Source organism: Variovorax sp. (assembly GCF_035634955.1).
Taxonomy (GTDB): Bacteria; Pseudomonadota; Gammaproteobacteria; order Burkholderiales; family Burkholderiaceae_C; genus Variovorax.
In genome coordinates, this window is record NZ_DASQBZ010000020.1 from 1 (window position 1) to 57061 (window position 57061).

The 57061-nt window shown below is 69.3% G+C and carries 49 protein-coding genes (1 of these 49 cut by a window edge); 26 read left to right on the forward strand and 23 right to left on the reverse strand.

Annotated elements, in window-relative coordinates; genetic code table 11:
- Positions 1-289 precede the first annotated feature (289 nt).
- From VES41_RS09395 to VES41_RS09440, 10 genes are all read right to left on the reverse strand, one after another.
- Positions 290-1567: a TRAP transporter large permease gene (locus VES41_RS09395; RefSeq protein WP_324815960.1), complete on the reverse strand. Its 1278-nt coding sequence runs from the start codon at positions 1565-1567 to the stop codon at positions 290-292.
- Entirely contained in the window at positions 1564-2058 is a 495-nt protein-coding gene (locus VES41_RS09400) for a TRAP transporter small permease (RefSeq protein ID WP_324815963.1), read from the reverse strand. Before VES41_RS09400 ends, VES41_RS09395 begins: the two co-directional genes overlap by 4 nt.
- 81 nt (positions 2059-2139) lie before the next feature.
- A complete protein-coding gene (locus VES41_RS09405; protein WP_324815966.1) occupies positions 2140-3117 on the reverse strand; it encodes a TRAP transporter substrate-binding protein in 978 nt (325 codons plus the stop codon).
- 142 nt (positions 3118-3259) lie between these two features.
- Positions 3260-4627: a TAXI family TRAP transporter solute-binding subunit gene (locus tag VES41_RS09410; protein WP_324815969.1), complete on the reverse strand. Its 1368-nt coding sequence runs from the start codon at positions 4625-4627 to the stop codon at positions 3260-3262.
- Positions 4624-6324 carry an electron transfer flavoprotein-ubiquinone oxidoreductase gene (locus tag VES41_RS09415; protein WP_324815971.1) on the reverse strand — a complete coding sequence of 567 codons (1701 nt, stop codon included), beginning with the start codon at positions 6322-6324 and terminating at the stop codon, positions 4624-4626. Before VES41_RS09415 ends, VES41_RS09410 begins: the two co-directional genes overlap by 4 nt.
- Positions 6325-6459: 135 nt before the next feature.
- The gene (locus tag VES41_RS09420) at positions 6460-8694 is read right to left on the reverse strand and encodes an ATP-binding protein (RefSeq protein WP_324815973.1); all 2235 of its coding nucleotides are present in this window, start codon (positions 8692-8694) and stop codon (positions 6460-6462) included.
- Positions 8691-9323 (reverse strand): biliverdin-producing heme oxygenase, encoded by a 633-nt coding sequence (locus tag VES41_RS09425; protein WP_324815975.1) that lies wholly within the window; start codon positions 9321-9323, stop codon positions 8691-8693. Before VES41_RS09425 ends, VES41_RS09420 begins: the two co-directional genes overlap by 4 nt.
- Before the next feature lie 35 nt (positions 9324-9358).
- Positions 9359-9943: a peroxidase-related enzyme gene (locus VES41_RS09430; protein WP_324815978.1), complete on the reverse strand. Its 585-nt coding sequence runs from the start codon at positions 9941-9943 to the stop codon at positions 9359-9361.
- A gap of 31 nt (positions 9944-9974) precedes the next feature.
- Positions 9975-10808 (reverse strand): ethanolamine ammonia-lyase subunit EutC, encoded by an 834-nt coding sequence (gene eutC, locus VES41_RS09435; protein WP_414719088.1) that lies wholly within the window; start codon positions 10806-10808, stop codon positions 9975-9977.
- A gap of 5 nt (positions 10809-10813) precedes the next feature.
- Positions 10814-12211 carry an ethanolamine ammonia-lyase subunit EutB gene (locus VES41_RS09440; protein ID WP_324815983.1) on the reverse strand — a complete coding sequence of 466 codons (1398 nt, stop codon included), beginning with the start codon at positions 12209-12211 and terminating at the stop codon, positions 10814-10816.
- 43 nt (positions 12212-12254) lie between these two features.
- On the opposite strand from VES41_RS09440, the gene VES41_RS09445 reads away from it, so the two are divergent.
- Positions 12255-12674: an FKBP-type peptidyl-prolyl cis-trans isomerase gene (locus tag VES41_RS09445; RefSeq protein WP_414719080.1), complete on the forward strand. Its 420-nt coding sequence runs from the start codon at positions 12255-12257 to the stop codon at positions 12672-12674.
- Here the strand turns inward: VES41_RS09445 and VES41_RS09450 are convergent.
- Together VES41_RS09450 and VES41_RS09455 are read right to left on the reverse strand one after the other, a co-directional pair.
- The gene (locus VES41_RS09450; protein ID WP_324815985.1) at positions 12661-13287 is read right to left on the reverse strand and encodes a TetR/AcrR family transcriptional regulator; all 627 of its coding nucleotides are present in this window, start codon (positions 13285-13287) and stop codon (positions 12661-12663) included. The genes VES41_RS09445 and VES41_RS09450 overlap by 14 nt on opposite strands.
- Positions 13288-13321: 34 nt before the next feature.
- Positions 13322-13927 carry a phenylacetic acid degradation protein PaaY gene (locus VES41_RS09455; RefSeq protein WP_324815987.1) on the reverse strand — a complete coding sequence of 202 codons (606 nt, stop codon included), beginning with the start codon at positions 13925-13927 and terminating at the stop codon, positions 13322-13324.
- A gap of 145 nt (positions 13928-14072) precedes the next feature.
- Between VES41_RS09455 and VES41_RS09460 the strand changes: the two genes are divergently transcribed.
- From VES41_RS09460 to VES41_RS09525, 14 genes are all read left to right on the forward strand, one after another.
- Positions 14073-14861, forward strand: coding sequence for an enoyl-CoA hydratase-related protein (locus tag VES41_RS09460; protein ID WP_324815990.1), 789 nt, complete (start codon positions 14073-14075; stop codon positions 14859-14861).
- An 11-nt stretch (positions 14862-14872) separates the two neighbouring features.
- A complete protein-coding gene (paaI, locus tag VES41_RS09465) occupies positions 14873-15328 on the forward strand; it encodes a hydroxyphenylacetyl-CoA thioesterase PaaI (protein ID WP_324815992.1) in 456 nt (151 codons plus the stop codon).
- A gap of 39 nt (positions 15329-15367) precedes the next feature.
- Positions 15368-16681 (forward strand): phenylacetate--CoA ligase PaaK, encoded by a 1314-nt coding sequence (gene paaK / locus VES41_RS09470; protein WP_324815995.1) that lies wholly within the window; start codon positions 15368-15370, stop codon positions 16679-16681.
- 21 nt (positions 16682-16702) lie between these two features.
- The gene (gene paaA, locus VES41_RS09475; protein ID WP_324815998.1) at positions 16703-17713 is read left to right on the forward strand and encodes a 1,2-phenylacetyl-CoA epoxidase subunit PaaA; all 1011 of its coding nucleotides are present in this window, start codon (positions 16703-16705) and stop codon (positions 17711-17713) included.
- Positions 17710-18012, forward strand: a complete 303-nt coding sequence (gene paaB, locus VES41_RS09480; protein ID WP_324816001.1) for a 1,2-phenylacetyl-CoA epoxidase subunit PaaB — start codon at positions 17710-17712, stop codon at positions 18010-18012. Before paaA ends, paaB begins: the two co-directional genes overlap by 4 nt.
- 10 nt (positions 18013-18022) lie before the next feature.
- Positions 18023-18802 (forward strand): 1,2-phenylacetyl-CoA epoxidase subunit PaaC, encoded by a 780-nt coding sequence (paaC, locus tag VES41_RS09485; RefSeq protein WP_324816003.1) that lies wholly within the window; start codon positions 18023-18025, stop codon positions 18800-18802.
- Complete coding sequence (gene paaD / locus VES41_RS09490) at positions 18799-19326, forward strand: 1,2-phenylacetyl-CoA epoxidase subunit PaaD (RefSeq protein WP_414719081.1); 528 nt, start codon at positions 18799-18801, stop codon at positions 19324-19326. The genes paaC and paaD overlap by 4 nt, the downstream gene beginning before the upstream one ends.
- Complete coding sequence (gene paaE / locus VES41_RS09495; protein ID WP_324816005.1) at positions 19323-20417, forward strand: 1,2-phenylacetyl-CoA epoxidase subunit PaaE; 1095 nt, start codon at positions 19323-19325, stop codon at positions 20415-20417. Before paaD ends, paaE begins: the two co-directional genes overlap by 4 nt.
- Positions 20418-20522: 105 nt before the next feature.
- A complete protein-coding gene (locus VES41_RS09500; protein ID WP_414719082.1) occupies positions 20523-21671 on the forward strand; it encodes an ABC transporter substrate-binding protein in 1149 nt (382 codons plus the stop codon).
- A 164-nt stretch (positions 21672-21835) separates the two neighbouring features.
- Complete coding sequence (locus VES41_RS09505; RefSeq protein WP_324816010.1) at positions 21836-22864, forward strand: branched-chain amino acid ABC transporter permease; 1029 nt, start codon at positions 21836-21838, stop codon at positions 22862-22864.
- The gene (locus VES41_RS09510) at positions 22861-24729 is read left to right on the forward strand and encodes a branched-chain amino acid ABC transporter ATP-binding protein/permease (protein ID WP_324816013.1); all 1869 of its coding nucleotides are present in this window, start codon (positions 22861-22863) and stop codon (positions 24727-24729) included. Before VES41_RS09505 ends, VES41_RS09510 begins: the two co-directional genes overlap by 4 nt.
- On the forward strand, positions 24726-25505 hold the full coding sequence (locus VES41_RS09515) for an ABC transporter ATP-binding protein (RefSeq protein ID WP_324816015.1): 780 nt from the start codon (positions 24726-24728) through the stop codon (positions 25503-25505). The genes VES41_RS09510 and VES41_RS09515 overlap by 4 nt, the downstream gene beginning before the upstream one ends.
- 81 nt (positions 25506-25586) lie before the next feature.
- The gene (gene paaZ / locus VES41_RS09520) at positions 25587-27653 is read left to right on the forward strand and encodes a phenylacetic acid degradation bifunctional protein PaaZ (protein ID WP_324816018.1); all 2067 of its coding nucleotides are present in this window, start codon (positions 25587-25589) and stop codon (positions 27651-27653) included.
- Between the two features lie 2 nt (positions 27654-27655).
- Positions 27656-27964, forward strand: coding sequence for an EthD family reductase (locus tag VES41_RS09525; protein ID WP_324816020.1), 309 nt, complete (start codon positions 27656-27658; stop codon positions 27962-27964).
- A 28-nt stretch (positions 27965-27992) separates the two neighbouring features.
- Here VES41_RS09525 and VES41_RS09530 read toward each other — a convergent pair whose 3' ends face one another.
- A complete protein-coding gene (locus VES41_RS09530) occupies positions 27993-28565 on the reverse strand; it encodes a PAS and helix-turn-helix domain-containing protein (RefSeq protein ID WP_324816023.1) in 573 nt (190 codons plus the stop codon).
- Between the two features lie 91 nt (positions 28566-28656).
- On the opposite strand from VES41_RS09530, the gene VES41_RS09535 reads away from it, so the two are divergent.
- Both VES41_RS09535 and VES41_RS09540 read left to right on the forward strand, forming a co-directional pair.
- A complete protein-coding gene (locus tag VES41_RS09535; RefSeq protein ID WP_324816025.1) occupies positions 28657-29463 on the forward strand; it encodes a CoA transferase subunit A in 807 nt (268 codons plus the stop codon).
- 1 nt (position 29464) lies between these two features.
- The gene (locus VES41_RS09540; protein ID WP_324816028.1) at positions 29465-30106 is read left to right on the forward strand and encodes a CoA transferase subunit B; all 642 of its coding nucleotides are present in this window, start codon (positions 29465-29467) and stop codon (positions 30104-30106) included.
- 60 nt (positions 30107-30166) lie between these two features.
- Here VES41_RS09540 and VES41_RS09545 read toward each other — a convergent pair whose 3' ends face one another.
- Positions 30167-31819, reverse strand: a complete 1653-nt coding sequence (locus tag VES41_RS09545; RefSeq protein WP_414719083.1) for a glucan biosynthesis protein G — start codon at positions 31817-31819, stop codon at positions 30167-30169.
- Between the two features lie 123 nt (positions 31820-31942).
- Between VES41_RS09545 and bglX the strand changes: the two genes are divergently transcribed.
- Both bglX and VES41_RS09555 read left to right on the forward strand, forming a co-directional pair.
- Positions 31943-34252 (forward strand): beta-glucosidase BglX, encoded by a 2310-nt coding sequence (bglX, locus tag VES41_RS09550; protein WP_324816032.1) that lies wholly within the window; start codon positions 31943-31945, stop codon positions 34250-34252.
- Between the two features lie 172 nt (positions 34253-34424).
- Positions 34425-38093 carry an autotransporter outer membrane beta-barrel domain-containing protein gene (locus tag VES41_RS09555; protein ID WP_324816034.1) on the forward strand — a complete coding sequence of 1223 codons (3669 nt, stop codon included), beginning with the start codon at positions 34425-34427 and terminating at the stop codon, positions 38091-38093.
- A gap of 18 nt (positions 38094-38111) precedes the next feature.
- Here VES41_RS09555 and VES41_RS09560 read toward each other — a convergent pair whose 3' ends face one another.
- A complete protein-coding gene (locus VES41_RS09560; protein ID WP_324816036.1) occupies positions 38112-38933 on the reverse strand; it encodes a class I SAM-dependent methyltransferase in 822 nt (273 codons plus the stop codon).
- Between the two features lie 84 nt (positions 38934-39017).
- Here VES41_RS09560 and VES41_RS09565 point away from each other — a divergent pair, with 84 nt between their 5' ends.
- Entirely contained in the window at positions 39018-41054 is a 2037-nt protein-coding gene (locus VES41_RS09565; protein ID WP_324816038.1) for a transcriptional regulator, read from the forward strand.
- A gap of 16 nt (positions 41055-41070) precedes the next feature.
- A complete protein-coding gene (locus VES41_RS09570) occupies positions 41071-42471 on the forward strand; it encodes a CoA transferase (protein ID WP_324816040.1) in 1401 nt (466 codons plus the stop codon).
- Positions 42472-42501: 30 nt separating this feature from the next.
- Here VES41_RS09570 and VES41_RS09575 read toward each other — a convergent pair whose 3' ends face one another.
- The 4 genes from VES41_RS09575 to VES41_RS09590 all read right to left on the reverse strand — a co-directional run bounded on the left by VES41_RS09575 (position 42502) and on the right by VES41_RS09590 (position 47938).
- A complete protein-coding gene (locus VES41_RS09575) occupies positions 42502-43278 on the reverse strand; it encodes a TIGR04325 family methyltransferase (RefSeq protein ID WP_324816042.1) in 777 nt (258 codons plus the stop codon).
- Between the two features lie 237 nt (positions 43279-43515).
- Entirely contained in the window at positions 43516-45642 is a 2127-nt protein-coding gene (locus VES41_RS09580; protein ID WP_324816045.1) for an AsmA family protein, read from the reverse strand.
- Positions 45643-45760: 118 nt separating this feature from the next.
- Positions 45761-46975: a transporter substrate-binding domain-containing protein gene (locus tag VES41_RS09585; RefSeq protein WP_324816047.1), complete on the reverse strand. Its 1215-nt coding sequence runs from the start codon at positions 46973-46975 to the stop codon at positions 45761-45763.
- Between the two features lie 24 nt (positions 46976-46999).
- The gene (locus VES41_RS09590; protein WP_324816049.1) at positions 47000-47938 is read right to left on the reverse strand and encodes a LysR family transcriptional regulator; all 939 of its coding nucleotides are present in this window, start codon (positions 47936-47938) and stop codon (positions 47000-47002) included.
- Between the two features lie 141 nt (positions 47939-48079).
- Between VES41_RS09590 and VES41_RS09595 the strand changes: the two genes are divergently transcribed.
- The 4 genes from VES41_RS09595 to mmsB all read left to right on the forward strand — a co-directional run bounded on the left by VES41_RS09595 (position 48080) and on the right by mmsB (position 52989).
- On the forward strand, positions 48080-49603 hold the full coding sequence (locus VES41_RS09595) for a CoA-acylating methylmalonate-semialdehyde dehydrogenase (RefSeq protein WP_324816052.1): 1524 nt from the start codon (positions 48080-48082) through the stop codon (positions 49601-49603).
- 120 nt (positions 49604-49723) lie between these two features.
- Positions 49724-50878, forward strand: coding sequence for an acyl-CoA dehydrogenase family protein (locus VES41_RS09600; RefSeq protein WP_324816055.1), 1155 nt, complete (start codon positions 49724-49726; stop codon positions 50876-50878).
- A gap of 43 nt (positions 50879-50921) precedes the next feature.
- Complete coding sequence (locus tag VES41_RS09605; RefSeq protein ID WP_324816057.1) at positions 50922-52037, forward strand: enoyl-CoA hydratase/isomerase family protein; 1116 nt, start codon at positions 50922-50924, stop codon at positions 52035-52037.
- Positions 52038-52086: 49 nt separating this feature from the next.
- Positions 52087-52989, forward strand: a complete 903-nt coding sequence (gene mmsB, locus VES41_RS09610) for a 3-hydroxyisobutyrate dehydrogenase (protein ID WP_324816060.1) — start codon at positions 52087-52089, stop codon at positions 52987-52989.
- Between the two features lie 35 nt (positions 52990-53024).
- On the opposite strand, the gene VES41_RS09615 is transcribed toward mmsB, so the two are convergent.
- Positions 53025-53453, reverse strand: coding sequence for a hypothetical protein (locus tag VES41_RS09615; protein ID WP_324816062.1), 429 nt, complete (start codon positions 53451-53453; stop codon positions 53025-53027).
- A 254-nt stretch (positions 53454-53707) separates the two neighbouring features.
- Here VES41_RS09615 and putP point away from each other — a divergent pair, with 254 nt between their 5' ends.
- Complete coding sequence (gene putP, locus VES41_RS09620) at positions 53708-55201, forward strand: sodium/proline symporter PutP (protein WP_324816066.1); 1494 nt, start codon at positions 53708-53710, stop codon at positions 55199-55201.
- A gap of 55 nt (positions 55202-55256) precedes the next feature.
- Here putP and VES41_RS09625 read toward each other — a convergent pair whose 3' ends face one another.
- The 3 genes in view from VES41_RS09625 to VES41_RS09635 are tightly spaced (at most 50 nt apart) and all read right to left on the reverse strand, a layout consistent with a single transcriptional unit that may run on beyond the window.
- Positions 55257-55583 carry a chaperone modulator CbpM gene (locus VES41_RS09625; RefSeq protein WP_324816068.1) on the reverse strand — a complete coding sequence of 109 codons (327 nt, stop codon included), beginning with the start codon at positions 55581-55583 and terminating at the stop codon, positions 55257-55259.
- Between the two features lie 32 nt (positions 55584-55615).
- A complete protein-coding gene (locus tag VES41_RS09630) occupies positions 55616-56581 on the reverse strand; it encodes a DnaJ C-terminal domain-containing protein (protein WP_324816070.1) in 966 nt (321 codons plus the stop codon).
- 50 nt (positions 56582-56631) lie between these two features.
- On the reverse strand, positions 56632-57061 hold the 3' portion of the coding sequence (locus VES41_RS09635) for a histidine phosphatase family protein (RefSeq protein ID WP_324816072.1). It continues 200 nt past the right edge of the window; 430 of the gene's 630 nt are visible here — the last part of the coding sequence; its start codon lies off the right edge, out of view; its stop codon occupies positions 56632-56634.

Genomic DNA, 57061 nt, shown 5'->3' on the forward strand with positions numbered 1-57061 from the left:
GGGCCGCCCGGCCTGCGCTGCCCGCCGGCGGCCTTCACTGCGCCGGCCCCTTCGGGGCTTCCCTGCGGTGCTCGCGAAGCCGGCCTGCGCCGTGTAACTCGCTGCGTTCACTGCGTTCACTGCGCTCAGACAGACACGGCGAGTCAGAAGTTGAAGCGCGCACACCTGTGCGCGCAGGCCGGTTTCACTGCGCTCCTCGGCGGCACAGAGGCGGCCGCCAACGGACAGCGCAGGCCGGGCGGCGTGGCGTGCGAGCGGTGCGGCCTTCGGTCGCCGGGAGGGCAAGAAGCTACCGCGCGTACACCAGGTCCCGCAAGCCCAGCGACAGCGAAGGCACGTAGGTGATCACCATCAGGCACGCCAGGATCACCAGCACGAAGGGAATGAGGTCCTTGACCATCCGGTCGAGCGAAATGCGCGCCACCGTGCAGGCGGCGAAGAGGTTCACGCCGAAAGGCGGGGTGATCATGCCCAGGGCCAGGTTGACCACCATGATCAGGCCGAAGTGCACCGGGTCGATTCCGAAGTGCTGCGCCACCGGGGCCAGGATCGGCGCGAGCACGATGATGGCCGCGCTCGTCTCGATGAACATGCCGATCAGGAACAGCGAGGCGTTCACGCCAAGCAGGAACCAGCCCGGCGACTTCAGCACCTGCTCCAGCCAATGGCCGATCGCCTCCGGCACGCCGGCCCGGGTGATCAGGAAGGCAAACAGGCCCGCGTTGGCGATGATGAACATGATCACCGACGACGACACCACCGATTTCTTCAGCACCGCGTAGAGCTGCGCCGGCCGGATCTCGCGGTAGATGACCAGTCCCACCAGCAGCGAATAGAACACTGCCACCGCCGACGCTTCCGTCGGCGTGAATACGCCGCCGTAGATGCCACCGAGGATGATCACGGGCATCAGCAGCGCCCAGCCGGCCTGCTTCGTCGCGGCGAAGATGCCCAGCCGGCCGTCGCCGTCGTTCTTGCCCAGTCCCTTGAACTTGCAGTACAGCCAGACGAAGAGCATCAGCGCCAGGCTGATCAGGATGCCCGGGCCGAAGCCGGCGATGAAGAGTTCGCCGATCGACACCTCGGCGCTCACGCCGTACAGGATCATCGGGATCGACGGCGGGATGATCACGCCCAGTTCCGCGCTCGTGGCCTGCAGCGAGGCGGCCCAGGTGGTGGGATAGCCATGCTTGATCAGCGCCGGGATCAGGATCGCGCCGATGGCGAACGTGGTGGCCACCGACGAGCCCGACACCGCGGCGAAGATCATGCAGGTCAGCACGCAGGTCATCGGCAGGCCGCCCTGCACGCCGCCGACGAGCGACTTGGCGAACTCCACCAGCCGGCGCGAGATGCCGCCGGCCTCCATCAGGTTGCCGGCCAGGATGAAGAACGGGATGGCCGCCAGCGGAAACTTGTTGATCGCGTTGAACATCTCCTTGACGGAGATGAGCATGTTGGCGTTCGTCACCTGGATGCCGAGCACCGAGGCCAGGCCGATGGAGACGGCGACCGAGATGGTGAGCGCGAAGCACACCACCATCGTGAGGATCATCGCTGCGGTCATTGGGCGGTCTCGAGTTCGTTGCGGCGCGGATCGACCAGGCAGGCCAGGATGCCGATCACGCAGAAGACGCCGCCCACGGGCATCGCCAGGTAGGCCCACAGCATGGAGATCGACTCCAGGCCGGCCATGGTCTGCACCCGGCCGCGCCAGGCGTAGTCGGCGCCCCACCAGATGATCACGCCGATGAGCGCGAGGGCGGCCACGCACACCACCGTGTCGAGCACGCGGCGCATGGCCGGGCCGCTCCAGCGGTGCAGCACGTCCACGCTGACCATCGCGCCCTGGCGGAAGGCGGTGGGAATGCCCATGAACACCATCCAGATCAGGCTCACCCGGATCAGGATTTCGGTCCACTCGGCAGGCGTCTCCAGCACGAAGCGGGTGATGATCTGGAACATGCCCAGGCCCGAGGCCACCACCAGCATGAAGCAGGCGATGGCCAGGGACAGGGCGGTCGACGCGCGGTCGATCTTGAGAAGAACGGATTTCATGGGCTCGATGTGCCGCAGGGGAGGCGCTTCAAAACGAAAAGCGCCCGCCTAGGCGGGCGCGGCCAAGCAGGCGCCAGGGCCTTACTGGGCCTTGTAGTTGCGGATGCGGTCCAGGTTCTCCTTGCCGAATTGCTTCTCGAACTGGGCCTCGACCGGGGTGAGGGCGGCGACGAACTTCGACTTGTCGACGTCGGTGGTGACGTCCATGCCCTTTTCGCGCAGGTAGGCCACACCCTTGTCGTCGTCGGCATCCACGCGGTCGCGGTTGGCCTTGACGGCCACCTTGGCGGCCTCGAGGAAGGCCTTCTTGTCGTCGGCGCTGAGCTTGTCGTATTCGGCCTTGTTCATCAGCAGGATGCACGGCGAATACACGTGGCCGGTGAGCGACAGGTACTTCTGCACCTGGTCGAACTTGGCTGAGATGATCACCGACAGCGGGTTCTCCTGGCCGTCCACCGTGCCCTGCTGCAGGGCGGTGAACACTTCAGGGAACGCCATCGGCGTGGTGACGATGCCGAACTGCTTGTAGGCGGCGATGTGCACCGGGTTCTCCATGGTGCGCATCTTCAGGCCCTTCAGGTCGCCCGGGGCATGCACCTCGCGCTTGCTGTTGGTCATGTGGCGGAAGCCGTTCTCGGCCCAGGCCAGCGCCTTGAAGCCCTTCGAGTCGAACTTCGACAGCAGGTCCTGCCCGATCGGGCCGTCGAGCACCGCGCGGGCATGGGCCTTGTCGCGGAACAGGAACGGCACGTCCAGGATCTTCGATTCGGGCACGAAGTTGGGCACCGGGCCGGACGAGCTGAAGGTGAGCGCCTGGGTGCCCAGCTGCACGGCCTCGATCGATTCGCGCTCGCCGCCGAGCGAGCCGTTGTAGAACGTCTCGACCTTGTAGCGGCCGTTGGTGCGCGCGGCGACTTCCTTGGCGAAGGTGTCGATGGCGACGCCCTGGTGCGAATTCTGCGCGGTCGAGATGTTGATCTTCATGACCGTCTGCGCCATGGCGGCGCCTGCGATTCCGAAGCCGAGAACCAGGCCGGCGGCCAGCTGGCTCAATTTCATGGGATGTCTCCTGGATATACGAACGTGTCGGGCACTCGCCCGGCGACTGCGAAAGCAGCCAGGCACTATGCCACGGGCCGGGTGCCTCGATGGCCCGGGATTTCCATGAAACCGGTTCCGCGTCGCCGTTGCCGGCGGGCGCTCAGGACCCGTCGGATGCTCGTTCCGACTGCCGATCCAGCTGGGCGCGCACATAGTCCACGTGCTGGCGCAGGGTATACACCCGGTCGTAAAGGTCGAGCGGAAACTGCGCGTGGACGATCTCGTCCTGGATATGGTCCAGCTTGGCGTGTGCGGCGCTGCGTTCCGCTGCGTCGAGCTTGTGCGAGGCCAGGTCCTGCTCGAGGTACTTGAGCTCGCCGTAGCGCCGGTACAGCTTGCTCTGGCGCCGCCAGGTGACGATGCCCGGCAGCACGCGGGCCAGCGGCACCATGATGGCGGCCAGCGGCACCAGCAGCAGCAGCACCCGCTGTACCCAGATGGCGACCCAGAACGGCAGGTAGTTCTGCAGGAACGGGCGGCCGTTCTTGAAGTAGCGCTCGGCCACGTCCGACAGCGGGAAGTCGGTGCCCTTCTCGCTCGGGAAGGTGCCCGGCCGGCTCAGCAGGCCACCGGCCGAATGCACTTCGCGCGCGGCGTCGAGCAGCAGGTGCGCCAGGGCCGGGTGGATGTCCTCTCGCACCACCAGGTTGGCGGTGGTGGCCAGCAGCTGGACGTCGTGGTGGGGCAGGTCATGTGCCGGGTCCGCGGCGCCTCGGCTGAGCGTGAGCGGAATGAAATAGGGGTGCCGCTGTGCCAGGCCCGGCGCCTGCGCGAGCGAAGCCAGCCGCATGCTGGAGTCGCCGAGCAACTGCTGGACGATCGGCGCTTGCGCGGCGGCGATGACGATTGCGGCGTCGACCTGGCCTTCGGCCAGCAGGCGCGCCGCATCGGTGCCGCCCTGCTGGACGAACACCGTGCCGTCGCCGGCGTCGGGGCGGATGCCGTATGCGCCGAGCAGTTCGCGCGCCACGTAGAGGTTGGCACTGCCCGGAACGCCCACGGCCACACGCCGGCCGGCCAGGGCGCCCAGGCCCTCGTCCAGGTCGATCGTGCGCGAGAAGATCCACACCGGCTCATAGGCCACGGTGGCGAGCGAACGCAGTGCCGTGGCGCTCGCAGGTGCTTCCGGGTTGGTCGCCAGGATGCCAGTGCCGCCCTGCACGAAGCCGACCGCGGCGGACCCCGCCTTGAGCCGCTCGATGTTCTCCATGCCGCCGCGCGAGGGCTGCAGTACCAGGTCGATGCCGTTGGCGCGCAGGATCTCGCGGTAGCGTTCCCCGAAGCGGTAGTAGGCGCCGTCCGGGGCGCCCGTGGTCATGACCAGCGAGCGCGGGGGCACCGGGCTGAGGTGCCGCACCAGCAACCAGAGCAGCACCAGGAGCAGCAGGACCAGGATGCCCCAGAGCATCGCGCGCCGCCATTGGTCGGGCGGCTGCTCGGGCGTGCGCCTGGCCGCTGCCGGGATCACATGCCGACGTAGTTCGGGCCGCCGCCGCCCTCGGGCGTTACCCACACGATGTTCTGCGTGGGATCCTTGATGTCGCAGGTCTTGCAATGCACGCAGTTCTGCGCGTTGATCTGCAGGCGCCGCTGTCCGGCCTGCTGCTCGTCGGGCACGAATTCGTACACGCCGGCCGGACAGAAGCGGGCTTCCGGACCGTCGAACTTGGGCAGGTTGATGCGCGTGGGAACCGTCGGGTCCTTGAGCGTCAGGTGCGCCGGCTGGTTCTCTTCATGGTTGGTGTTGCTGATGAACACCGAAGAGAGCTTGTCGAATGTGAGCTTGCCGTCGGGCTTCGGGTACGCGATCGGCTTGCAGGCACTGGCCGGCTTCAGCCGCGCATGGTCGGCCTCGGTCCGGTGGATGGTCCATGGGATGTGGCCCTTGAGCAGGAACTGCTCGATGCCCGTCATGAACGTGGCGGTGGTCATGCCCTTCTTGAACCACTGCTTGAAATTGCGCGCCTTGTGCAGTTCGGTGTGCAGCCAGCTCTTCTCGAACGAGGCGGGATAGGCCGCCAGTTCGTCGTGCTGGCGGCCGGCCATCACCGCGTCGTACGCGGCTTCGGCGCACAGCATGCCGGTCTTGATGGCGGCATGGCTGCCCTTGATGCGGCTGGCGTTCATGTAGCCGGCCTCGCAGCCGACCAGCGCGCCGCCGGGGAACACCGTCTTGGGCAGCGACAGCAGGCCGCCCGCGGTGATGGCGCGCGCCCCGTAGCTCAGGCGCTTGGCAGGCTTGAGCCCCTTGTCCTGGCCTTCGAAGTACCAGCGGATGTTGGGGTGCGTCTTGAAGCGCTGGAACTCCTCGAACGGGCTCATGTGCGGGTTCTGGTAGTCCAGGCCCACCACGAAGCCGATCACGATCTTGTTGTCCTCGGCGTGGTACAGGAACGAGCCGCCGTAAGTGTCGGACGGCAGCGGCCAGCCCGAGGTGTGCAGCGCCAGGCCGGGCTGGTGGCGGGCCGGATCGATTTCCCACAGTTCCTTGATGCCGATGCCGTAGCTCTGCGGGTCCTTGCCATCGTCGAGCTTGAACCTGGCGATCAGCTGGCGGCCGAGGTGGCCGCGCGCGCCTTCGGCGAACACGGTGTACTTGCCGTGCAGCTCCATGCCGAGCTGGAAGTTCTCGGTCGGCTCGCCGTCCTTGCCGATTCCCATGTTGCCCGTGGCCACGCCCTTGACCGAGCCGTCCTCGTTGTAGAGCACCTCGGCCGCGGGAAAGCCCGGGAAGATCTCCACGCCCAGGCCTTCGGCCTGCTGGGCCAGCCACTTGACCACGTTGCCGAGGCTGATGATGTAGTTGCCCTCGTTGTGGAAGTTCTTCGGCAGCAGGAAGTTCGGCGTGCGGGTGGCGCCGGTTTCCGACAGGAAGAGGAAGGCGTCTTCGGTCACCGGCTGGTTCAGCGGCGCGCCTTGCTCGCGCCAGTCGGGCAGCAGCTCGTTGAGTGCGCGCGGGTCCATGATCGCGCCCGACAGGATGTGCGCCCCAGGCTCGGAGCCCTTTTCCAGCACCACCACCGAGATTTCCTTGTCGTGCTGGGCCGCGAGCTGCTTGAGGCGGATCGCCGCCGACAGGCCGGCCGGGCCGGCGCCGACGATCACGACGTCGTACTCCATCGCTTCGCGAGGACCGAACTGGGCAAGGATTTCTTCTTGGGTCATGGGGTGGGCACAGTAGTTCTGGGAGGCGGCGCCGGCATGCGCTGCGCGACCCGGCATTCTATTCGGCGCCCATGGCCGCGCCGGGTAGGGCGGGGCCTACGCGCCAGTCGTCCAGGCGACAGCGCGTGCTCCGGTTCAGGCGGCGGGCGCGTCCGGTGGGCGGGCCGGGAAACGGGCCGTGAAGACCACCGAGCCGTCCTCGTAGCTGTATTCGATCTCTCCGCCGTGGCCCTGGATGATCGCCTGCGCGATGTGCAGGCCGAGCCCGAGCCCGCCCTTGTTGCGGTCGTTTCCCGCGGTGTGCCGCTTGAACGCGCTGTACAGGTTGGGTATGAGTTCCGGCGGGATCGGAGGCGCCCGGTTGGCCACCTGGAAGACGACCGCGTCGCCGTCGGCCTGCAGGCGCACCATGACGGGATCGCCCGGCAGACCATGGTGGCGCGCATTGCTCAGCAAGTTGCCGAACAGCTGGGCGATACGGTCGGGATCGGCATGCGCCTGCAGCGAATCCGGCCGCTCCTTGCGCACCGCCACGCCGGGGTAGGCCACCATGCCTTCGTCCAGCAGATCGTCCAGCAGGCGCGCCAGGTCGATCGGACGCCGATTGATGTCCAGGCCCAGCCCGGTCTGCATGCGCGAGGCGTCCAGCACCTGGGAGATCAGCCGCGCCATCCGGTTGCTAGAAGACTGGATGCGCTGGCCGATGCGCGAGCCTGGCGCGCCGGTTGCGCCCGGACCGCCGATTTCCAGCACGCGCGCAGCCATCGAGATCGACTGCAGCGGGTCGCGCAGGTCGTGCCCCAGCATGGCCAGCAGTTCGGTGCGCGCCCGGTTGAGTTCGGCCATGCGCGCGGCAGTGGCGCGCACGAGCTCGTCGAGCAGCTGGTGCGCCAGTGCCTGCTGGGCGCCGGTCCATGCCGCGCTGGTGCCGCGCACTTCTTCCTTCCAGACCTCGAAGGAGCCGCGTGGCGTCAGGCGGGGGCCGCGCGGGCCGGGCACGTATTCCTTCTCGGGTCGTCCGCCCCAGTGGATGGTCTCGATCTGCTCGCGCCGCAGTGCCACCAGCCATCCGCCGCCGATGGCGTCGAAACGCATGGCCAGCAGGCCGCACCAGCCCGCCGCGGCAGCCAGCGAGGCCGGCAGCACGTGCCGCCCCAGCGCCTGGGTGGCCAGCACGTCCTCGTGCGGCTCGGGCAGCTCGCGCAGTCCGCGCACCAGGTCGGCGGCGACCTCGTGCGCCAGTTCGCCGTGCACCAGCAGGCGGCCGTCCTGCGCCAGCACCAGCGCCTGGGCGTCGATGGCGGCGGCGAGGTCCTGGGCCAGAGGCGCCAGGGCGGCGACCAGGTCGTCGGCGCGCAGCGCCGCCTCGATGACGCGGGCGCGCAGCTGCGCGGCGTTTTCGGCCTCGCGTGCGCGCTCGCGCGTGATCAGCGTCTGCACGTTGGCGGCCAGTACCTGCGCGACCACGTCGCAGGCCATGCGCACCGGATAGGTGACCTGCAAGGGCCGGCGATGGTGGCAGGCGAGCATGCCCCACAGCCGCCCGTCGATGACGATGGAGATGCTCATCGACGCGGCCACGCCCATGTTGCGCAGGTACTCGATGTGGATCGGCGAGACGCTGCGAAGCACCGAATGGCTCATGTCGAGCGGCGCGGCCACCCCGTCGGCGGCCAGCACCGGCACCGGCGCGGTGCCGACGTCGGCAATGAGCCGCAGCGTGTTGATCAGGTACAGGCGGCGCGCCTGCGCCGGGATGTCGCTGGCCGGGTAGCGCCGGCCCTCGAACAGCTCGAGCTCTTCGGCCTTGTCCTCGGCCACGACCTCGCCGCTGTCGTCGTGGCGGAAGCGGTAGGCCATGACGCGATCGAAGCCGGTGAGTTCGCGTACCGCGGAAACGGCCACGCGCAGCAGGCCCTCGATGTCCGCCTGGCGCTTGAGGCGCCCCATGGCGCGGTGCGCCGCGAGCGCGAACTCGCCACGGGCCGCGGCGTCCTGGACATCCGCTTCGAACTCCGCCACGACCAGGTCACCGATGGCATGGACGATCAGGTCGAAAGACCGGCCGCTCCAGCGGACCTCGAGGTGTGTGGGCTGTCCCGGCACGGCTTCGCGCCGGGCATCCGCCAGTGCCGCGTGCACCTCGGGAACGGCACCGAGGTGATGCGCCGCGAGCGTCTCGCCCAGCGCCGGCAGCGTCGTCCCGAGCACGGCGTGCGCAGTGGCGCTGGCATACAAGAGGCGGCCGCCGGCATCGAAGGCGAGGAGGGCGCCATGCGGCTGCACGAGGCCCGGGATGTGGATGGGTTCCTGGTCGCAGTTCTCCAGCGTGACCTCGACCGACGGCGTCGTGCCCGGCATCGGATTCATGACGCGCTCTTGCCGGAACCCGCGAGGCCGCCCCCGCACTGCAGGAGAAGACCGAAGGCCATGGCCGCACCCTCGCACGCGCGGCGCACCCGCGCCGGGGTGTCGAGGGCGTTTCGGAGATCGGCCAAGAACATGCGCCACCCGGCGCCGGTGGCCGGGCCTGCGCCGCGCAGGTAGGCCAGTGGATGGGGCGCCAGGGCATTTTCCAGGCGCCGGTACAGGACCTGTCCGCCCAGGCGCGATCCTTCCAGCACGTACCGCACACCCCAGGCCAGGGCCTCGTCGTCCGCATCCTGGCGCGCCGGCTCGTGCAGCCCCTCGGACTGGTCCGGCGCGGGCGCCTCGGGCGCGCCCGGCCCGAGCAGGCGGCGGCACTCGCGCAGGTCGACGTCGAGTGCCGCGGCTTCCTGCGCCAGCCGAGGCGAAATGCCGGGCACGCGCCGTCGCAGGATGTCCACCCACGCGCGCAGCAAAGCCAGGTGGCGGGCGTAGTCGGCCAGGTCCGCACCCTCGCGCGCGAGCGGCATGGTGGCGTCCACCTGCTCGTGCAGCGAGGCGGTGGCCTGGCGCAGCTGCTCGCGCGCGTCGGCGCGCAGCACGGGCGGGACGGAAGACAGGTGGGGCGACACGCGTCCGATGATAGGCCCTCCGCCGCCGGCGGCGCTCAGGCGGCCCGGGGTTCGCGCGGAACGCGGCCCAGCAGGAAGAACTCGGCGTTGGGCTGCATGCCGGCGAAGTTGGCCATGCGGTTGGACAGGCCGAAGAAGGCGGTGATCGCGGCGATGTCCCAGGCGTCCTCGTCCGAAAAGCCGTGCGCGTGCAAGAGCGCGAAATCCTCGTCGCGGATCTCGTCGGCGCGGTGGCACACCTTCATGGCGAATTCGAGCATCGCCCGCTGGCGCGGCGTGATGTCGGCCTTGCGCCAGTTGACGGCCACCTGGTCGGCAACCAGGGGCTTCTTCTCGTAGATGCGCAGCAGCGCGCCGTGGGCCACAACGCAATACAGGCAATGGTTCTCGGCGCTGGTGGCCGTGACGATCATCTCGCGGTCGCCCTTGGTGAGCGAGCCTTCTTCCTTGAGCATGAGCGCGTCGTGGTAGGCGAAGAAGGCACGCCATTCGGCCGGGCGGCGCGCCAGCGCCAGGAAGACGTTGGGCACGAAGCCGGCCTTTTCCTGCACCGCCAGGATGCTCTGGCGGATGTCCTCGGGCAGGTCGGCCAGTTCGGCCATGGGATAGCGGTTGGTCATGCGGTCTCCTGAAGTTTTCGCTGGCCGACCGTCATGCGGCCGATGCGCCGGGCGGCGAGGCCGAAGTATCGAGCACGGCAGTTTCGCTTTCGTCCTTGAGCGCCACGCCGGACAGGCCGCGGCGCAGTGCGGCGCCGATGAGCCAGGACAGGCGCGCCGCCGCCGCAGCCGGCGGTAGTCCGCGGCCGTGCACGTTGGAGATGCAGTTGCGCTGCGCGTCGGTATTGCCCATGCGCGGACCGAAGGTCAGGTACAGGCCCAGGCTGTCGGGCGCGCTCAGGCCCGGCCGCTCGCCGATCAGCATGACCGCCAGGCGCGCATTCAGGCATTCGCCGATGTCGTCGGACAAGGCCACGCGGGCCTGGGAAGCGAGGACCGGCGGGGCCACACTCAGGTCCTGCGGCAGCAGTGGGCGCAAGGCCCCGAGCAACGGCGCCGCGTGCCGTTGGACGGCCACGGCGGACAATCCGTCGCCGATGACCAGGCACAGGTCGCATCCGCCGGCCACGGCCGCCTCGGACAGGCGGCGCGCGTCGCCGGGCTCGAGTCGGCGCCCGAGGTCGGGCCGGCGCAGGTAGGTGGCGCGGTCGGGCGCCTGGCTGTGTACCCGCAGGGGCACGGGCCAGCCCTGCTGGTGAAGCTGGGCCTGGAGCGCGTCGAGGTCGAGGCTGGCATGCACCGCATCGCGCGCGCCGGCATGGGCGCATCCGAAGCGCAGCAGCTCGGCCGTGGGCAATGCGTCTCCGCTGCGGCCCAGCGCGATGCGCGCCGGCGTGGCGGCCCGCCAGGCGGCCCATGCATCGTCCGCGACGGCTTCGGCCCCCTGGGGGGGCGCGGGGCGCGGCACGCGGTGATCGTCCGCCATGTCGTTCATGCCGCGCCCAGCGCGGCCAGGGCTTCCATGCCGGGCAGCCTGTGTCCGACGGACGACGCGGCCAGTTCGCCGGCGCCGTCGGTGATGCGCATGCGCGCGAGCCAGGCCTCGAACTCGGGCGCGCGCTGCAGGCCCAGGGTGCGGCGCAGGAACAGCGCGTCGTGAAAGGACGTGCTCTGGTAGCCCAGCATCACGTCGTCGGCGCCGGGCACGCCCATGAGGAAGTTGAGCCCGGCGCTGCCCAGCAGCACCAGCAGGTTGTCCATGTCGTCCTGGTCGGCCTCGGCATGGTTGGTGTAGCAGATGTCGCAGCCCATCGGCAGGCCGAGCAGCTTGCCGCAGAAGTGGTCTTCCAGCCCGGCGCGGATGATCTGCTTGCCGTCGTACAGGTACTCCGGGCCGATGAACCCGACCACCGTGTTGACCAGTAGCGGCGCATACCGCCGTGCCAGCGCATAGGCGCGCGCCTCGCAGGTCTGCTGGTCGACGCCGTGATGCGCGTCGGCCGACAGCGCGCTGCCCTGGCCGGTCTCGAAGTACATGACGTTGCGCCCGACGGTGCCGCGTCCGAGCGACTGCGCCGCGGCATGCGCCTCGTCCAGCAGCTCCGGCGTGATGCCGAAGGCGCGGTTGGTGCCCTCGGTGCCGCCGATGGACTGGAACACCAGGTCGATCGGCACCCCGTCCTCGATCAGGCGCAGCGTGTTGCTCACGTGCGTGAGCACGCAGGCCTGCGTCGGAATGCCGAAGCGCGAGATCACCTCGTCGAGCATGCGCGCCACGCGTGCCAGCACGGCGAGGCTGTCCGACGCGGGGTTGACGCCGATCACCGCGTCGCCGGCGCCGAGCATCAGGCCGTCGAGCGTCGATGCGGCGATGCCGCGCAGGTCGTCCGTCGGATGGTTCGGCTGCAGGCGAACCGCCAGGCGCCCGGGCAGGCCCAGCGTGTCGCGGAACGCCGTGACCACGCGGCACTTGCGGGCCACCGCCACCAGGTCCTGGTTGCGCATGAGCTTGGACACGGCCGCCACCATCTCGGGCGTAAGGCCGGGCGCCAGGGCCGACAGGACCGCTGGCGTCGCCTGCGTCGACAGCAGCCAGTCGCGAAAGTCGCCTACGCAAAGATGCGCCACCGGCGCAAAGGCCTGCGCGTCGTGGCCGTCGATGATCAGCCGCGTGATGTTGTCCTGTTCGTAGGGCACCAGCGCTTCGTTCAGGAACTGCGACAGCGGGACCTGCGCGAGTACGTGGCGCGCCGCCATTCGTTGCCCGGCCGAGCCGGCGGCGATGCCGGCGAGTTCGTCGCCCGAACGCAAGGGACTGGCCACGGCCATGACTTGCCGCAGGTCGTCGAACCGGAACTGCTCGTGCCCGATGCGGGTGGCGTAGCGCATGGGGCAATAATGACCGGCTTCAATATCGAATCGAGGAGGTGTCGTGAAATTCCTACTGAGTTCTGCTGTCTTTGCCGCCGCCGTCGTGGCCGCGGTCCCGGCGTTCGCGCAGGCGGGCAAGCCGGCAAAGACTGCCAGCGGTCTCGTCTACCAGTCGCTCCAGGAAGGCACCGGCGCTTCGCCCACGGCGAACGATACGGTGAAGGTGCAGTACCGGGGTACGCTGGCCAAGGGCGGCAAGGAATTCGACAGCTCCTATTCGCGCGGCCAGCCCGCGGAGTTCCCGGTCAGCCGCGTCATTCCGTGCTGGACCGAGGGTTTGCAGCGCATGAAGGTGGGCGGCAAGGCCAAGCTCACCTGCCCGCCGGAGATCGCCTATGGCTCCAAGGGCGTGGGTGGCCTCATCCCGCCCGATTCCACGCTCGAGTTCGAGGTGGAACTGCTGGAGGTCAAGGGGCGCTGAGCGCTGCGGCCTCCGGCGGCGGCCGGACCTTGTCCAGCCCGCCGAGGAACAGGTCCGCGACGATCGGCCCCATGGCTTCGTAGTCGAGCGCGCGGTCCGGCTTCATCCAGGTGAACATCCAGTTGATCATGCCGAACAGCAGCATGGTCAGCGGCTTGGCCAGTCCGGCGCCGGCCTTGTCGCTGCGCACGTCGGCCACGGCGCGGGCAAAACCCTCGACCACGCGCCGCTCCTTGCCGAGCACGCGCTCGCGGTCGGCATCCTCCAGGAACTTGACGTCCTCGGTCAGCACGCGATGCGCGTTCTGCGCGTCGGCGTATTCGCCCACGATCCGGTAGATCAGGTGGCGCAGCCGCGCCTCGCCGGTCAGCGACAGCGTCGCTTCCTCGTCGATCAGTGCCGCCAGGCGCGACACGTGGTCGTCGGCGATGCTCACGAGCAAGGCGTACTTGTCGCGGTAGTAGTGATAGAGCGTCGCCTTCGACAGCCCGCATGCCTGGGCCACCTGGTTCATCGAGGTGGCCGGGTAGCCGCGCTGGGCGAACAGATTCGCGGCCTGCGCCAGGATCATCTCGCGCTGGTCGTCGTAGTTGGCGGATCGTCCGCGTCCCATGAAGTGCCTTCGGTTGCGAAGCGCCGATCTTGCCTCAGCCCCCGCGGCGGGTCTCGATCAGCGACTTGACCTCGACGTGCTTGACCCGCGGGCGATCGGCCTCCACCGCCGCCAGGGGCGGGACCTCGCGCAGGCTGGCCAGGCAGCGCCGCGTCAGGTCCTGGTAGACGCGCGTGCCCTCGAGCTTCCAGGCGATCTCGGCGTCGCTCAGCGTACGCCGGACCTTGGCCGGCATGCCCGCCGCGAGGCTGCGCGGCGGCACCTTCATGCCAGCCGGCACGAAGGCGCAGGCGGCGACGATGGCGGCCTCGCCGATCTCGGCCTGGTCCATCACCACGGCGTTCATGCCGACCAGCACGTCGCGTCGGATGGTGCAGCCGTGCAGCACCGCTCCGTGGCCGATGTGGCCGTTCTCCTCGACCACGGTGTCGTCGTCCGGAAAGCCGTGGATGACGCAGGTGTCCTGCACGTTGGCGCCTTCGGCCAGGACGATGCGGCCGAAGTCGCCGCGCAACGCGGCGCATGGGCCGACGTAGCAGCCCGGGCCGATGATCACGTCGCCGATCAGGACGGCGGTGGGATGCACGTGCGCGGTCGGGTGGATCACCGGCACCACGTCGTCGATGGAATAGCAGGGCATGGGGTTGGCCTCGTTGTGGTTTGCGTCGGGTGCGCCTAGGGTTTGCACCGAACGGCTGCCTCTTGTAGCAGGACTTCCGGCAATCCTATAATCTACCGAACGGTCGGTCAATATTGCTTTGGCCGGAACAAGGAGACCACCCTCGATGAGTACAGAAGCCCTGGTCGCAGTGAGCGATGCGCACTCGCCCACACGCACCTTCACGCTGAATCGCCCGGCGGCCATGAACAGCTTCACCGGGGCCATGCACGGCGAGTTGCTGGCGGCGCTGGACGCGGCGGCCGGCACGCCGGAGGTGCGCTGCATCGTCATCACCGGCGCCGGGCGCGCTTTCTGCGCAGGGCAGGACCTGTCCGATCCCGATGCGGCGCCGGGCAAGGATCTCGGCGCTCTCATCGAGGCGCACTATCTCCCGCTCGTGCAGCGAATCCGCTCCATGCCGGTGCCGGTCATCGCCGCCGTGAACGGTGTGGCGGCCGGCGCTGGCGCCAACCTGGCGCTGGCCTGCGACTTCGTGCTGGCCGCGCGCTCGGCCAGCTTCATCCAGGCCTTCGCCAAGATCGGGCTGGTGCCCGACACCGGTGGCACCTGGCTGCTGCCGCGCCTGGTCGGCCATGCGCGCGCCACCGGCCTGGCGATGCTGGGCGACAAGCTGCCGGCGCAGGATGCGGCTGCCATGGGCCTGATCTGGCAATGCGTGGACGACGCCGAATTGCCACAGGCAACAGAGGCACTGGCCACGCGCCTCGCCGCCATGCCGGCGCGCGCCCTGGTCGCCACGCGCGAGGCGCTCGCCGCCGCGCACGGCATGGACCTGGTCGAGGCCATCAAGAACGAGGCGCGCCTGCAGACCCGGCTGGGCAGCGCCCATGACTACCTCGAAGGCGTCGACGCCTTCCGCAACAAGCGCGCCCCCGTCTTCACCGACCGCTGATGCCGTCCGCCATGAGCCAGCCCACCCCGCAACAGGTTGCCGAACGCGTTCGCGACGGCATGTTCCGCAACGACCGCGCCGCCCAGGCCATGGGCATGCAGGTCAGCGAGATCGCGCCGGGCGCCGCCACCGTCACCATGGCGGTGCGTCCGGACATGCTCAACGGCCACGACATCTGCCACGGCGGCCTCATCACCACGCTGGCGGACACCGCGTTCGCCTATGCCTGCAACGCGTACGACGAGCTGACGGTGGCGTCGTCCATCGCGGTCGATTTCGTCGCGCCGGGGCGGCCCGGCGACATGCTCAGCGCCCGGGCGCACGAAGTTTCCAGGGCCGGCCGCACCGGCGTCTACGACTGCGAGGTCAGCAACCAGCGCGGCGAGCGCATCGCCGTGTTCCGTGGCCGCTCGTACACCGTCAAGGGCAAGCCGGCGGTCAAGCCCGCAGAACCCAGCGCCGCCTGACCGGCCGGCCATCAACAGGACACCCGGAGCTCCAGCATCATGCCCGTCAAGACCCCGCAACCAGGCGACCTCGACCCCATCGAGAAGGCCAGCCGAGACGAGATTTCCGCACTGCAGCTGCAGCGCCTGCAGGCCACACTCCGGCGCGCCTACGACAACGTGCCGCACTACCGCAAGGCATTCGACGCGCGCGGCGTGCGTCCGGAAGATCTCAGGCAGCTGTCGGACATCGCGAAATTCCCGTTCACGGTCAAGTCGGACCTGCGCGACAACTATCCGTTCGGCCTGTTCGCCGTGCCGCGCGAGCAGGTGGCGCGCATCCACGCGTCCTCCGGCACCACCGGCAAGCCGACGGTGGTGGGCTACACGCGGGGCGACATCGACACCTGGGCCGAACTGGCCGCCCGTTCCATCCGCGCGGCCGGCGGCCGCCCCGGCGACATGGTGCACGTGGCCTACGGCTATGGCCTGTTCACCGGCGGACTGGGAGCGCACTACGGCGCAGAGCGGCTGGGCTGCACGGTGGTGCCCATGTCGGGCGGCCAGACCGAGAAGCAGGTGCAGCTGATCCGCGACTTCAAGCCGGACATCATCATGGTCACGCCCAGCTACATGCAGGTGATCATCGAGGAGTTCCACCGCCAGGGCGTGGACCCGCGCGAGAGCGCGCTCAAGGTCGGCATCTTCGGCGCCGAGCCGTGGACCGAGGCGATGCGCGCAGACATCGAGCACAAGGCCGGCATCGACGCGGTGGACATCTACGGCCTGTCCGAGGTGATGGGCCCGGGCGTGGCCAGCGAATGCATCGAGAGCAAGGACGGCCCGGTGATCTGGGAAGACCACTTCTATCCCGAGATCATCGATCCCGAGACGGGCGAGGCGGTGCCCGACGGGGAAGAGGGCGAGCTGGTGTTCACCTCGCTGAGCAAGGAGGCGATGCCAATCATCCGCTACCGCACGCGCGACCTCACGCGCCTGCTGCCGCCCACGTCGCGCGCCTTCCGGCGCATGGGCAAGATCGTCGGCCGCAGCGACGACATGCTCATCATCCGCGGGGTCAACGTGTTTCCCACGCAGATCGAGGAGATCGTGCTGGCGCACCAGCGCCTGACCGGCCTTTACCAGTTGCAGATCAGCCGGGAGGGGTTGCTCGACCAGGTCGAGGTGCACTGCGAGCTGCAGCCGGGCAGCGGCGTCGGCGACGCCGAGCGCGCCGAGATCTCGCAATGGCTGCAAGGCCGCATCAAGACGCTGGTGGGCATTTCCACCGTGGTGCGGGTGTTCGACCCCGACTCCATCGAGCGCACCATGACCGGCAAGGCACGCCGCGTCGTCGACCTTCGCGGTCGCTGATCAAGGATTGAAGGAGCACGCATGTACACGCAAGCCATGGACACCCTGGGCAAGGATGCGGGCGACGCCGCCAAGCCCGTGCGCTCGGCCGACGAGATGCGCCTGCAGGAGCGATTCGACACGAGGATCGACGCGGGCGAGTTCATCGAGGCCAAGGACTGGATGCCCGACCACTACCGCAAGACGCTGCTGCGGCAGATCAGCCAGCACGCGCATTCGGAGATCGTCGGCATGCTGCCCGAGGGCAACTGGATCAGCCGCGCGCCCACGCTCAAGCGCAAGGCGATCCTGCTGGCCAAGGTGCAGGACGAGGGTGGCCACGGCCTGTACCTCTATGCGGCCGCCGAGACGCTGGGGACCTCGCGCGACCAGATGCTCGACGCACTGCATTCGGGCCGCGCCAAGTACAGCTCGATCTTCAACTACCCCACGCTGACCTGGGCCGACATCGGCACCATCGGCTGGCTGGTGGACGGCGCGGCCATCATGAACCAGGTGCCGATCTGCCGCTGCTCGTACGCGCCCTATGCGCGGGCCATGATCCGCATCTGCCGCGAGGAGAGCTTCCACCAGCGCCAGGGCTACGAATCGCTGCTCACGATGATGCAGCACGGCACGCCCGAGCAGAAGGCGATGGTGCAGGACGCGGTCGACCGCTGGTGGTGGCCGTCGGTGATGATGTTCGGCCCGCCGGACGACCAGTCGCCCAACAGCGCGCAATCCATGCGCTGGGGCATCAAGCGCGTGTCCAACGATGAATTGCGGCAGAAGTTCGTCGATGCCACGGTCGACCAGGCCAAGGTGCTCGGCGTCACCTTGCCCGACCCCGACCTGAAATGGAACGAGGCGCGCCAGGCGCACGACTTCGGCACCATCGACTGGTCCGAGTTCTGGCGTGTCATCGGTGGCGACGGCCCCTGCAACCGCGAGCGCCTGGGCGCCCGCGTCAAGGCCTGGGAAGAGGGCGCATGGGTGCGCGAGGCCGCCCTGGCGCACGCAAGCAAGCAACGCACGATCAAGGAGGCTGCATGAGCCAGCAGACGGATTCGGCCAACGAGTGGCCGCTTTGGGAGGTCTTCGTGCGCAGCAAGGCGGGGCTGGACCACAAGCATTGCGGCAGCCTCCATGCAGCTGACGCGAAGATGGCGATCCAGATGGCGCGCGACGTCTACACGCGCCGCCAGGAGGGCTCCAGCGTTTGGGTGGTCAAGTCCGACCAGATCGTCGCCAGCGATCCCGGCGACAAGGACATGTACTTCGACCCGGCCGAGGACAAGGTGTATCGCCACCCGACCTTCTACCAGCTGCCCAAGGCAGTGGATCACATGTGAGGCGCCCGATATGTCCGCCGCCTCGATCGAGCTGACGCTCACACCCGCCACGACGTACCTGCTGCGCATCGGCGACACCTGCCTCATTCTGGCCCAGCGCCTGGGCGAGTGGTGCGGCCACGCGCCCGTCCTGGAAGAGGACATCGCGATGGCCAACATCGCGCTCGACCTGATCGGCCAGGCGCGCGCGCTGCTCGCGCACGCCGGCGCCCTCGAAGGTGCCGGGCACGACGAGGACCAGCTCGCCTTCCTGCGCAACGAGCGCGACTACTTCAACCTGACGCTGGTGGAGCAGCCGCGCGGCGACTTCGCCGCCAGCGTCCTGCGCAACGCCATGGTCGCCACCTGGCTCAAGCTGCTCTGGCAGCGCCTGGCGGCCGAATCGACGGACGACGAGGTGCGGGCCATCGCCGCCAAAGCCGTCAAGGAGGCTCGCTATCACCAGCAGCATTCGGCCGACTGGGTGGTCCGCCTGGGCGACGGCACCGCCGAATCGCGCCGCCGCATGGAGGACGCGTTCGCCGGACTCTGGCGTTTCGCCGCGGAGATGTTCGACACGGACGCCGCCGACGAAGCCGCCGCCGCGCAGGGCCTCGGTCCGCGCTGGTCGGAGCTGGAGGCGCCCTGGCGCGCCGAGATGCGGGCCATCCTCGACGAGGCCACCCTCGAGGTGCCGGCCGACAGCGCATTCCGCAGCGACGGCAAGCGCGGCCGCCACAGCGAGCACATGGGTTTCATCCTGGCCGACATGCAGTACCTTCAGCGCGCCTTTCCCGGAGGCGTGTGGTGAACGCTGCCGCGCCGACCGCGCCGTCCCGTGTGGCGGCCGCGTGGCAGGTCCTGCACGGCGTGCTCGACCCGGAGGTGCCGGCATTGTCGGTGTGCGACCTGGGCATCGTGCGCGAGGTGCTCGACCACGGCGACGCGCTCGAGCTGGTGCTCACCCCGACCTATTCCGGCTGTCCGGCCACCGAGGTGATCGAGCATGACGTGCTGGCCGCCGTGCAAGGCGCGGGCCTCGGTCCGGCCCGCGTGACGTTGCGGCGCGCCCCGGCCTGGACCACCGACTGGATCAGCGCCGAGGGCCGCCGCAAGCTCGCCGAATACGGCATCGCGCCGCCCGGCGCCGCGGCGCACGGGCCGGCACAGCAAGCCACCGTCCGCTTGATCGGCCGCCGCAGCGAGGCCGTCGCCTGCCCGCGCTGCGGCAGCCTGCATACCGAGCGCCTGTCGGCTTTCGGCGCCACCGCGTGCAAGTCGCTTTACCGCTGCACCACGTGCCGCGAACCGTTCGAACATTTCAAGCCGATATGAGCGCGATATTCCATCCACTGCGCGTACGCGCCATCGAGCCGGACACGGCCGAGGCCGTGATCCTGTCCTTCGACGTGCCGGCCGAACTGCGCGAAGTGTTCGGCTTCACCCAGGGGCAGTACCTGACGCTGCGCACCGACATCGACGGCCAGGACCTGCGCCGTTCCTATTCCATCTGCGCCGGCGTCGACGACGGCGAACTGCGCGTGGGCGTGCGCAAGGTGCGCGGCGGCGTGTTCTCGAACTGGATCAACCAGCACCTCAGGACCGGCGACACGATCCAGGTGATGGCGCCTCAGGGCCGCTTCTTCGTGCCGCTGGATGCGCAGGCGCGCCGGCACTACGTGGGCATCGCCGGCGGCAGCGGCATCACGCCGATCCTGTCGATCATGAAGACCGTGCTGGCGCGCGAGCCGCGCAGCCAGTTCACGCTGATCTACGGCAACCGCCTGCTGCAGTCGACCATGTTCAAGGAGGAGATCGAGGACCTCAAGAACCGCTACATGACGCGCCTGGTGCTGCAGCACGTGTTCTCCGACGAGCCGACCGACGCGCCGCTCAACCACGGCGTGATGAACCGCGAGAAGATCGCGGAGTTTCTCTCCACCGTGCTGCCGCCGGCGGGCATCGACCACGTGTTCGTCTGTGGTCCGTTCCAGATGAACGACGAGGCCGAGGCGGCGCTGCTGGCCGCCGGCGTGCCGGAGGACCGCATCCACATCGAGCGCTTCGGCGTGGCGGCGACGCCGCAGGCCGGCGCGGCCGGCGTCGGTGCCGTCATCCACGAGGCGAGGCCGGGCGATGCCGAATCGGCGCGCGTCGTCATCGTGCGCGACGGCATGCAGCGCGAGATCGCGTTCACCCGGGACCAGCCCAGCATCCTGGATGCAGCTTCCGCCGCCGGCCTGGAAGTGCCGTACTCATGCACGTCCGGCGTGTGCGGCACCTGCCGCGCCAAGGTCGTGGAAGGCGAGGTGCGCATGGAGCGCAACTTCGCGCTGGACAAGAAGGAGGTGGCGGCCGGCTTCGTGCTCACCTGCCAGGCGCATCCGTTGACCGAGCGCGTGGTCCTGTCGTTCGACGAGCGCTGATCGAGGCCTCGACGTCGGCGTCGCGCATGCCGGGAACATCCCGATGACGCGATCGTCGGCGCCCGGTCCACTACGTGCATTCAAATTTTTGACACTGGAGACAAGATGAAAATGATGAAGAAATCTATGTTGGCCGCGCTTCTGGCAGGCCTGTCGATGTGGGCGCAGGCCGACGTCACGGTGGGTGTGACGCTGTCGGCCACCGGGCCGGCCGCGTCGCTGGGCATTCCGGAGAAGAACACCATCGCGCTGATGCCCAAGGAGATCGGCGGCCAGAAGATCAACTACGTGGTGCTCGACGATGCGTCCGACACGACAGCCGCGGTGTCCAATGCGCGCAAGCTGATCGCCGAGAGCAAGGTCGACGTCATCCTCGGGTCGACCGTCACGCCCGCGTCGCTGGCAATGATCGACGTGGCGGCCGAGGCCAAGGTCCCGATGATCTCCATGGCCGCGTCGGCGCGCATCGTCGAGCCGATGGACGACAAGCGCAAATGGGTGTTCAAGACGCCGCAGAACGACATCATGATGTCGCTCGCGATCGTCGAGCACATGGGCAAGACGGGCATCAAGACGGTGGGCTTCATCGGCTTCTCCGATGCATATGGCGAAGGCTGGTACCAGGAATTCAGCAAGGCCGCCGAGCTCAAGGGGCTGAAGATCGTCGCCAACGAGCGCTTCAGCCGCACCGACACCTCCGTCACCGGCCAGACGCTCAAGCTGATTGCCGCGCGCCCCGACGCCATCCTCGTGGCCGGTTCGGGTACGCCGGCCGCGCTGCCGCAGAAATCGCTCAAGGAGCGCGGCTACCAGGGCAAGATGTACCAGACGCACGGGGTGGCGAATGCCGATTTCCTGCGCGTGGGAGGCAAGGACGTGGAAGGCACCTTCCTGCCGGCAGGCCCGGTGCTGGTGGCCGACCAGCTGCCCGCCAACAACCCGGTGCGCAAGACCGCGCTGGCGTATGTCGCGGCCTACGAGAAGGCCTACGGCAAGGGCAGCGTGTCCACGTTCGGCGCGCACGCCTGGGACGCCGGCCTGCTGATGACCAACGCCGTGCCCGAGGCGCTGAAGAAGGCACAGCCGGGAACCCCCGAGTTCCGCGCCGCGCTGCGCGATGCGCTGGAGAAGACGCACGAGATGGCCGGCGCGCACGGCATCTTCACCATGTCGCCGACCGACCACCTCGGCCTCGACCAGCGGGCGCGCGTAATGGTCAAGATCGACAACGGCCAATGGAAATACCAGCCTTGAACGCTGATCACTTCCAGGTTGCCCTGCTTTGCAGGTCAGCCACTCCCCTCTAGGGGGCAACAACTGCGGGCCGGCATGGCCGGTTCCGCGGTGTTCCCGAACGGGTCTGGCTTGGCCGACCCTCGAATGAGTGTGCGCTTCGGCCCGTCTTCTTCCGGACTGTCATGGATTCTCAGATTGCCGTCCTGCTGGCGCAGGACGGGTTGGTCAACGGCGCGGTGTATGCGCTCATGGCGCTGGCCCTGGTGCTGGTGTTCTCCGTCACGCGCGTCATCTTCATTCCGCAGGGCGAGTTCGTCGCCTTCGGTGCGCTGTCGATGGCCCTGATGCAGGCCGGCAAGGTGCCGGCCACGCTGTGGATGCTGCTGGCGATGGCGGCCGCCACGCTGGTGGTGGAAGCCTGGCGCCATCGGCGCGGCGCGTCGGTCGACTGGCGCTCGGCGTTGCTGTGGTGCGTGGCGTTTCCGCTGCTGGCCTGCGTGCTGGTGCTGGCCTGGCGGCCGACCGGCATCGCGGCGCAGGCCTTCGCCACGCTGGTGCTGATCACGCCGCTCGGTCCGTTGACCTACCGGCTGGCCTTCCGCCCGATGGCGCAGGCCACGGTGCTGACGCTGCTGATCGTCTCGGTGGCGCTGCACGGCGTGCTCGTCGGCCTGGGGCTGCTGTTCTTCGGCGCCGAGGGCTCGCGCACGAGCGCTTTCTCGGATGCCACCTTCCAACTCGGCGGTCTGCAGGTCACCGGCCAGTCGCTGGTGGTGATCGTGGTGGCGTTCCTGCTGGTGATCCTGATGTTCCAGTTCTTCGGCCGTTCGATGGTGGGCAAGGCGCTGCGCGCCACCGCCATGAACCGGGTGGGTGCGCGGCTGATGGGCATTCCCACCGAACTGGCGGGCGACGTCAGCTTCGCGCTGGCGGCGGCGATCGGCGCCGTGTCGGGCCTGCTCATCGCGCCGTTGACCACCATCTACTACGACACCGGCTTCCTGATCGGGCTCAAGGGCTTCGTCGCGGCCATCGTCGGCGGCCTGGCCAGCTATCCGATCGCGCTGCTCGGTGCGTTGCTGGTGGGCCAGTTGGAGGCTTTCTCTTCGTTCTGGGCCAGTGCCTACAAGGAGGTGCTGGTGTTCACGCTGATCATTCCGGTGCTGTGGTGGCGCTCGTTGCACAGCCGTCATGTGGAGGACGAGGAATGACCACCGTCCTGAAAGGCGCCTCCGTCCCGCCGCGCTCGCGCGGCCTGGTGTCGCGCCGCACGCTGACGCTCGCGGCCGTGCTGGCGCTTGCCCTGGCCTGGGGCTTCCTGCCCGAGTTCACCGTCGTGGTGGTCAGCTACATCGGCCTGTACGCACTGGTGGCGGTGGGCCTTTGCCTGCTCACCGGCGTGGGTGGCATGACGTCGTTCGGGCAGGCCGCCTTCGTCGGCATGGGGGCCTATGCCACGGCGTGGTTGTGCACCTCGCCCACGGCTGCCGCCTGGCTGGGGCCGCTGGCCGCCAGCGCCCTCGTGCCCTGGCTCGGGCTGGCGCTGGGGCTGGCCATCACCTTCGCGCTGGCCTGGTTCCTCGGGTCGATCACGGTCAAGCTGTCCGGGCACTACCTGCCGCTGTGCACGATCGCCTGGGGCCTGAGCCTGTACTTCCTGTTCGGCAACATGGAGTTCCTGGGCGGGCAGACCGGCATCACCGGCGTGCCGGCGCTGACGATCGCCGGCTACTCGCTGGCATCGCCCCGGGAACTGGGCGTGCTGATCTGGGCGGTGCTGCTGGTCGCGCTATGGCTGCTGCACAACCTGCTCGATTCGCGCGAGGGCCGCGCCATCCGCGCGCTCAAGAGCGGACGGCTCATGGCCGAATCCATGGGCGTGGACACGGCCCGCCAGCGCATCAAGCTGTTCGTGCTGGCGGCCTTGCTGGCCGCATTGTCCGGCTGGCTCTACGCGCACATGCAGCGCTTCGTGAACCCGACGCCGTTCAACCTCAACATCGGCATCGAGTACCTGTTCATGGCGGTGGTGGGCGGTGCCGGCCACCTGTGGGGCGCCGTGCTGGGCGCGGCGCTCATCACGCTGCTCAAGGAGAAGCTGCAGGACGTGCTGCCCAGCCTGCTGGGCACCAGCGGCAATTTCGAGGTGATCGTCTTCGGGCTGCTGATGCTGCTCGTCCTCCAGCGCTTCGCCGACGGTCTCTGGCCCTCGCTCGAGCGCCTGGGCAGCCGGTTCCTCAAGCCCGATCCGCGCGTCGAGCCTGCACGCGCCACCGCGCTCGCGCGGCGCGAACTGCCGCCAGCGGGCACCGTGCTGCTGCGGGCCGACCGGGTGACCCGACGCTTCGGCGGGCTGGTGGCCAACGATGCGGTGAGCATGCACGTGAAGGCGGGCGAGATCCACGCGCTCATCGGCCCCAACGGCGCCGGCAAGAGCACCTTCTTCAACATGATCTCGGGCGTCGACGATCCCACCGAGGGTGAGGTGCGGCTGATGGACCGGCCGATGCAGGCGCATCCGGCGCGCGAGTTCGCCGCGCTCGGCCTCGGTCGCACCTTCCAGCACGTGCGCCTGCTCGGGCAGCGTAGCGTGCTGGACAACGTGGCGCTCGGCGCCCACCTGCGCGCGCGCCGGGGCTGGCTGGCCTCGATGTTGCGGCTCGATCGCGGTGAAGAGGCGGCGCTGCAGGCCGAGGCGCGCCGTCAGGTCGAACGTTGCGGCCTGGCCGAGCACGGCGATGCGCCGGCCGCCTCGCTCGCGCTGGGCCAGCAGCGCATCGTCGAGATTGCCCGCGCCCTGGCTGGCCAACCGGCGCTGCTGCTGCTCGACGAGCCGGCCGCCGGGCTGCGGCACCTGGAAAAGCGTGCACTGGCCGAACTGCTGGCGCAGCTGCGCGCCGAAGGCCTGGGCATCCTCGTGGTGGAACACGACATGGAATTCGTCATGAACCTGGCCGACCGCGTCACGGTGCTGGAATTCGGCACCGTCATCGCCGAAGGTACGCCGGTCGAAGTGCAGTCCAACCCGCGCGTGCTCGATGCCTACCTGGGTGGCGCCGAGGAGGAGGCCGCATGAGCGTCGCAAACCTGCCCGAAGCCGGCGCGCCGGGCACGCCATTGCTGCAGCTGCAGGACTTCTGCGTCGCCTACCGCGACGTCGAGGCGCTGCATGCCGTGGCGCTCGAGGTTCGCGAAGGCGAGATCGTCACCGTCATCGGCCCCAATGGCGCCGGCAAGACCACGCTGCTGTGCGCGGCGATGGGCCTGCTGCCTTCCAGCGGCCAGGTGCACCTGGCGGGCGAGCGCATCGCGCGCCCGAGCGTCGAGGCCATGGTTGCCCGCGGCGTGGGGCTGGTGCCCGAGCGGCGCGAGCTGTTCGGCGAGATGTCGGTCGCCGACAACCTGCTGCTGGGCGGCTTTGCCCGCTGGCGTCGCGGGCAGCGCGACCAGAAGACGCGGATGGACGAGGTCTACGCGATCTTCCCGCGGCTGGCCGAGCGCCATGCCCAGATGGCGTCGACGCTGTCGGGCGGCGAGCGGCAGATGCTGGCCATCGGCCGCGCGCTGATGGCGCGGCCGCGCCTGCTCATGCTGGACGAGCCGTCGCTCGGGCTGGCTCCGCTCATCGTGCGGGAAGTGCTGCAGGTGGTCTCGTCGCTGCGCCGGCACGGGGTGTCGGTGCTGCTGGTCGAGCAGAACGCGCGGGCGGCGCTGCAGGTGGCCGATCGTGCGTACGTGCTCGAGATGGGGGCGGTCGCGCTCAACGGCGATGCGCGCGCGCTGCTGCACGACCGGCGCATCATCGACACCTACCTGGGCATGGGCAGCGCCCATGCGGCGGCAACGGCCTGACGACCCGCAACCTTTGCGTGGCTGGCGACCGGCTCTCGTGCCGTCGCGGCCCCTGATTTCATTGCCTTCAAGGGGATTCGCATGACATCCGTTCTTCAAAGCTACATCGCCGGCCGCTGGGTCGGCGAACAGGCGGCGCAGCCGCTGCACAGTGCCGTCAACGGCCGCGCGGTCGCCAGCACGCACGCCGAAGCGCTGGATTTCGGCGAGGCACTCGAACATGCCCGCCGCCGGGGCCTGCCCGCGCTGCTGGCGATGGACTTCCAGGAGCGCGCCGCGCGCCTGAAGGCCATGGCCAGGTACCTGGCCGAACACAAGGAGAAGCTGTACGCCGTGTCGGCCCACACCGGCGCCACGCGCGCCGACAGCTGGGTCGACATCGAAGGCGGCGCCGGCACGCTGGCCGCGTATGCGGGCATGGGCGGCAACGAGCTGCCATCGGGCAACCTGGTCCATGAAGGCCCGCCGGTGTCGCTGGGCAAGCAGGGCGCGTTCGCCGGTACGCACATCCTGGTGCCGCGCGGTGGCGTGGCCGTCCACATCAACGCGTTCAACTTCCCGGTGTGGGGCCTGCTGGAGAAGTTCGCGCCCAGCTTCCTGGCGGGCATGCCCTGCATCGGCAAGCCTGCCACGGCCACCAGCTACCTGACAGAGGCGATGGTGCGTCTGCTCGTCGAATCCGGCCTGCTGCCCGAAGGCAGCCTGCAGCTGGTGATCGGCGGCACGGGCGATCTGCTCGACCGGCTCGAGGGCAGCGACGTGGTGACGTTCACCGGCTCGGCCGACACGGCAGCCAGGCTGCGCGTGCATCCGAACCTGGTGCGCCATTCGATCCCATTCAATGCCGAGGCCGATTCTCTCAACTGCGCCATCCTCGCGCCGGACGTCACGCCGGACGACGAGGAGTTCGACCTGTTCGTCAAGGAAGTGGCACGCGAGATGACGGTCAAGGCCGGGCAGAAGTGCACCGCCATCCGCCGCGCGATCGTGCCGCGCCAGCATGTCGATGCCGTGGCCCAGCGCCTGGCGGCCCGCCTGGCGAAGACGGTGGTGGGCGACCCGTCGCGCGAGGACGTGCGCATGGGTGCCCTGGCCTCGAAGGCGCAGCAGCGCGATGTGGCCGAGCGCGTGGCCATCCTGCAGCAGGGCGCGGAGCTGGTCTACGGCGAGCGCGACGGCTTCGCGCCGGTGGGCGAGGGCGTGGGCGACGGTGCGTTCTTCGCGCCCACGCTGCTGCTCTCGCGCAACCCCCTGGCGCACGACGCGGCCCACGACGTGGAGGCATTCGGGCCGGTCAGCACGCTGATGCCGTACGACGGCATCGACGAGGCGCTGCAGTTGGCCGCACGCGGCAAGGGCAGCCTGGTGGGAACGCTGGTCACGCGCGATCCGGCCACGGCGGCGCGCATCGTGCCGGCGGTGGCGGCGCTGCACGGCCGCTGGCTGGTGCTCGACCGCGAAGCGGCCGGGGAATCGACCGGCCACGGCTCGCCGCTGCCGATGCTCAAACACGGCGGGCCCGGCCGCGCCGGCGGCGGCGAGGAGCTGGGCGGCATCCGCGCGGTCAAGCACTACCTGCAGCGCACCGCGGTGCAGGGGTCTCCGACGATGATCACCGCGATCACCGGCGAGTACATGCGCGGCGCGAAGCGGCAGGAGGAGGCACTGCACCCGTTCCGCAAGCACTTCGAGGAGTTGGCGATCGGCGACTCGCTCCTGACGCACCGGCGCACCGTGGGCGAGGCCGACATCGTCGCCTTCGGCGGGCTGTCGGGCGACTACTTCTACATGCATTTCGACGAGATCGCCGCCAGGCAGTCGCCGTTCGGCAAGCGCATCGCGCACGGCTACTTCGTGCTGTCGGCGGCGGCCGGCCTGTTCGTCTCGCCGGCGCCGGGGCCGGTGCTGGCGAACTACGGGCTGGACACGCTGCGCTTCGTCAAGCCGGTGGGCATCGGCGACACCATCCGCGCGCGCCTGACGTGCAAGCGCAAGATCGACCGCCGCCGCAAGGACGCCAACGGCCAGGGCCAGGGCGTGGTGGCCTGGGACGTGGAAGTGACCAACCAGAATGACGAGGTGGTGGCCAGCTACGACATCCTCACGCTGGTGGCCAAGCGGCCCACGCCCGACAAGCAAGGAGCATGAACATGATCAAGGTATCCGTGGTCTACCCCAACGACGAGGGGCACCGTTTCGACTGGGACTACTACGTCGGCAAGCACATGCCGATGGTGCGCGAACTGCTCGGCGACGCACTTCGGCGCGACGAGATCGAGGAGGGCCTTTCCGGTCCGGCCCCCGGCAGCCGCGCCCCCTTCGCGGCAGCGGTGCACATGTACTTCGATTCGCTCGAAGCCTTCCAGGGCGCGTTCGGGCCGCATGCCAAGGGCATCCTGAAGGACGTGGCGAACTACACCGACCTGCGGCCGATCACGCAGATCTCGAAACTGCGGTAGGCGCTCGCGCTGCGCGGCGACGCAGGCGTCACCCGGCAATCAACTTCTGCACCAACTCCGCCGTCGTCCCCGCCGCGTACTTGCGCATCAGGCGGGCGCGGTGGATTTCGACCGTGCGATGGCTGATGCCCAGCGCCTTGCCGATCTCCTTGGAAGTGAGACCGCGCATGACCTGCGCCGCCACCTCGCGCTCGCGCGGCGTGAGGCTGTCGGCCTGGCCCGCCCGGTCGTACCGGCGCGCGCCCAGGTCCTCGAAGGTCCAGATGCCGGCCTCGTGCGGCGCCGCGCGGTTGAGCGCCCGGCCGGTGACGTGGCACCAGAAGGTCTCGCCGCGCAGCGGGCCGCCCACGCGCTTCATCATCCGGTTGTCGGCATAGTGGCCGCTGGCGTTGAGAATGGGCACCATGCGCTGGCCGATGCGCTCGAATTCCACCAGGCTGGGGTAGAGCACGCTGAACGACTGCCCCACCAGCACGTCCGGCCGCGCGCCGAACATCTCGCACACCTGGGCATTGCATGCGACGATGGCGCGGTGGCGCGACACCACCATGCCAACCGGCGCCAGCTCGAAGGCCAGGCGGTAGTCGATCTCATCCGTCATCGGGGCTCACCACTACGAATTACTACGTATGCTGGTACGTAGTATCGTTCACGGTCACCGATTTTCCCTTTTCCATCTGCAAGGAGCCAGCGTGAACAAGCTCTATCCCACCGCCGCCGACGCGCTCAAGGGCGTGGTCGCGGACGGCCAGCTGCTCGCCGTGGGCGGGTTTGGCCTGTGCGGCATTCCCGAGGCGCTGATCGAGGCGCTCAAGGACTCCAAGGTCCAGGACCTGACGGTCATCTCGAACAACGCCGGCGTCGACGGCTTCGGCCTGGGCAAGCTGCTCGAGACGCGCCAGATCAAGAAGATGATCGCCAGCTACGTGGGCGAGAACAAGGAGTTCGAGCGCCAGTACCTGGCGGGCGAGCTGGCGCTTGAATTCACGCCGCAGGGCACGCTGGCCGAAAAGCTGCGTGCCGGCGGCGCCGGCATTCCGGCCTTCTTCACCAAGACGGGCGTCGGCACCCAGGTTGCCGAGGGCAAGGAGCTGCGCGAGTTCGACGGCGAGACCTACGTCATGGAGCGCTCGCTGGTGCCCGACGTGGCGCTGGTCAAGGCCGACGTGGCCGACAAGTCCGGCAACCTGCGCTTCCGGCTGACGGCGCGCAACTTCAACCCGGCCGCCGCGATGGCCGGCAAGATCTGCATCGTCGAGGTCGAGAAGCTGGTCGAGGTGGGCGAGCTCGCCCCGGACGACATCCACCTGCCGGGCATCTACGTGCACCGCATCGTGGTCAACGACAGGCCCGAGAAGCGCATCGAGAAGCGCACCCTGAGCGCCGCCGCGCCGGTCGATCCGGCAGCCGCCAAGGTCGAAGCGCAGGCCGCCATCGCGCAGGCCGCCGCCGGCAGCGAAGTGCCCGCCCCCGTCAAGAACAACGCCAAAGGAGCCTGAGATGCCCTGGACACAAGACCAGATGGCCGCACGTGCGGCGCAGGAACTGGAAGACGGCTTCTACGTCAACCTCGGCATCGGCATTCCCACGCTGGTCGCCAACTTCGTGCCGCCCAGCAAGGAAGTCTGGCTGCAAAGCGAGAACGGCATGCTGGGCATCGGCCCGTTCCCGACCGAAGACGAAGTCGACGCCGACCTGATCAATGCCGGCAAGCAGACGGTGACGACGCTGCCGGGCAGCGCCATCTTCGGCAGCCACGACAGCTTCGCGATGATCCGCGGCGGCAAGATCAACCTGTCGATCCTCGGCGCCATGCAGGTCAGCGAGAAGGGCGACCTGGCCAACTGGATGATTCCCGGCAAGATGGTCAAGGGCATGGGCGGCGCCATGGACCTGGTGGCCGGTGTACCGCGCGTGATCGTGCTGATGGAGCACGTGGCGCGCAAGAAGGACGGCACCACCGACCTGAAGATCCTGCCCGAATGCACCCTGCCGCTGACCGGCGTGGGCGTGGTCGACCGCATCATCACCGACCTGGCCGTGCTGGACGTGACGCCGCAGGGCCTGAAGGTGGTCGAGCTGGCCGACGGCGTCAGCTTCGAGGAACTGCAGGACAAGACCGGCGTGAAGCTGGTGAGGTAGCGCGCCGCACTGGTGCGGTGTAGGCCGGCCGGCGCGAGCCGTGCCGGCCCGGACCCCGCCTCAGCGCGCGGGTGCGGGGGGCGCCGCCGCGGCCGGCGACGGAGCGGGTGCCGCAGGAGCGGGTGCCGCGGGCGCCGGCTTGGGCGCGGGCACCGGCGGAATCTGGAAGCTCCAGGTCTCGCTGATCGCCTTGCCACCCTGGGCCAGTGCGGCCCGCATCTCGGTGACCTGAGTCGGATCCTTCACCTTGACCCGCAGCGTCAGGCGCCAGCCACGGATGGCGGGGTTGTGCTGCAGGCTGCTTTCCAGAAGTTCGGCATTGGCGTTGGTGCTCAGTTGCGTCTGCACCGCCGCGTCGGACGGCAGCTGCGCCAATGCCGGACCTTCGAAGTCGATCATCAGCGCCGTGCTGCCGTCGCGCTGACGGATGAGGTTGGGCTGGTATTGTTCGCTCTCGGTCTGGAAGGTCTGCCGCACCCAGGCGTTGTTGCTCGCATGCAATGCGGGCTCGTTCATGGTCCAGTGCATGCGGTAGGACAGCTTCAGTTCCTGGCCCTTGCGTGCCGGCGCCTCGGGTGTCCAGAAGGCGACGATGTTGTCGTTGGTCTCGTCGGCGGTGGGAATCTCCATCAGCGTGACGTGGCCCTTGCCCCAGTTGCCCTGTGGCTCGATCCAGGCGCTGGGGCGCAGGTCGTAGCGGTCCTTGAGGTCTTCGTAGTCGTGGAAGTCGTGGCTGCGCTGCAGCAGGCCGAAACCCTTCGGGTTCTCGACCTGGAAGGCGCTGATGGCCACCGCGCGCGGGTTGTTGAGCGGTCGCCAGATCCATTCGCCGTTGCCCGCGTGGATGGCCAGGCCGTTGGAGTCGTGGATCGCCGGGCGGAAGTTCTGCATGTGCTCGGGCCAGCGCTGGTTCGGGCCATACAGGAACATGCTGGTCAACGGCGCGATGCCCAGCATGCCGATGTCGCCGCGCACGAACACGTTGGCCTGCACGTCGAGCACGGTGTCGGCGCCGGGCTTGAGCACGAAGCGGTAGGCGCCGGTGGCGCGGGGCGAGTCGAGCAGCGCGAAGATGACGAGTTCGCGGTCCTGTGGCGCGGGGCGCTGGATCCAGTACTCGCGAAAGCGCGGGAATTCCTCGCCGCCGGGCGGGGCGGTGTCGATGGCCAGGCCGCGGCTGGACAGGCCGTACACCTGTCCCTTGCCGATCACGCGGAAGTAGCTCGCGCCCAGCAGGCTCATCACCTCGTCCAGCTTGCCGCTCTCGTTGACCGGGTACAGCACGCGAAAGCCCGCGTACCCGAGCTGGCTGGTAGTCTGCTTGTCGAACTGCAGGTCGCCGAAGTCGAAGCGGTCGGCTTCGTAGCGGATCTCGTGCGGTTGCCCGTCGACGATCTCGCTGATGCGCACCGGCGCATTGAACTGCATGCCCTGGTGATAGAAGTTCAGCCTGAAAGGCGTGCCCTGGTCGTGCCACTCGAAGCGCTCCGGCCGGGGGCGGATCTTCATGTAGTCGGCGAACTGCATGTTCGCGAAGGCCGGCGGCAGGTTGCTTGCCGGCGCCTGGTACGGGGCGGCAGCCAGCTCGCGTGCACGGGCGGCGACGTCGTCGAGCGAGAAGGGCTTGGCGCCCTGTGCGGCGGCGGGCCCTGCCATGAGCAAGCCAAGGCAGCACGACAGCAGGGAGCGCAGGGCGGCGGTGCGGAAAGACATGGCGGTCGAGCTTAGCATCGGCCGGCCCGGCCATCCGGGTATGTCCGGACGCCTCGCGGGTCAACGTTAAGATGCCCGCGCCGAATCATCCGGCGTCCTGCCCGTATCCCCGAGGAGTTCTTCTTGCCGTCGTCGAAGTTGTCCTACGCGGCTGCCGCCGCGCTCGCCCTGAGCTGTCCGCTCGCGTTCGCACAACCCAACCCCGCCCTGATGGGCGACAAGAAGGCATTCGTCGACGACCTCATGCGTCAGATGACCCTGGCCGAGAAGGTCGGGCAACTGCGCCTGATCAGCATCGGCCCCGAAATGCCGGCGCCGCAACTGGCCGAGGAAGTCGCGGCCGGCCGCGTGGGCGGCACGTTCAATTCGGTCAACCACCAGGAGCAGCGGCCGCTGCAGCAAGCCGCGGTGGAGCGCAGCCGCCTGAAGATCCCGATGCTGTTCGCCTACGACGTGGTCCACGGGCACCGCACGTCGTTTCCGATCGGGCTGGGCCTGGCATCGAGCTGGGACTTGGAAGCGGTCAGGAAGGTGGCCCGCATCGCCGCGCAGGAGGCCTCGGCAGACGGCATCGACATGACCTTCGCGCCGACCGTCGACATCGCGCGCGATCCGCGCTGGGGTCGCACGTCGGAAGGCTTCGGCGAAGACCCGCACCTGGTGTCGCAACTCGCGCGCGCGATGGTGCAGGGCTTCCAGAACGGCTCGGCCGCCAAGAGCGACAGCATCATGGCCTCGGTCAAGCACTTCGCGCTGTACGGCGCGGTCGAGGGCGGGCGCGACTACAACGTCGTCGACATGAGCCCGATGCGCATGTACAACGACTACCTGCCGCCGTACCGCGCAGCCATCGATGCCGGTGCCGGCGGCGTGATGATCGCGCTCAACACCGTCAACGGCGTGCCGGCCTCGGCCAACACCTGGCTGCTGCAGGACCTGCTGCGCAAGCAATGGGGCTTCAAGGGCGTGACGGTTAGCGATCACGGCGCCATCACCGAACTGGTCAACCACGGCGTGGCGCGCAACGACACCGAGGCGGCCAAGCTGGCCATCAAGGCCGGCGTCGACATGAGCATGGCCGACAAGGTCTACATCAAGGAGCTGCCGGGACTGGTCGCCTCGGGCGAGGTGAGCATGGCCGAGATCGACAACGCAGTGCGCGAAGTGCTGGGCGCCAAGTACGACATGGGCCTGTTCAAGGATCCGTTCCTGCGCATCGGCAAGCCCGAGAACGATCCGCCGGACCTGAAGGCGGACAGCCGCCTGCATCGCGCGCCGGCACGCGAGGTGGCGCGCGAGTCGCTGGTGCTGCTGGAGAACCGCAACAAGACGCTGCCCTTGTCCAAGGGTGCCACCATCGCGCTGGTGGGCCCGCTGGCCGACTCGCAGGTGGACATGCTGGGCGTGTGGTCGGGCCAGGGCGTGGCCAAGCAGACCGTGACCCTCAAGACCGGCATGGAGGCGGCGCTGGCCGGCCAGCGCGGCAAGCTGCTGTACGCGCGCGGCGCCAACGTGACCAACGACGATGAGATCGTCAAGTACCTGAATTTCCTCAACTGGGACGAGCCCGAGGTGACGCAGGACCCGCGCTCGCCGCAGGCCATGATCGACGAGGCCGTGGCCACCGCGCGCCAGGCCGACGTGATCGTGGCCGCCGTCGGCGAGGCGCGCGGCATGTCGCACGAATCGTCCAGCCGCACCCGGATCGACCTGCCCGAGAGCCAGCAGGCGCTGCTCAAGGCACTCAAGGCCACGGGCAAGCCGCTGGTGCTGGTGCTGATGAACGGGCGCCCGCTGACGCTCAACTGGGAAAAGGACAACGCCGACGCGATGCTCGAGACCTGGTTCGCCGGTACCGAAGGCGGCCACGGCGTGGCCGACGTCCTGTTCGGCGATGCCAATCCGTCCGGCAAGCTGCCGATCTCCCTGCCGCGGTCGGTCGGGCAGATTCCCACCTACTACAACCACCCGCGCCTGGGCCGGCCTTTCACGCCGGGCAAGCCCGGCAACTACACCTCGCAGTACTTCGACCAGCCGCAGGGCCCGCTCTATCCGTTCGGCTACGGGCTGAGCTACAGCACCTTCAGCCTCGGCGAGATGAAGCTGTCCAGCCCCACGATGAAGCGGGGCGGCAAGGTCGAGGCGATGGTGGACGTCACCAACACGGGCGACCGCGCCGGCGCCACCGTGGTGCAGCTGTACCTGCAGGACGTCTCGGCTTCGGTGGTGCGTCCGGTCAAGGAACTGAAGGACTTCCAGAAGGTGAGGCTCAAGCCCGGCGAGACGCGCACCCTGCGTTTCGTCCTGACCGAGGATCTGTTGAAGTTCTTCAACGCCAAGCTCGAATACGGCGCAGAAGCAGGGCAATTCAACGTGCAGCTGGGCCTGGATTCGCAGGACGTCCAGCAGGCCAGCTTCGAACTGGTGGACTGAGGCTGAATCGGCGGAATTGGCCGAAGGGCATAGGCCGGCTGTAGGTTAGCAACTTAAGTGTTACTTACTAGATGAAAACGTAAACGATAGGTTACATTGTTCGCGTGTTTTTCCTTCGCCGATGCGGCGGCGCAACGCCGTTCGTATCTGCGAATTACAGAAACGATCGCTGATGAACAAGACCTACCGTACCGTCTGGAACCAGGCCCTCGGCGCCTGGGTGGCCACCGCCGAAATCGTCAACCGCCGCCGCTCATCGCGCGCCGGCGCGTGCGTGCCTATCGTTCGCCACTGCCTGACGGCGGTCGCCGCCGCGGCGGCACTGTGCATGGCGCCCGCAGCGGGTTGGGCTGCCGGCGGTGCCGGCGGGCAACCGGTTCAGCCCATTCTCTGGGGGGGAGCTGGCGGCAGTGCCGGCAGCGGTGGACAAGGTGGCGTCAATGACACGAACGTGCGCGCGACCGCCGGGGCCGGCGGCGCCTCTACACCGTCCGGGGTGACGGCTGGAACAGATGCGGACGTCGGCGACTTCACCGGCGCGCCGCAAGGTTCGGGCGGAGCCGCCGGCAACGGCGTCGACACGCTCGGGCCCGGAATCACGCAGGGCCGTAGCGGGGCGGCCGGCCAATCGCAGCCGACAGGCTACGGCGGCGGCGGAGGAGGCGGCTACTACGGCTTCGAAGGCAGCTACCTGAGCGCGACGGATGGCGGCATCCACACCGGCGGCAACGGCGGTGCCGGTGGCACTGCCTTCTGGGCCGCGGGTGGTGGTGGCGCCGGCGGCGCGGGCTCGCTGGTCACCGTGACGAGCACCTACGGCAACGCCGGCACTTCCACGGGCGGCAGCGGCGGGGCCGGCGGCAATGCCGACTCGCAAAGTGGCGGTGGTGGCGCTGGCGGCGCAGGTATCCACGCGACCTTCGTCGGCGCGACGGGTGGTTTCGACAACAGCGGCAGCGCGACCGGCGGGGCCGGCGGATCGGGCGGCTCGGAATCGGCAACGCCGCAGTACAACGCCGCTGGTGGCGGCGGCGGAGAAGGCGGCGCTGGCGTGACCTTGCTCGGCAACGTGGCAACCGTGACCAACAGCGGCAGCATCGTCGGCGGCGCGGGCGGCAACGGCGGCACCAGCGGCGGTGGCACGGCCGGGCAAGGTGCGCCGGGCGGCGGTGGCGACGGCGGTGCCGGCCTGCTGCTGCAGACCGCCGGTCCCACGGCCGTCACCAACAGCGGTGCCATCGCAGGAGGGCACGGCGGCGCGGGCGGCGCCAGCACCAACGGCGGCGCCACAGGGGCAAACGGTGCCGGCGGCACCGGCGTCGTGGGTGCAAACCTGCAGATCGTGAACACCGGCGCGATTGCCGGCGGGCTCGGGGGCGATGGCGCGACGCGCGCCGCCGCGGTGCAGTTCGACGGTGGCAGCAACGCGCTGACGCTCGGGGCGGGCTCGACGCTTGCAGGCGCCGTAGTGGTCGGCAGCGGCGCCACCGCCGCCATCGCGGCGCAAGCACCCGGGCTGGCGCTGGACGGGCTCGTGCTGGGCGGGGCGACGACGGTCGACGCCAGCGCCGGTGCCGGCCTGCAGGTGTCGGGCCCCGCATCGGGCCGCGTGTCCGGCAGCGCCGCGCTGACCGTCACCGGCGCGGGGACGGTCACGATGGCCGGCGCCAACAGCTACACCGGATCCACCACGATCGACGGCGGCCATGTCCGTCTCGGTGACGGGCAGGGCCTGGGCACCGGAACGGTGACGCTGACGCACGGCGGCTCGCTGGTGGGCACGGCGAACATCACCGTGTCCAACCCCGGCATCGCCGTTTCCGGCGACGCGTCGATCGGGGCGGCCACCGGGACCACGATGAGCCTGTCGAACCTGAGTCTCGGACAGAACCCGGGCCTGGTCGTGGGCAGTGCCGCGGACGCCGGCACGGTCGTCCTGCCGGCCGCGGGTGCCACCGTGACGGACGGGTCGCCCGGAACGCTTCGCGTGGCGGGCGGCACGCTGACCGGCGGCTCGCTGAATGCGCTGACCAGCACCTTCGCATCCACCACGGTGGATGGCGGCGCCAGCCTGGATTACGCGGGTGCCGCCGGCACCATCGTCGATCTGCAAGGCGCCGGCCGGGTGACCGGCGCGCCGAGCATCGAGGTCCGCCAGGGCAACTTCGCCGGCGAGATCGCCGGAAGCGGCGCGTTGGCCAAGACGGGCGCCGGCACCCTCGTGCTGAGCGGCAGCAATACCTACACCGGCGCCACCCAGGTGACCGCCGGTACCCTGCGCGCCGGCGCAGCCGGCACCTTCAGCGCGGCATCGGCCCACACCGTGGCCGCAGGCGCTACGATGGACCTGGCCGGCTACAGCCAGCAGGTCGCGGGCGTGACCAATGCCGGCACCGTCAACCTCGCGGGCGCGACGCCCGGCGCGACGCTGACGGTCACCGGCCCCTGGGTCGGCCAGAACGGAACCCTGCGTCTGGGCACCGTACTGGGCGACAGCACCAGCGCGACCGACCGGCTGGTGCTCAGCGGACCCGGCGCGGTCGCCAGCGGCAACACCAGCATCGAGATCATCCGGCTTGGCGGGCTGGGGGCCCTGACCAGCGGCAACGGGATCGAGGTGATCAGCGCCGTCGGCGGCGCGACCACCACCGCCCAGACCAGCAAGGATGCCTTCAGCCTGGCCGGCGGCCACGTGGATGCCGGCGCCTTCGAATACCGCCTGCAGGCGGCCGATGCCAACGGCGCCGGCGAGAACTGGTACCTGCGCTCGACGGATACGACGCCCGCGCCCCCGGCGCCGCCCGCGCCGCCCGCACCGGCCCCCGCACCGCAGGCCCAGGCGCCGGCACCGGCGCCCGCTCTGCCGCCAGCGCCCGCGCCGGTGCCGCTATACCGCGCCGAAGTGCCGCTGTTCGCGGCCCTGCCGGAGCAGTTTCGCGAAGCCGGCCTGTCGATGGTGGGCAACCTGCACCAGCGCGTGGGCGACGAGGCCGGCGCGGGCGCAGTGCGCGAGCGGCAGGCGTGGGGTCGCATCATCAGCATGGAGCGCGACATCGACCAGACCGGCACGGTCGGACCGCGCAGCGAGGGCCGCCTGGACGGGTTCCAGGCCGGCACCGACCTGTGGGCGGATGCGCAGTGGCGGGCAGGCGTCTATGTCGGCCAGCTCGACGGCGACATGGACGTGAATGGTTTCGCGCGCGGCGTCCGGGACTTGGCCGTGGGCCGCAACGACCTGCGCGCGCAGTACCTCGGCGCCTACGCCACCTGGACCGGCGCCGGCGGCATTTACGTCGACGGCGTGCTCCAGGGCGGCCGCCTGCGCTACGACGTCGACCCGGCCACGGCGGCAGCCGCCAGCGGCAAGGGCAACTCGATGCTCGCCTCGGTCGAGGCCGGCAAGTCCTTCCCGGTGGCGCCGGGCTGGACGGTCGAGCCGCAGGTCCAGTTGGTCCATCAGCGCATCGACATGGACGATGTCGAAATCAGCGGCGCGCGGGTGCAGCAGGACGCGGACAGCGCCTGGCTGCTGCGCATCGGCATGCGGGTCAAGGGCGAGTTCAGCACCGGAGCCGGCCTGCTGCAACCCTATGCCCGGCTCAATGTCTACCGCGGCAGCGGCGGCACGGACGTGGCACGGTTCATCGGACCGGCTGCCGCGACGAACATCTACACCAGCACCGGCGGATTGCGGACCGAACTGGCCGCTGGCACCACCTGGCAGTTGAGCCCGGCCGTCAGCCTGTACGGCGAGGTCGGCCAGATGTGGGGCTCGGGCGGCAGCAGCACCGACACCGACGGCGGCATCAACGCCGGGGTGGGCGTGAAGGTGCGTTGGTAGCGCCGCGCGCCGTGCCGCTCAGCGGCGCACGATCACCACTTCGAGGTACTCGCCCGGCACCACCATGGTGCCGTCCCCGGATCGGTTGAATCGCGCAGCCAGCGCGGCGAGATCGTCCGCCAGGCGCGCCTGGGCCGCCACGTCCAGGGCGGCAAAGGCCTTGAGCATCGGTCCGTAGGTGTTGCGGAAGACGTCGAGCCAGTGCGCGATCGAGCGGTAGCGGAACGTGAAGTGCCGCGAGTTCATCTCGATGGCCGAGGCGTGCTCCTCGAAACGTTCGCGAATGAACTCCGGCGTGCCCCAGCGCGACGGCGAATGCACGCCCGCAGGGGGCGGCAGGTGGCCGCCGATGGTCTTGAAGAGCTGGCCGATGAAGCCCGAAGGCGTCCAGTTGGCCAGGCCGATCTTGCCGCCCGGCCGGCACACCCGCACCAGTTCCGCCGCGGCACGGTCCTGGTCCGGCGTGAACATCACGCCGAAGGTGGACACGACGACGTCGAAGGTGCTGGCGCCGAAAGGCAGGGTTTCCGCATCGGCCTCGCGCGTGGCGATCGGCAGCCGCTCGGCGGCGGCGCGTTCGGCAGCGCGGTCGAGGAGGGCGGCAACGTAGTCGCTGGCGGTGACTTCGCAGCCGCGCCGGGCGGCGGCCAGCGCGATGTTGCCGTTGCCGGCAGCCACGTCCAGCAGTTTCTGGCCCGAGCGCACATCCAGCGCCTCGCACAGGGTTTCTCCGACGATTTGCAGTGTGGTGCCGACGACGGCATAGTCGCCCGAGGACCAGGCGGCATGCTGGCGTGCCTTCGCGGCGGCGAGATCAACGGTGGCGGTGGTGGCGGACATGGCGGTTCTCCTCATCAGGTTGAATGACGGAGCCTCGGTCCGGCTGCGCCGGTGCTGCTCCGGGGTCCATGCTGGAGGCGCGCCGTGGTAGCCGGCGTGGCAGATGGCGTGGATTCGTCGTCGCCCCAAGCCGTCTCGATCCGCCTGCTGGGCCGGCTGGCGCTGCGCAAGGATGGCCAGGCCCCGCCGATGCCCGCATCGCGCAAGGTGCGCGCGCTGCTGGCATACCTGGCCGTGGCGCCCGCGCCGCCCAGCCGCGAACACCTGTGCGAACTCCTCTGGCCGGTGCCCGACGATCCTCGCGGTGAACTGCGCGGCTGCCTGAGCAAGCTGCGCGCGCTGGTCGATTCGCCCGGCCGCCCGCGTCTGCTGGCGGCGGACGAACGGGTGTGGCTGGACACCGGCGACGTCGAGGTCGACGCACTGGCCATCGCGCGCGTCGTGCAGGATGGGCTGGGCGGCCTTTCCGCCGAGCAGCTTGCCGGCCTCGCGGCACGCTTTCATGGCGAATTTCTCGAAGGGCTCGAACTCGACCGGTGCCCGGCATACGGCACCTGGCTCACCGGTCAGCGGCGGCGCTTTCGCGCCGCACGGGTGGCAGTGCTGGAAGCGCTGGAAGGCCGTCTGCCGGCCGACGCACACGAACAGGCGCAGCGTGTACTCGGCGACTGGCTGCAGATTGCGCCGTTCGATCGCACGGCGCACGCGCGTCTGCTGGCGCTGTTCGCGCACCGTGGCAACTGGCGGGACGGCGAAGAGCACCTGGCGGCGGCGGTGCGCCAGTTCGAGGCCGAGGCGCTCGATCCAGGGGCGCTCGTCGATGCCTGGCGCCGTGCCCGCGGCCAGGCGCAGTCGCCGGCGCTGCCGCCCACCCATGCGCCGCCCGTCGCGGAGGCGCCAAGGCAACGGCTGCTGGCTGAGCACGGGCTGTCGCCTCGTGCGTCGATCGCCGTCATGCCTTTCGACGCCGGCGAGCCGGGTTCAACGCCGGGCCCCCAGTCGAGCCTGGCCGAGGCGCTGGTCCATGACGTGATCTCGGGCCTGGCGAGGCTGCGCGTCCTTTTCGTCATCGCCCAGGGCACGGTGTTCGCGCTCGGGCGTCGCGGTCTGTGCCCGGAAGAGGCGGGCCGCCTGCTGCACGTGGACTACGTGACCGCCGGCCGTGTCCGGCGCCAGGGCATGCGGCTGCAGGTTCGGGTGGAACTGATCGAGGTGCGCAGCGCGCGGGTGGTGTGGAACGAATCCTTCGACGAGGCGCTGGACGACACATTCGGCGTGCTCGACCTGATCGGGCAGCGCATCGTCGCCGCCATCGACGGCGAGGTCGAGGTGGCCGAACGCCAGCGCGCCATGCTCAAGCCGCCCGACTCGCTCGATGCCTGGGAGGCCTACCACCGCGGGCTGTGGCACATGTACCGCTTTCGGCAGGAGGACAACGCCCAGGCCGGCCAGTTCTTCCGCCAGGCGCTGCAACTCGACCCGACCTTCGCGCGCGCCCATGCCGGGTTGTCGTTCACGCATTTCCAGCAGGCGTTCCAGCAGTGGGGAGAACGCGAACCCGAAGTCGCGGCGGCCCTGGCATGCGCCGGCCAGAGCCTGGCGATGGACGACCGCGACCCTGCGGCCCACTGGGCCATGGGACGCGCCTTGTGGCTCGCGGGCGAGACGCCCGCCTCGCTCGACGAATTGCAGGCTGCCGTGGGCCTGAGCCCCAACTTCGCGCAGGGGCACTATTCGCTCGCCTTCGTCCACAGCCAGTCGGGCGATCCCGAGATGGCGATCCGCGCGGCCGACCAGTCGCGCCAGCTCAGCCCCTTCGATCCGATGCTGTTCGCCATGCTCGGCGCGCGCGCAATGGCGCTGGTGCGCCTGGGGCGGCTGGACGAGGCGGCAGACTTCGCTGCCAGGGCGGCCACGCGGCCGAACGCGCATGCGCACGTGCTGGGCATCGCGGCGCATTGCCTGGCACTGGCCGGCCGGATGCCCGAGGCGCGCCGCATCGCCGCGGCCATCCGCCGGCAACTGCCTGACTACAGCGGCGCCAAGTTTCTTGCGGCGTTTCACTTTTCCGACGATGCGGCGGGCGCTTTCGGGGAGGCAGCGCGCAAGCTCGGCTGGTAGGCGTAGAAAGCCGGACATGAACCTCACGACCCCACGCGACGCGCTTTCTTCGCTCTGGCAGTTGGCGGGATTGCCCGCCGATGCCCTGGACTTCGTCGACCTGACCGGAGCGGAGCCGGTGCTGCCTTCGTTCTTCGCGGTCGGCACAGCCGCGCAAAGCACCATCGCAGCGGCCGCGCTGGCTGCCTGCGAACTCGGCCATGCGCGCGGCACCCCGCGCCAGCGGGTGGCGGTCGACATGCTCGCCGCGGCGGTGGAATGCACGGGCTGGTTCAGCCTGGACGGCGAGCCACCGCAATTGTGGGATCCGTTCTCGGGGCTGTACCGGTGCGCCGACGGGCATGTGCGTGTCCACGCCAACTTCGCGCATCACCGCGATGGGGCGCTGCGCCTGCTCGGACTCGACCCGGCAACCGCCCGCCGGGAGGACGCGCAGGACGCGCTGCTGCGCTGGCGCGCGCTCGACTTCGAGGACGCCGCTGCCGACGCCGGCCTGGTGGCGACGGCGCTGCGAACCTTCGATGCGTGGGACGCCACGCCGCAGGGGCGGTCGCTCGCCGGCCAGCCGCTGTTGACGATCGAACGCATCGACGATGGCGCACCTCCGATGGCCTTGCCGCCGTTGGGCGCCGACGATCAGCCGCTCGCGGGCATCCGCGTGCTCGAACTCACCCGCATCCTGGCCGGCCCGGTCGGCGGCAAGGCGCTGGCCGCCTACGGTGGCGACGTGATGCTGGTCAACGCACCGCACCTGCCGAACATCGCGGCCATTGCCGATACGAGCCGCGGCAAGCGGTCGGCGCAGGTCGACCTGCGCGGTGAAGCCGGCCGTGCCGAGCTGAGTCGCCTGGTGGCCGGCGCGCACGTCTTCATCCAGGGCTACCGTCCCGGCGCGATTGCGGCCCGGGGCTTCGGCCCGCAGGCGCTCGCGCGCATCCGGCCCGGCATCGTGGCGGTCTCGCTCAGCGCCTATGGCACGCAGGGGCCGTGGGCCGGGCGGCGCGGCTTCGACTCACTGGTCCAGACAGCCATGGGCTTCAACCACGAGGAAGGCCAGGCGTTCGGCGGCGACGATGCCCAGCCACGCCCCATGCCCATGCAGATCCTGGACGAGGCGAGCGGCTACCTGATCGCCTTCGGCGCCGCCGCCGCGCTGTGGCGCCAGCAGCGCGAGGGCGGCAGCTGGCACGTGCAGGTGTCGCTGGCGCAGACCGGCCAATGGCTGCGTCGGCTCGGGCGTGTCGCCGAGGGGCCGAAGGCGGTTGCCCCGGCGTCGCTGGCGCCGTGGCTCGAGACGTCCGACTCCGGCTTCGGCGCGCTGTGCGCCATCCGCCACAGCGCGCAACTGGCACGGACGGCGGCGCGCTACGCACGCCCGTCCATGCCGCCGGGCAGCCATCCGCCGCTATGGGAGTGAGGGTCGTGCGCCGGTTGGCGTCGTCCGGCGTTAGCGCGCCGGCTGCGCGTCGAAGCACATGCCGCCGTAGTAGGGCAGGTCGCCACCGTCGACGAACGGCACGGTGATCGGCTTGCCCTCGTTGATCCATGCATCGCGGCGCCGGTAGCCGGCCGCGACGAGGTCGCGCTGGATCTCCTCCTGGTGCTGGATGCGGTACGGACAGATGCCGAAGCCAATGCTGTTGTGCGTGAAGATGGTGCGCTCGCCGTGCATCGCCGTGGTGTTGAGCAGGACGCGCCGCGGCTTGTGCGGCAGGCCCCCGAGAATCTCGGCCAGCGTCGTCGGCAGGTATTGCAGCGCACCGGAGATGAACAGAACGTCCGTTCCGTCCGCCTCGCGCCAGTCGGTGCCGAATCGCAACTGGTTGCCGGCATCCCGTTCGGCAGCAAGGACGCGGCCGGTCTCTACCACCCCGGGCAGGTCGCATACCTGCCAGGTCAGTTGCGCGGGAAAGTCGATCACGCGCCGGAAGGCGTAGTACTTGATGCCCACGTGCCCGCCCAGGTCGAAGATCCGGTGCATGCCCTTCTGCACGGCATCGCCGATCCAGAACAGCGCCGGATAGTCCCAGTTGTAGATCTGGTGGCTGTACAGCGTCTTCGCCCCCTCGGCGTTGTCGTAGCCGGCCGCGTGCGAGGCAGGCACCTGGCTGCGCGCGTGCTCGAAGCTGTCGAACGAGCCCATGAACAGGTTTTCCTCGCGATTCGCCATGAACCGCTTCTCGTAGGCTGACTTTTCACGGGCTGACTGCAGGCTGGCGAACATGAATGCTCCTGGGCAATGACGAGGTGGGAGGGCGGCATGGTCGATGGCACATCGCCTCGCCGGTCGTGATCGCCGAGAATGTAAGCGCATGTAGTCAAAAGGTTCAATACGCCAATGGGCATGGGCCGCATCGGCGGGGCGAACTCGGGCGCGGCGCCGGACATCGACGTCGCGGCGGCGCCACGCCGGCCGGCGCGAGGGCGGCGGCCGGAGGCAGCCGGACATGGCCGGCGCGTCCTAGCGGTTCTGCGGCGCCTGTTCCTGGGCGGACTTGGCGCTGCTCGGCGCCTTGGCTTTCGGCGCCTGCGCCTTGCCCGCTGCCGCGCGCAGCAGGTCGCGGCAGCCGACGGTGTCCGGCTCTTCACCGACATCGAGGCTGGTCAGTGGCAGCAGGGCGGTGATGGGCGCAGCCGCGAACAGGGCGGCAGCGGCCCCGAGCTTGAGCGCCACGGTGGGCTTGTCGATGCTCACGTTGGGGTTGGCGAAGTTGCCTCGAACGTGCAGCGGGGCACGCAGCGACAGCAGGCGCAGTTGCTTGTTGCGCGGCACCATGTCCATCGACAGCGCCTCGGACTTGAGGTTGACCGTTCCAGTGACCTCCACGCGAGTCTCGCTGGTGTCGAGCACGAAGGCGCGGGTGGTCATGAGACCGTCCTTGACGTCGAAGCGCGCCGCCAGGCAATTGAGCTGGACCTGCTCGTCGCCGAACAGTTGGGTCATGATGACGTTGCCGATGTTCAGCCCCATCGCCTCGAGCACCAGCTTGCTGAAGGTGCCCTGGCCGATCAGGGCGCGGACCTCGCCGTCGGCGTCGCCCAGCAGCGTCGAGATGTCGTTGCCCTTGCCGGACAGCGCGACGCTGCCGTTGAGCGTGCCAAGGCTGGCATGCGTGCTCTCGAGCTTGGGAAACAGCTTTGCGATCTTCAGGGCCTTGATTCGCATGCGCGTGTCGGCGGCGATCGTGCCGCTGCTGGCGTCGAGCTTGATGTCCGACCCGAGCGTGCCGCCCGCCACGCCGAAATTGAGCGGAGTCAGCGAGAGCACTCGGTTGTCGAGCTTGAGGGCCGCATGCAGCGAATTGATGGGCAAGTCCTCGTCGGCCACGATGCGATCGGCGTCGAAGACGACGTCGGCGTCCATCGCGCCCCAGCTCTTGGTGTCGAAGTCCGCGACCGGTAGCACGCGGTCCCCGGGCTGCCTTTCCTTCTTTTCCTCGAACTCCGACTGACTGGCGGCCGGCCCCGCGCCGATCAGCGGACCGAGGTCTTCGAACCGGAGCAGCTTGGAGTGCACCTTGCCGCGCAGCATCGGGCGCGTGGGGCGCAAGAGGTATTGAAGGGTGCCGGCGATGTCGCTGCGGCCGACCTGTCCTGTGAACTCGCGGTAGGTCCAGCTCTTGTTGCCCTCTTCCAGGCGGCCGATGAGGCGGCCCTGCGTCTTGTAGGGCGGCGTCTTGGGCAGCGTCACGCCGGTCAGGTTGTACAGGTCGGCCATGCTCTGGCCGGCCAGGGACACCTTCAGGTCGAGGCCTGCGAGCGACGTGGGCTGCAGCAAGGTGCCCTCGACTTCGGCGCGGGTGCGTCCCGCGCGCACCTTCGCCTGGATCGGGAAAGGGTGCTCGTTGTTGCGCAGGTCGAGCACGGCGCCGGCGCGACCCTCGCCTTCGAGGGTGGCGCGCTGGTACTTGCCCTTGAGTGTCCAGCGCACGCCATACGGCCCGCCGTCCTGCGGCTCGATGCTGTCGACGGCGACGGTGAGGTCGATCTTGAGCGGCTCGTCGATGTAGTGCAGGCCGCCCTTCTTGAGGACCAGGCGGTCGAGTTCGAGCCGCCAGGGCATGGCATTGTCTGCAGGCTCCTTGCTTTCGGGGCGGTCGAAGGTCCAGTTGTTGCGCCCATCGGCGAGGCGCTCGAGAACCACCTGCGGCCCGTCGAGCTCCAACTCCGTGATGCGCACCGTGTGCTGCATCAGCGGCAGCGGATTGAGGGAGACGCTCAAGGTGCTCAGGCGGGCCATCTCCTCGCCCGTCTTGCTCCAGTCGGCGTTGCTGAAACGCAGGTCGTGCGCGGTCAGTTGCGGCCACGGCACCCAGGCGCGCCAGCCGCCCTGATCGGCGCCGCCGCGATGCCATTCGAGTTCGAGGTTGCCGTCGATGTGCAGCGTGCGCCCTGTTTCCTTGGCCACGCGCTGCTCGATCCACGGGCGCGCCCTGTTCCAGTCGAAGGTGGCGGCAAAGACCGCGAGACCGCCGACCAGCACGACGATCACCAGCAGCGTCCAGCCGACAACCCGGCGCCAACTCCGCGTGCGCCTGGATGCGGCCGGTGGCGTGTCAGCGCTGGGGGCGGATGTGGGTGGGTTCATGGGCAGGCGGGAGCCACGCTCCCTGGATGTCTCGCTGTCATGCTGGCCGATGTGCCATCGGCAGTCTGTAGGACTTGTGCGCGCGGCCGCCGCAGCGTTCTGCGACGGCCGATGGACGTCAACTGCCCGGCCCGCGCCCCACGTACGCCTCGCGCAGGGCGGGCCACTCGTTGCCGTTCACCACGCCGAGGATCGCTTCGTTGACGGGTTCGCGGTAGGCGCTGCCGCTGCGCAGGGCAAAGGCGTAAGACTGGTTGTCGAAGGTGCCCGGCAGGATGTGCAGCTTGCCGTCCCTGCGCTGCATATTGCGGTATTGGAGGATCGGCAGGTCGTACACGACCGCGTCGGCGGTGCCGCCGCGGACCGCGTCGAGCGCCTTGCCGACACTGTCGAACACGGTCCGCCGGATCTGCGCATCGCGCAGATAGGTCTCGCCGGCGGTTCCGGAGACGGTGGCCACATTGGCGCGGTGCAGGTCGGCCTGACCCTGGATGTCGCCGCTGAGGCTGTTGACGGTGATGGCGCTGGTGACTGCCGCAATGAACGTGGACGTGACGACCAGCGCGGTGAACATCCAGACGATGGCCAGGAGCCGGCCGGCCAGGGTGACCGGCGCCCGGTCGCCGTAGCCGACGGTGGTCATCGTGACGGCGGCCCACCAGAAGCCGTTGCCCAGGCCTGTGCGTGCGTCCGGTGGAAACTGCTCGGCATTGCGCCGGCGCTCGGCCAGCCACACCAGGGCGCCCACCACCAGCAGCATGGCGGCCAGTCCGGCCATGAGCAACAGGAATTTCGGCGACAGCAGTTGCCCGATGGCGGACCAGACCCCGCCGCGCGCGTCGGCCGGCACGGCGATGGCCAGCCCCGTCTGGTAGTAGGGATGGGTGAAGTCGATCACCGCCTCGCGTTCGGCCGTCATGGTCAGAGCGCCCACCACGAGGTCGAGCTGGTTGTTGCGCAGTGCCGGCAGCAATTCGCGAAACGGCATGGGCACCCATTCGAAGCGATAGCCGAGCTGCTTTGCGATGCGGCTCCAGAGATCCACCGCGATGCCGCGCCATTGACCGTCCGGCTGACGGATGACGAATGGCGGCACCTCGCTCACGCCGACCCGCAGGACCTTGTCCGTGTCGGTTGCGTCTGCCGTTGCCGCAGCGGACGGTGCCGTCGCCGGCGGCGGCGTGGCGGCCGCCACGCTGGTGCCCGCCGCGAGCAGCATGGCGGCGGCGCACCACGCGGCGCGCCAGGCGCGCCACATGCGCTGGCCCGCGGGCGGACGCTGGCGCATGGAGCCGCGGCCTGCGATGCAAGTGGTGATTGTCGTTGTCTGCATTTGCACTCCCTTCTTGTTGTCTGCCTATGCCTGTGAATGGTCCCGCAACGACGCGCCGGGCCCGGCCGTGGCCTCGGGCAGGAGCAGCGCGCGCTGCCGGTCGACGGTGTCGCGCACGAAGTTCCACACCGCCTGCATGCGCGGCAGTTGCCTGGCTTCCGCCGGCATCGATATCCAGAACGTCCGGGTGAAGCTGGCGTGCTCCGGCAGCAGGCGCGCCAGCCGCGGGTCCGGCCCGGCCAGGAAGGCCGGCAGCACGGCGATGCCCGCGCCGGCGGCGACCGCCTGGTGCTGCGCCAGGATGCTGGTGCTGCGCAGCGCAAAGGTGTCCGGGCGGTAGAGCTCGTCGAGGTATTGCAGCTCCTTGGAGAACAGCAGGTCGTCCACGTAGCTGACGAAGGTGTGGCCGCGCAGGTCCTCGCGCATGGCAATGGGAGGGTGCGAGGCCAGGTACGCGTGCGATGCGTACAGGTGCAGGGCGTAGTCGCACAGCCTGCTCATCAGCACCGGCCCGCGCGCGGGGCGCTCCAGCGAGATGACGATGTCCGCCTCGCGACGCGACAGGTGCACCAGCCGGGGCATGGCCAGCAGGTCGATCACGAGCTTCGGGTGCGCCTTGGCGAATTGCGCCAACTGGGGCGCGAGCATCATGGTGCCGAAGCCCTCCGTGGTGCCGATGCGCACGAGGCCCGACAGCCCGGCATCGGGCGCCGGCGGCGCCGCGCTCTCGACGGCGCGGAAGGCGCCTTCCATCGCCTCGACCTGCGGCTGAAGGCGGCGGCCTGCCTCGGTCAGCCGGTGGCCCCCGGACTCGCGCGAGAACAGCGCGGTGTCCATTTCCTTTTCCAGCGCCTGGATGCGCCGGGCCACTGTCGTGTGGTCGACGCCCAGCCGCCGTGCGGCGCTCACCAGCGTGCCGGCGCGGGCGAGCTCGAGAAAGTAGCGCAGATTGTCCCAGTCCATGCCTGATCGATTTGCAAATTTGCAGATCAATGATGCACGTTTGGGGCTTGTTATGGCAAATCTGCAAAGCTAGGATCAAGTGCAACCGTGCAATCGCACACGGTCGCGGCTCGTCACTCAACCCTATCCGGAGACACTCACATGGACGCCACCACCACCCCGAAGGCGCAGGTCGCCACCGTCAAGCTGCTCATCGACGGCAAGTTCGTCGAATCGAAGACCACCGAGTGGCGCGACATCGTCAACCCGGCCACGCAGGAGGTTCTGGCACGCGTGCCCTTCGCCACCGCGGACGAGGTGGATGCGGCGGTGGCCAGCGCCAAGGAGGCCTTCAAGACCTGGCGCAAGACGGCCATTGGCGCGCGCGCCCGCATCTTCCTGAAGTACCAGCAGCTCATCCGCGAGAACATGGCCGAGCTGGCCGCGCTGCTGACGGCCGAACAGGGCAAGACACTGCCCGATGCCGAAGGCGACGTGTTCCGCGGGCTCGAGGTGGTGGAGCACGCGGCAGGCATCGGCAATCTGCAGCTGGGCGAGCTGGCCAACAACGTCGCCGGGGGTGTCGACACCTACTCCGTGCTGCAGCCGCTGGGCGTGTGCGCCGGCATCACGCCGTTCAACTTTCCGGCCATGATTCCGCTGTGGATGTTCCCGATGGCCATCGCCTGCGGAAACACCTTCGTGCTCAAGCCGAGCGAGCAGGATCCGATGGTGACCATGCGGCTGTGCGAACTGGCGCTGCAGGCCGGCATTCCGCCCGGCGTGCTGAACGTGGTGCACGGCGGCGAGAACGTGGTCAACGCCATCTGCGATCACCGCGACATCAAGGCCATCAGCTTCGTCGGCTCCACCAAGGTGGGCACCCTCGTCTACAACCGCGCGAGCCTGGCCGGCAAGCGGGTGCAATGCATGATGGGCGCGAAGAACCACGCCATCGTGATGCCCGACGCCAACAAGGAGCAGACGCTCAACGCCCTGGCCGGCGCGGCATTCGGCGCGGCCGGGCAGCGCTGCATGGCGGTGTCGGTGGCGGTGCTGGTGGGCGAGGCGCGCAACTGGGTGCCGGACCTGGTGGCCAAGGCGAAGACGCTCAAGGTCGGCGCGGGCGTGGACAAGGGCGTGGATGTCGGGCCGCTCGTGTCTTGCGCGGCGCACGAGCGCGTGACGGGCTTCATCGACCGCGGCGTGGGCGAAGGCGCGACGCTGGTGCTCGACGGCCGCAAGCCTGCCGTACCGGGCTTCGAGAAGGGCAATTTCGTGGGGCCCACGATCTTCGCGGACGTGAAGCCCGGCATGTCGATCTACCAGCAGGAGATCTTCGGCCCGGTGCTGTGCCTGGTGGGCGCGGACCACATCGACGAGGCGATCGAGCTGATCAACGCCAATCCGAACGGCAACGGCACGGCGATCTTCACGCAGTCGGGCGCGGCGGCGCGCAAGTTCCAGGAGGACATCGACGTGGGACAGGTCGGGATCAACGTGCCGATCCCCGTGCCGGTGCCGATGTTCTCGTTCACCGGATCGCGCGCTTCCAAGCTCGGCGACCTGGGCCCGTACGGCAAGCAGGTGGTGCTGTTCTACACGCAGACCAAGACGGTGACGGCGCGCTGGTTCGACGATTCGACCGTGTCGCACGGGGTGAACACCACCATCAGCCTGAAGTGACCGACAGGGCCCTGTCGAGGCGGCGTACGGGCCAGGGCCTGTGCGGGCCCGGCACCGCCGGCGTGTGAGTCCGCTGCCCCCGTTCCCCGCCGCGCGGGCGCCACGCAACAATCGACGACCATGAACTTCGAACTGACAGAAGACCAGCGCGCCTTCGCCGACACGGCAAGGGCCTTCGCGCAGCAGGAATTCGCCCCCCATGCCGCGCGTTGGGATGCCGAGGCGATCTTTCCCAGGGAAGCCATAGCCAAGGCTGGCGAACTGGGCTTCTGCGGCCTGTACGCGCCCGAGAAGATCGGCGGCCTGGCGTTGCCGCGGCTGGACGCCGCCCTGGTGTTCGAGGAAATGGCGGCGGTCGATCCGTCGACCACCGCTTTCATCACCATCCACAACATGGCCACCTGGATGCTCGGCACGTGGGGCACCGACACCGTCTGCCGGCAATGGGGCGAGGACCTGACCGTCGGCCGCAAGCTCGCCTCTTACTGCCTGACCGAGCCGGGCGCGGGCTCCGACGCCGGCTCGCTCAAGACCCGCGCCGAGCTGCAAGGCGGCGAATACGTCATCAACGGCGGCAAGGCCTTCATCTCCGGCGCCGGCTCGACCGACGTGCTGGTGCTCATGGCACGCACGGGCGCGGGTGGGGCGGGCGGCGTTTCCGCCTTTGCCGTGCCGGCCGATGCGGCGGGCATCAGCTACGGCAAGAAGGAGCACAAGATGGGCTGGAACAGCCAGCCCACGCGCACCATCGCCTTCGACAACGTGCGCGTGCCCGCGTCGCACCTGTTGGGCGCTGAAGGAGAGGGCTTCAAGATCGCCATGAAAGGGCTGGACGGCGGGCGCATCAACATTGCCACGTGCTCGGTCGGCGCGGCCCAGGGCGCGCTCGATGCCGCGCGGCGCTACCTGCACGAGCGCCAGCAGTTCGGCAAGCCGCTGGCCAGCTTCCAGGCACTGCAGTTCAAGCTCGCCGACATGGCCACGGAACTCGTCGCCGCGCGCCAGATGGTGCGCCTGGCCGCCAGCAGGCTCGATGCCGGCCACCCGGATGCCAGCACCTATTGCGCCATGGCCAAGCGCTTCGCCACCGACGCCGGCTTCGCCGTGTGCAACGACGCGCTCCAGCTGCACGGCGGCTACGGGTATCTCGGCGAGTTCCCGCTGGAGCGCCTGGTGCGCGACACCCGCGTGCACCAGATCCTGGAAGGCACCAACGAGATCATGCGCGTGATCGTCTCGCGCAAGCTGCTCGAAGGCGACGCCGACATCCGCTGAAGTAGGCTTCGTGCTTTCCGCTCGAATTCCGCAGTCCAGACTCATGACCGAACCCGTCGTCCTTTTCGAAGAAGTTCCCACCGCCAGCGGCCACCGCTTCGGCATTGCCACCCTCAACGCGCCGGCCGCGCTCAACGCCCTTTCGGTCGACATGGTGCGCCTGCTGCTGCCGCGCCTTGCCGCCTGGCAGGCGGATGCCGGCGTCGTGGGCGTCATGCTTCAGGCGGCGGGCGAGAAGGCCTTCTGCGCCGGCGGCGACCTGCGGCAGCTGTACGCGACGCTGCGCGAATGCGGCGCCGGCCGCAACACCTACGCCGAGGACTTCTTCCGCGAGGAATACGAGCTCGACTACCTGATCCACACCTATGCCAAGCCGCTGATGTGCTGGGGCCACGGCATCGTCATGGGCGGCGGCGTCGGGCTCATGGCAGGCTGCACCCATCGCGTGGTGACCGAGGGCAGCCGCGTGGCCATGCCCGAAATCAACATCGGCCTGTACCCGGATGTCGGCGGCAGCTGGTTCCTTCGGCGCATGCCGGGGCGCACCGGCCTGTTCCTGGCACTGACCGCGGCCCAGGTGAACGCCGCCGACGCCATCTTCTGCGGCCTGGCCGACCACTTCGTGGCGCAGTCGGGCAAGGCGCAGGTGATGGATGCCATCGCCGCCGCCCGCTGGACGGGCGAGGGCAGCGCCGATCGTGCCGAGCTCTCGCGCGTGCTGGCGCGCGCACAGGAGGGCGCCACGCTGCCCGCATCCAAGGTGCGCGAGCATTTCGACACCATCAATGCACTGATGGCCGGCGAGAGCCTGCTGGATATTGCGCGCCGCCTGCGCGAGTTCGAGGGCGATGACGCCTGGCTGCAGGGCGCGTCGAAGGCCTTTTCCAAGGGCGCGCCCTCGTCGGCCGCCGTTACCTTCGCGCTGTGGCAACGCGTGCTGCACATGTCGTTGGCCGAGGTGTTCCGCCTGGAATACCGGGCCTCGCTGGGCTTTTGCGCGCACCACGACTTCGCCGAAGGCATTCGCGCCGTGCTGATCGACAAGGATCGCAACCCGCAGTGGCAGCCGGCGCGCCTGGAAGACGTCACGCCCGAGTTCGTCGCCGACCACCTGCGCCCGCGCGGCGAGATGCCGGCGCAGCTGGTCGCGCTGTCGTAGGGCCGGCGCACGCGACCCCAACCCATCACATCCACGGAGACAACGAACCATGAGCAAGATCGCCTTCATCGGCCTGGGGAACATGGGCGGCCCGATGGCCCTGAACCTGCACAAGGCCGGCCACGCGGTGGCAGCCTTCGACCTGTCCGCAGCCGCGTGCCAGAAGCTGGCAGGCGAAGGCGTTCGCATCGCCGCCTCGGCCGACGCGGCGGTGGACGGCGCCGAGATCGTCATCAGCATGCTGCCGGCCAGCCAGCACGTCGAGGCGCTGTTCCTCGGCGGTGACGGGCGTGAAGGCCTGCTGGCGCACATCGCGGCCGGCACTCTGGTGATCGACAGCAGCACCATCGCCGCGGCGACCTCCCGCAAAGTCGCAAAGGCGGCCGCAGGCCGGGGCATCGCCATGATCGACGCGCCCGTGTCCGGCGGCACCGGCGGTGCGATCGCCGGCACGCTGACCTTCATGGTGGGAGGCGAGGCGGCCGATCTGGAACGGGCGCGACCCGTGCTGGAGAAGATGGGCGCCAACATTTTCCACGCCGGTGGCGCCGGCGCCGGCCAGACCGCCAAGATCTGCAACAACATGCTGCTTGGCGTGCTGATGATCGGCACCAGCGAGGCGCTTGCGCTGGGCGTGGCCAACGGCCTGGACCCCAAGGTGCTGTCGGAGATCATGCGGCGCAGCTCGGGCGGCAACTGGGCGCTCGAGAAGTACAACCCGATGCCGGGCGTGATGGACGCCGCGCCGGCGTCCAAGGGCTACGCAGGCGGCTTCGGCACCGACCTCATGCTCAAGGACCTGGGCCTGGCCCAGGAGAATGCGACGGCGGTCAAGGCCGCCACGCCGCTGGGCGGCATGGCCCGCAACCTGTACGCGGCGCACAGCCTGGCGGGCCACGGCGGCCTGGATTTCTCGAGCATCCTTCGGCTGGTGCAAGGCAAGGGCGGCTGAAGGCCGCGGCGTCGCGACCCGGTCGCGGCGCCGGCCTATTCGACCCCATTGACGATGAGCACCTGCCCGTCGGCCTGCTGCAGGACCAGTTGGCTGCCGCGGCGCGCGAAGGCCGAGCACCGCTCTTCGCTCGGCAGCTTGTTCCAACGCGCGCAATAACTGCCCGGGCCGGTGACGCGCCAGCGTCCGACATCGTTGAACCCACCGGACGCGACGGAGCGCCCATCCTTCTCCAGGCGAAGCTGGACGTTGATGCCGCGCGGATTCGTCAGGCTCACCGACTTGTCGACGATGCTCGACTGGAATTCCTGTTCCGAGATGGGCTCGGCCTGTGCGGCAGGTGGCGCCGGGGTGGCCTGCTGCGCGGCGGCGCTGGCCAGGGACAGGGCCAGGCTCCAGGCGAGCGCTGGTCGCGCACGGCCGAGCCGACCGGGCGCGCCGCAGGACGTATGCATGTTCGGCATGTTCATGACTCCTTGGTGTGCACGGCACAGAGTGTTGGCGTCACGCATGCGGCGCGCATCCTTCAAATGGATAAGGCGCGCTGTCGCAGCGGCGTGACATCGCCGCCGGCCAATGTGAAGCCAAGGGAGGCTGCGCTTCGTGCAGGAAGTCCGCGACACCGCGCCGTGCTTTGACGCACACTCCGCGGGGCGGCGCCGCGGCCTCGGCCGCGCCGTGCCTGTTCGCAACAAGAAGACAAGGGAAGGAAAGATCAATGACAGCCAATACGCCAACGGTCATCATGTTTGGCATCTACCTGGTGGCCATGCTCCTCGTGGGCTGGCTCGGCTACCGGGCCACCAGCAACCTGTCGGACTACATCCTCGGCGGCCGAAGTCTGGGCAGTGTCGTCACCGCGCTGTCGGCCGGCGCCTCCGACATGAGCGGCTGGCTGCTGATGGGGCTGCCCGGCGCCATCTTCCTGCATGGCGTGCGCGAGGTGTGGATCGCCGTCGGGCTGATCGCCGGCGCCTGGCTCAACTGGCGCTTCGTCGCCGGGCGCCTGCGGGCCTACACCGAGAAGGCCGGCAATGCGCTCACGCTGCCGGACTACCTGTCCAATCGCTTCGAGGATCGCAGCAACGTGCTGCGGATCATCACCGCGCTGGTGATCCTGGTGTTCTTCACGCTCTATGCCGCCTCCGGCGCGGTGGCCGGCGCCCGGCTGTTCGAGAGCATGTTCGGCCTGCCGTATGCCACGTCGCTCTGGGTGGGCGCCATTGCCACCATTGCGTATGTGTTCATCGGCGGCTTCCTGGCGGTCAGCTGGACCGACACGATCCAGGCGGCCCTGATGATCGGCGCGCTGATCGTGGCGCCGCTCATGGTCATCCAGGCCGCCGGCGGCCCGACCCAGGCCATCGAGGTGGTGCGCAGCGCCGACCCGGCCAACCTCGACCTGTTCAACGGCCTGACCGGCGTGGGCATCGTGTCGCTGGCCGCCTGGGGCCTGGGCTACTTCGGCCAGCCGCACATCCTGGTGCGCTTCATGGCCGCCTCGTCGGTCGACACCATTCCCAAGGCGCGCCGCATCGGCATGACGTGGATGATCCTGTGCCTGGCCGGCGCGGCGGCGGTCGGCTTCTTCGGCATTGCCTACTTCAAGCTCAACCCGCAACAGGCCGGCGGCATCACGGCCGACGCCGAGCGCGTGTTCATCGAGACGGCCAAGCTGCTGTTCAACCCCTGGGTCGCCGGCGTTCTGCTGGCGGCGATCCTGGCCGCGGTCATGAGCACCCTGTCGTGCCAGCTCCTGGTGTGTTCCAGCGCACTCACGCAGGACATCTACAAGACCTTCCTCAGGAAGGAAGCCTCGCAGGGCGAACTGGTGTGGTTCGGCCGCGCCATGGTCCTGCTGGTGGCCGGCATCGCCATCGCGCTCGCTGCCGATCCGAACAGCAAGGTGCTGAGCATGGTCAGCTACGCCTGGGCCGGCTTCGGTGCGGCCTTCGGTCCCGTGGTGCTGGGCTCGCTGCTGTGGCCGCGCATGACCCGAAACGGGGCGCTGGCCGGCATGATCGTCGGCGCGGTGACGGTGCTGGTGTGGAAGCAGTTCGGCTGGCTGGGCATCTACGAGATCGTGCCCGGCTTCATCCTGGCAAGTATTGCCATCGTGCTGGGCAGCCTGCTGAGCCGGGCGCCGTCGAGCCGCATGCGGGACGACTTCGCGGCGGTGGACCGGCAGATGCAGGCACGCCCCGCGGGCTGAGATACCGCCGGGCGCAGGGCCGCAGCGGCCTTCGGGCGCGGCAGAGCCGGCCGGCTCAGCGCAAGCGCAGGCCCTGCGCGTTGAGCATCGACTTGAGTCGGCGCACTTCGCTCTGCAGTTCGATGATCAGCGCGGCCGCATCGAGTCCGACGTCGAAATCGCGCTGCAGGCGGCGCGCCTCCAGCGCGCACTGCAGCGCGCTGCTGTGAAAACGCCATTGCTGGGGCGGGCCTTCGTGGCCCTCGGCCTCGACCAGGCCGACCTCGACCAGTTGAACCACCCAATCCTCGCCCGCGCCGCACGCGTGCGCGAGTTCTGTGGTGGCCAGCGCGCCGGTGTCGTCGAGGACGGTGGCGCTGAAGCTGTGCTTGATGGTGACCATTCGATTGGCACTCCCGTATGTCTGCGTCCGGCTCAAAGGCCCAGGTTGCGGCGCGGATCGAAGCCGCTGCTGGCGCGCGCGAGGGCGTCGTAGGCCTGGCGCGCGGCGTCGCTGTCGGCTGGCGGCAGCACGATGTCCAGCAACAGGTACAGATCGCCCGGATTCTTGCCCGCCAGGCCGCGCCCCTTCAGGCGCAGCTTCAGCCCATTGCGGGCGTTCCTGGGCACCGTCACCTCGACCACGCCGCCGCTGGGGGTCGGCACCCGCACCTGCGCGCCGAGGGCCGCTTCGCTGGGCGTGACCGGTAGCGTCATGTAAAGGTCGCGCCCTTCCACGCGGTAGAGCTTGTGCGGCGCGATTCGCACTTCGAGGAAGAGGTCGCCGGCAGGCTCGCCGCCGTGTCCGGGCATGCCCTGGCCAGCCAGCCGGATGAACTGGCCCGGGCCGACGCCGGGCGGGATTTTCACGTGCAGCGTGCGCGGCACGACCTGCGCCTGACCCTGCGCGTCGATCTCCATGGCGCGCAGCGTGATCTCGCGCTCGGCGCCGTGCAGGGCGTCCTCGAGCGAGATCTCGATGGCCGCATGATGGTCTTCGCCGCGTGCGCGGTAGTTGTGCCGGGCCGCGCCGCGGCGTTGTGCCTGCCCGAACAGCGAGGAGAAGAATTCGCTGAACTCGGCATGGTCGGCCGGGCCGTCGGCACCCGGGCGATGATGGAATTCGAAGCCCTCGTCCCAGCCCGGCGGTGGGTGGAAATCGCCGTGTGCGCTGCCGCCGCGCGCCACGCGATCTGCCAGCGCGTCGTAGGCGGAGCGCTTTTCCTGGTCGCGCAGCACGTCGTAGGCCTCGTTCACCTCGCGCATGCGCGTCTCGGCATCCGGCTCCTTGCTCACGTCCGGATGGTATTTGCGGGCCAGCTTGCGATAGGCCTTGCGCACGTCGTCGGCCGAGGCGCTGCGCTCCACGCCGAGGGCTTGGTAGTAGTCCTTGAATTCCATGTGCTTGCCGATGTGGTTGGGCTGCGCGCGGGTCTGCCGGATCTGCGAGGTCAGGCGATGGCGGCGCCGCCGTCCGCTGCCGCCTGCGATGCATGCGGCGACAGCGCTTCGACAACCCAGGTGGGGCCGCGCCGCCCGAATCGCAAGGGTTGCGCGTTGGCCAGCAATTGCAGGTCGACCGGCACGCCGAGCATCGCCGCCAGTGCGTAGAGCGACCCGCCATGCGCCACGATCAACACGGGGCCTGGCCGGGCCAGGGCCTCGGCGATCGCGCGCTGCTTGCGCTGCATGAACTGTTCGAGCGTCTCGCCCCGTTCCGGCACGCAGGACCAGTCGAGCCCGGCTGACGACGAGCCGATCAGCGCGCCGAAGTCGCGTTCGCGCAAGGCAGCGCTGTGCTGCGGCACCAGGCCGTGCGGCGCGGCCACGAGTTCGGCGGTCTGGCGGGCCCGCACGGCGTCGCTGCAGACGATGGTGGCC

Bases quoted from the DNA above. Each gene is read 5' to 3' on its own strand.
- VES41_RS09455 (WP_324815987.1), bottom strand. From the start codon at position 13,927: ATGCCCTGCTATTCCATCGACGACGTGGTGCCGGTGATCCACCCGACC.
- paaE (WP_324816005.1), top strand. From the start codon at position 19,323: ATGAGCGCGATATTCCATCCACTGCGCGTACGCGCCATCGAGCCGGAC.
- VES41_RS09555 (WP_324816034.1), top strand. From the start codon at position 34,425: ATGAACAAGACCTACCGTACCGTCTGGAACCAGGCCCTCGGCGCCTGG.
- VES41_RS09615 (WP_324816062.1), bottom strand. From the start codon at position 53,453: ATGCCGAACATGCATACGTCCTGCGGCGCGCCCGGTCGGCTCGGCCGT.
- paaB (WP_324816001.1), top strand. From the start codon at position 17,710: ATGAGCCAGCAGACGGATTCGGCCAACGAGTGGCCGCTTTGGGAGGTC.
- paaZ (WP_324816018.1), top strand. From the start codon at position 25,587: ATGACATCCGTTCTTCAAAGCTACATCGCCGGCCGCTGGGTCGGCGAA.
- VES41_RS09505 (WP_324816010.1), top strand. From the start codon at position 21,836: ATGGATTCTCAGATTGCCGTCCTGCTGGCGCAGGACGGGTTGGTCAAC.
- VES41_RS09530 (WP_324816023.1), bottom strand. From the start codon at position 28,565: ATGACGGATGAGATCGACTACCGCCTGGCCTTCGAGCTGGCGCCGGTT.
- VES41_RS09590 (WP_324816049.1), bottom strand. From the start codon at position 47,938: ATGGACTGGGACAATCTGCGCTACTTTCTCGAGCTCGCCCGCGCCGGC.
- VES41_RS09625 (WP_324816068.1), bottom strand. From the start codon at position 55,583: ATGGTCACCATCAAGCACAGCTTCAGCGCCACCGTCCTCGACGACACC.
- VES41_RS09580 (WP_324816045.1), bottom strand. From the start codon at position 45,642: ATGAACCCACCCACATCCGCCCCCAGCGCTGACACGCCACCGGCCGCA.
- VES41_RS09420 (WP_324815973.1), bottom strand. From the start codon at position 8,694: ATGAATCCGATGCCGGGCACGACGCCGTCGGTCGAGGTCACGCTGGAG.
- paaK (WP_324815995.1), top strand. From the start codon at position 15,368: ATGCCCGTCAAGACCCCGCAACCAGGCGACCTCGACCCCATCGAGAAG.
- VES41_RS09525 (WP_324816020.1), top strand. From the start codon at position 27,656: ATGATCAAGGTATCCGTGGTCTACCCCAACGACGAGGGGCACCGTTTC.
- VES41_RS09400 (WP_324815963.1), bottom strand. From the start codon at position 2,058: ATGAAATCCGTTCTTCTCAAGATCGACCGCGCGTCGACCGCCCTGTCC.
- VES41_RS09630 (WP_324816070.1), bottom strand. From the start codon at position 56,581: ATGGAATTCAAGGACTACTACCAAGCCCTCGGCGTGGAGCGCAGCGCC.
- VES41_RS09600 (WP_324816055.1), top strand. From the start codon at position 49,724: ATGAACTTCGAACTGACAGAAGACCAGCGCGCCTTCGCCGACACGGCA.
- putP (WP_324816066.1), top strand. From the start codon at position 53,708: ATGACAGCCAATACGCCAACGGTCATCATGTTTGGCATCTACCTGGTG.
- VES41_RS09450 (WP_324815985.1), bottom strand. From the start codon at position 13,287: ATGGGACGCGGACGATCCGCCAACTACGACGACCAGCGCGAGATGATC.
- VES41_RS09605 (WP_324816057.1), top strand. From the start codon at position 50,922: ATGACCGAACCCGTCGTCCTTTTCGAAGAAGTTCCCACCGCCAGCGGC.
- VES41_RS09415 (WP_324815971.1), bottom strand. From the start codon at position 6,324: ATGACCCAAGAAGAAATCCTTGCCCAGTTCGGTCCTCGCGAAGCGATG.
- mmsB (WP_324816060.1), top strand. From the start codon at position 52,087: ATGAGCAAGATCGCCTTCATCGGCCTGGGGAACATGGGCGGCCCGATG.
- paaA (WP_324815998.1), top strand. From the start codon at position 16,703: ATGTACACGCAAGCCATGGACACCCTGGGCAAGGATGCGGGCGACGCC.
- VES41_RS09460 (WP_324815990.1), top strand. From the start codon at position 14,073: ATGAGTACAGAAGCCCTGGTCGCAGTGAGCGATGCGCACTCGCCCACA.
- VES41_RS09395 (WP_324815960.1), bottom strand. From the start codon at position 1,567: ATGACCGCAGCGATGATCCTCACGATGGTGGTGTGCTTCGCGCTCACC.
- VES41_RS09440 (WP_324815983.1), bottom strand. From the start codon at position 12,211: ATGCGCTACGCCACCCGCATCGGGCACGAGCAGTTCCGGTTCGACGAC.
- VES41_RS09575 (WP_324816042.1), bottom strand. From the start codon at position 43,278: ATGTTCGCCAGCCTGCAGTCAGCCCGTGAAAAGTCAGCCTACGAGAAG.
- VES41_RS09545 (WP_414719083.1), bottom strand. From the start codon at position 31,819: ATGTCTTTCCGCACCGCCGCCCTGCGCTCCCTGCTGTCGTGCTGCCTT.
- VES41_RS09405 (WP_324815966.1), bottom strand. From the start codon at position 3,117: ATGAAATTGAGCCAGCTGGCCGCCGGCCTGGTTCTCGGCTTCGGAATC.
- VES41_RS09510 (WP_324816013.1), top strand. From the start codon at position 22,861: ATGACCACCGTCCTGAAAGGCGCCTCCGTCCCGCCGCGCTCGCGCGGC.
- VES41_RS09540 (WP_324816028.1), top strand. From the start codon at position 29,465: ATGCCCTGGACACAAGACCAGATGGCCGCACGTGCGGCGCAGGAACTG.
- VES41_RS09430 (WP_324815978.1), bottom strand. From the start codon at position 9,943: ATGACCAACCGCTATCCCATGGCCGAACTGGCCGACCTGCCCGAGGAC.
- eutC (WP_414719088.1), bottom strand. From the start codon at position 10,808: ATGGCGGACGATCACCGCGTGCCGCGCCCCGCGCCCCCCCAGGGGGCC.
- VES41_RS09515 (WP_324816015.1), top strand. From the start codon at position 24,726: ATGAGCGTCGCAAACCTGCCCGAAGCCGGCGCGCCGGGCACGCCATTG.
- VES41_RS09560 (WP_324816036.1), bottom strand. From the start codon at position 38,933: ATGTCCGCCACCACCGCCACCGTTGATCTCGCCGCCGCGAAGGCACGC.
- paaC (WP_324816003.1), top strand. From the start codon at position 18,023: ATGTCCGCCGCCTCGATCGAGCTGACGCTCACACCCGCCACGACGTAC.
- VES41_RS09570 (WP_324816040.1), top strand. From the start codon at position 41,071: ATGAACCTCACGACCCCACGCGACGCGCTTTCTTCGCTCTGGCAGTTG.
- paaI (WP_324815992.1), top strand. From the start codon at position 14,873: ATGAGCCAGCCCACCCCGCAACAGGTTGCCGAACGCGTTCGCGACGGC.
- VES41_RS09585 (WP_324816047.1), bottom strand. From the start codon at position 46,975: ATGCAGACAACGACAATCACCACTTGCATCGCAGGCCGCGGCTCCATG.
- VES41_RS09595 (WP_324816052.1), top strand. From the start codon at position 48,080: ATGGACGCCACCACCACCCCGAAGGCGCAGGTCGCCACCGTCAAGCTG.
- VES41_RS09500 (WP_414719082.1), top strand. From the start codon at position 20,523: ATGAAAATGATGAAGAAATCTATGTTGGCCGCGCTTCTGGCAGGCCTG.